The 56530-nt window shown below is 61.0% G+C and carries 56 protein-coding genes (1 of these 56 running past the window's edge); 20 read left to right on the top strand and 36 right to left on the bottom strand.

Going from position 1 to position 56530, the window contains the following annotated elements; translation table 11 throughout:
• The 4 genes from NZ585_12100 to rpsL form a co-directional block, all read right to left on the bottom strand.
• A partial coding sequence (locus tag NZ585_12100) for a hypothetical protein (GenBank protein ID MCS7080772.1) occupies window positions 1–76 on the bottom strand: 76 nt, incomplete at its 3' end.
• Between the two features lie 43 nt (window positions 77–119).
• A complete protein-coding gene (gene fusA / locus NZ585_12095) occupies window positions 120–2234 on the bottom strand; it encodes an elongation factor G (protein ID MCS7080771.1) in 2115 nt (704 codons plus the stop codon).
• Window positions 2235–2258: 24 nt separating this feature from the next.
• The gene (gene rpsG, locus NZ585_12090; protein MCS7080770.1) at window positions 2259–2732 is read right to left on the bottom strand and encodes a 30S ribosomal protein S7; all 474 of its coding nucleotides are present in this window, start codon (window positions 2730–2732) and stop codon (window positions 2259–2261) included.
• Between the two features lie 53 nt (window positions 2733–2785).
• On the bottom strand, window positions 2786–3202 hold the full coding sequence (rpsL, locus tag NZ585_12085) for a 30S ribosomal protein S12 (protein MCS7080769.1): 417 nt from the start codon (window positions 3200–3202) through the stop codon (window positions 2786–2788).
• A 564-nt stretch (window positions 3203–3766) separates the two neighbouring features.
• On the opposite strand from rpsL, the gene NZ585_12080 reads away from it, so the two are divergent.
• Window positions 3767–4909, top strand: a complete 1143-nt coding sequence (locus tag NZ585_12080) for an ABC transporter ATP-binding protein (GenBank protein ID MCS7080768.1) — start codon at window positions 3767–3769, stop codon at window positions 4907–4909.
• Between the two features lie 124 nt (window positions 4910–5033).
• On the opposite strand, the gene NZ585_12075 is transcribed toward NZ585_12080, so the two are convergent.
• Window positions 5034–5933 (bottom strand): ADP-ribosylglycohydrolase family protein, encoded by a 900-nt coding sequence (locus tag NZ585_12075; GenBank protein MCS7080767.1) that lies wholly within the window; start codon window positions 5931–5933, stop codon window positions 5034–5036.
• Between the two features lie 150 nt (window positions 5934–6083).
• Here NZ585_12075 and NZ585_12070 point away from each other — a divergent pair, with 150 nt between their 5' ends.
• The 3 genes from NZ585_12070 (at window position 6084) to NZ585_12060 (ending at window position 9556) form a co-directional block, all read left to right on the top strand.
• A complete protein-coding gene (locus NZ585_12070) occupies window positions 6084–6908 on the top strand; it encodes a cytochrome c biogenesis protein (GenBank protein MCS7080766.1) in 825 nt (274 codons plus the stop codon).
• Window positions 6909–7017: 109 nt separating this feature from the next.
• Window positions 7018–8349, top strand: coding sequence for a glutamyl-tRNA reductase (gene hemA / locus NZ585_12065; GenBank protein ID MCS7080765.1), 1332 nt, complete (start codon window positions 7018–7020; stop codon window positions 8347–8349).
• A 7-nt stretch (window positions 8350–8356) separates the two neighbouring features.
• The gene (locus NZ585_12060) at window positions 8357–9556 is read left to right on the top strand and encodes an FAD-binding oxidoreductase (protein ID MCS7080764.1); all 1200 of its coding nucleotides are present in this window, start codon (window positions 8357–8359) and stop codon (window positions 9554–9556) included.
• A 113-nt stretch (window positions 9557–9669) separates the two neighbouring features.
• Here the strand turns inward: NZ585_12060 and bchM are convergent, their stop codons facing one another.
• Window positions 9670–10383, bottom strand: coding sequence for a magnesium protoporphyrin IX methyltransferase (gene bchM / locus NZ585_12055; GenBank protein ID MCS7080763.1), 714 nt, complete (start codon window positions 10381–10383; stop codon window positions 9670–9672).
• Window positions 10384–10420: 37 nt separating this feature from the next.
• On the opposite strand from bchM, the gene NZ585_12050 reads away from it, so the two are divergent.
• Complete coding sequence (locus tag NZ585_12050) at window positions 10421–12016, top strand: cryptochrome/photolyase family protein (protein ID MCS7080762.1); 1596 nt, start codon at window positions 10421–10423, stop codon at window positions 12014–12016.
• 90 nt (window positions 12017–12106) lie between these two features.
• Here the strand turns inward: NZ585_12050 and NZ585_12045 are convergent, their stop codons facing one another.
• From NZ585_12045 to prmC, 3 genes are all read right to left on the bottom strand, one after another.
• The gene (locus NZ585_12045) at window positions 12107–12562 is read right to left on the bottom strand and encodes a hypothetical protein (protein MCS7080761.1); all 456 of its coding nucleotides are present in this window, start codon (window positions 12560–12562) and stop codon (window positions 12107–12109) included.
• Window positions 12563–12649: 87 nt separating this feature from the next.
• A complete protein-coding gene (locus NZ585_12040; protein ID MCS7080760.1) occupies window positions 12650–13015 on the bottom strand; it encodes a hypothetical protein in 366 nt (121 codons plus the stop codon).
• 35 nt (window positions 13016–13050) lie between these two features.
• Window positions 13051–13956, bottom strand: a complete 906-nt coding sequence (prmC, locus tag NZ585_12035; protein MCS7080759.1) for a peptide chain release factor N(5)-glutamine methyltransferase — start codon at window positions 13954–13956, stop codon at window positions 13051–13053.
• Between the two features lie 74 nt (window positions 13957–14030).
• On the opposite strand from prmC, the gene kynU reads away from it, so the two are divergent.
• The 6 genes from kynU (at window position 14031) to NZ585_12005 (ending at window position 19553) form a co-directional block, all read left to right on the top strand.
• A complete protein-coding gene (kynU, locus tag NZ585_12030; protein MCS7080758.1) occupies window positions 14031–15308 on the top strand; it encodes a kynureninase in 1278 nt (425 codons plus the stop codon).
• A complete protein-coding gene (locus tag NZ585_12025) occupies window positions 15305–15973 on the top strand; it encodes a hypothetical protein (GenBank protein MCS7080757.1) in 669 nt (222 codons plus the stop codon). Before kynU ends, NZ585_12025 begins: the two co-directional genes overlap by 4 nt.
• A gap of 365 nt (window positions 15974–16338) precedes the next feature.
• Window positions 16339–16815, top strand: a complete 477-nt coding sequence (locus tag NZ585_12020; protein ID MCS7080756.1) for a S24/S26 family peptidase — start codon at window positions 16339–16341, stop codon at window positions 16813–16815.
• A gap of 68 nt (window positions 16816–16883) precedes the next feature.
• A complete protein-coding gene (gene rocF, locus NZ585_12015) occupies window positions 16884–17822 on the top strand; it encodes an arginase (GenBank protein MCS7080755.1) in 939 nt (312 codons plus the stop codon).
• An 86-nt stretch (window positions 17823–17908) separates the two neighbouring features.
• Window positions 17909–18829: a branched-chain amino acid transaminase gene (locus tag NZ585_12010; protein ID MCS7080754.1), complete on the top strand. Its 921-nt coding sequence runs from the start codon at window positions 17909–17911 to the stop codon at window positions 18827–18829.
• Window positions 18795–19553 (top strand): uracil-DNA glycosylase, encoded by a 759-nt coding sequence (locus NZ585_12005; GenBank protein MCS7080753.1) that lies wholly within the window; start codon window positions 18795–18797, stop codon window positions 19551–19553. The genes NZ585_12010 and NZ585_12005 overlap by 35 nt, the downstream gene beginning before the upstream one ends.
• Here NZ585_12005 and dnaX read toward each other — a convergent pair.
• Window positions 19531–21282 carry a DNA polymerase III subunit gamma/tau gene (gene dnaX / locus NZ585_12000; GenBank protein ID MCS7080752.1) on the bottom strand — a complete coding sequence of 584 codons (1752 nt, stop codon included), beginning with the start codon at window positions 21280–21282 and terminating at the stop codon, window positions 19531–19533. The genes NZ585_12005 and dnaX overlap by 23 nt on opposite strands.
• 109 nt (window positions 21283–21391) lie before the next feature.
• Between dnaX and xth the strand changes: the two genes are divergently transcribed.
• Window positions 21392–22234 (top strand): exodeoxyribonuclease III, encoded by an 843-nt coding sequence (gene xth, locus NZ585_11995; protein ID MCS7080751.1) that lies wholly within the window; start codon window positions 21392–21394, stop codon window positions 22232–22234.
• A 46-nt stretch (window positions 22235–22280) separates the two neighbouring features.
• Here the strand turns inward: xth and NZ585_11990 are convergent, their stop codons facing one another.
• Window positions 22281–23024, bottom strand: a complete 744-nt coding sequence (locus NZ585_11990) for a PspA/IM30 family protein (protein MCS7080750.1) — start codon at window positions 23022–23024, stop codon at window positions 22281–22283.
• Between the two features lie 1183 nt (window positions 23025–24207).
• Here NZ585_11990 and def point away from each other — a divergent pair.
• Both def and NZ585_11980 read left to right on the top strand, forming a co-directional pair.
• Window positions 24208–24711 carry a peptide deformylase gene (gene def / locus NZ585_11985; GenBank protein MCS7080749.1) on the top strand — a complete coding sequence of 168 codons (504 nt, stop codon included), beginning with the start codon at window positions 24208–24210 and terminating at the stop codon, window positions 24709–24711.
• A 7-nt stretch (window positions 24712–24718) separates the two neighbouring features.
• Entirely contained in the window at window positions 24719–25519 is an 801-nt protein-coding gene (locus NZ585_11980; protein ID MCS7080748.1) for a menaquinone biosynthesis protein, read from the top strand.
• 85 nt (window positions 25520–25604) lie between these two features.
• Here NZ585_11980 and NZ585_11975 read toward each other — a convergent pair whose 3' ends face one another.
• From NZ585_11975 to NZ585_11965, 3 genes are all read right to left on the bottom strand, one after another.
• The gene (locus NZ585_11975; protein ID MCS7080747.1) at window positions 25605–26426 is read right to left on the bottom strand and encodes a 1,4-dihydroxy-6-naphthoate synthase; all 822 of its coding nucleotides are present in this window, start codon (window positions 26424–26426) and stop codon (window positions 25605–25607) included.
• A gap of 7 nt (window positions 26427–26433) precedes the next feature.
• Window positions 26434–27879, bottom strand: a complete 1446-nt coding sequence (locus NZ585_11970; GenBank protein ID MCS7080746.1) for a hypothetical protein — start codon at window positions 27877–27879, stop codon at window positions 26434–26436.
• Between the two features lie 133 nt (window positions 27880–28012).
• Window positions 28013–28981, bottom strand: coding sequence for a site-specific DNA-methyltransferase (locus tag NZ585_11965; protein MCS7080745.1), 969 nt, complete (start codon window positions 28979–28981; stop codon window positions 28013–28015).
• A 190-nt stretch (window positions 28982–29171) separates the two neighbouring features.
• On the opposite strand from NZ585_11965, the gene NZ585_11960 reads away from it, so the two are divergent.
• Complete coding sequence (locus tag NZ585_11960; protein ID MCS7080744.1) at window positions 29172–29858, top strand: hypothetical protein; 687 nt, start codon at window positions 29172–29174, stop codon at window positions 29856–29858.
• 96 nt (window positions 29859–29954) lie between these two features.
• On the opposite strand, the gene NZ585_11955 is transcribed toward NZ585_11960, so the two are convergent.
• Window positions 29955–30308, bottom strand: a complete 354-nt coding sequence (locus NZ585_11955) for a DUF971 domain-containing protein (protein MCS7080743.1) — start codon at window positions 30306–30308, stop codon at window positions 29955–29957.
• 167 nt (window positions 30309–30475) lie between these two features.
• Here NZ585_11955 and NZ585_11950 point away from each other — a divergent pair, with 167 nt between their 5' ends.
• The 3 genes from NZ585_11950 to NZ585_11940 all read left to right on the top strand — a co-directional run bounded on the left by NZ585_11950 (window position 30476) and on the right by NZ585_11940 (window position 32768).
• Window positions 30476–30955: a thioesterase family protein gene (locus tag NZ585_11950; GenBank protein MCS7080742.1), complete on the top strand. Its 480-nt coding sequence runs from the start codon at window positions 30476–30478 to the stop codon at window positions 30953–30955.
• Between the two features lie 71 nt (window positions 30956–31026).
• Window positions 31027–32013 (top strand): ketoacyl-ACP synthase III, encoded by a 987-nt coding sequence (locus NZ585_11945; protein ID MCS7080741.1) that lies wholly within the window; start codon window positions 31027–31029, stop codon window positions 32011–32013.
• Window positions 32007–32768, top strand: a complete 762-nt coding sequence (locus NZ585_11940) for a hypothetical protein (protein MCS7080740.1) — start codon at window positions 32007–32009, stop codon at window positions 32766–32768. The genes NZ585_11945 and NZ585_11940 overlap by 7 nt, the downstream gene beginning before the upstream one ends.
• A gap of 247 nt (window positions 32769–33015) precedes the next feature.
• Here NZ585_11940 and NZ585_11935 read toward each other — a convergent pair whose 3' ends face one another.
• The 4 genes from NZ585_11935 to NZ585_11920 all read right to left on the bottom strand — a co-directional run bounded on the left by NZ585_11935 (window position 33016) and on the right by NZ585_11920 (window position 38127).
• Window positions 33016–34287 (bottom strand): glycosyltransferase, encoded by a 1272-nt coding sequence (locus tag NZ585_11935; protein MCS7080739.1) that lies wholly within the window; start codon window positions 34285–34287, stop codon window positions 33016–33018.
• Between the two features lie 8 nt (window positions 34288–34295).
• Window positions 34296–35447 carry a hypothetical protein gene (locus NZ585_11930; GenBank protein MCS7080738.1) on the bottom strand — a complete coding sequence of 384 codons (1152 nt, stop codon included), beginning with the start codon at window positions 35445–35447 and terminating at the stop codon, window positions 34296–34298.
• 200 nt (window positions 35448–35647) lie between these two features.
• Entirely contained in the window at window positions 35648–37465 is a 1818-nt protein-coding gene (locus NZ585_11925) for a protein kinase (GenBank protein ID MCS7080737.1), read from the bottom strand.
• Window positions 37462–38127 carry a M15 family metallopeptidase gene (locus tag NZ585_11920; GenBank protein MCS7080736.1) on the bottom strand — a complete coding sequence of 222 codons (666 nt, stop codon included), beginning with the start codon at window positions 38125–38127 and terminating at the stop codon, window positions 37462–37464. Before NZ585_11920 ends, NZ585_11925 begins: the two co-directional genes overlap by 4 nt.
• A 202-nt stretch (window positions 38128–38329) precedes the next feature.
• Between NZ585_11920 and msrB the strand changes: the two genes are divergently transcribed.
• Window positions 38330–38740, top strand: a complete 411-nt coding sequence (gene msrB / locus NZ585_11915; GenBank protein MCS7080735.1) for a peptide-methionine (R)-S-oxide reductase MsrB — start codon at window positions 38330–38332, stop codon at window positions 38738–38740.
• Window positions 38737–39489 carry a bacillithiol biosynthesis deacetylase BshB1 gene (gene bshB1, locus NZ585_11910; GenBank protein ID MCS7080734.1) on the top strand — a complete coding sequence of 251 codons (753 nt, stop codon included), beginning with the start codon at window positions 38737–38739 and terminating at the stop codon, window positions 39487–39489. The genes msrB and bshB1 overlap by 4 nt, the downstream gene beginning before the upstream one ends.
• A gap of 47 nt (window positions 39490–39536) precedes the next feature.
• On the opposite strand, the gene NZ585_11905 is transcribed toward bshB1, so the two are convergent.
• From NZ585_11905 to NZ585_11825, 17 genes are all read right to left on the bottom strand, one after another.
• Window positions 39537–40649: a hypothetical protein gene (locus NZ585_11905; GenBank protein ID MCS7080733.1), complete on the bottom strand. Its 1113-nt coding sequence runs from the start codon at window positions 40647–40649 to the stop codon at window positions 39537–39539.
• 6 nt (window positions 40650–40655) lie between these two features.
• Window positions 40656–41273 (bottom strand): RNA polymerase sigma factor, encoded by a 618-nt coding sequence (locus NZ585_11900; GenBank protein MCS7080732.1) that lies wholly within the window; start codon window positions 41271–41273, stop codon window positions 40656–40658.
• On the bottom strand, window positions 41270–42358 hold the full coding sequence (locus NZ585_11895; GenBank protein ID MCS7080731.1) for a DUF1501 domain-containing protein: 1089 nt from the start codon (window positions 42356–42358) through the stop codon (window positions 41270–41272). Before NZ585_11895 ends, NZ585_11900 begins: the two co-directional genes overlap by 4 nt.
• 18 nt (window positions 42359–42376) lie before the next feature.
• The gene (locus tag NZ585_11890) at window positions 42377–43786 is read right to left on the bottom strand and encodes a DUF1800 domain-containing protein (protein MCS7080730.1); all 1410 of its coding nucleotides are present in this window, start codon (window positions 43784–43786) and stop codon (window positions 42377–42379) included.
• 13 nt (window positions 43787–43799) lie between these two features.
• Window positions 43800–44336 (bottom strand): hypothetical protein, encoded by a 537-nt coding sequence (locus NZ585_11885; protein ID MCS7080729.1) that lies wholly within the window; start codon window positions 44334–44336, stop codon window positions 43800–43802.
• A 546-nt stretch (window positions 44337–44882) separates the two neighbouring features.
• Window positions 44883–46400 carry a M91 family zinc metallopeptidase gene (locus NZ585_11880; GenBank protein MCS7080728.1) on the bottom strand — a complete coding sequence of 506 codons (1518 nt, stop codon included), beginning with the start codon at window positions 46398–46400 and terminating at the stop codon, window positions 44883–44885.
• Between the two features lie 384 nt (window positions 46401–46784).
• The gene (locus NZ585_11875; protein MCS7080727.1) at window positions 46785–47489 is read right to left on the bottom strand and encodes an OmpA family protein; all 705 of its coding nucleotides are present in this window, start codon (window positions 47487–47489) and stop codon (window positions 46785–46787) included.
• A 171-nt stretch (window positions 47490–47660) separates the two neighbouring features.
• Complete coding sequence (locus tag NZ585_11870; GenBank protein MCS7080726.1) at window positions 47661–48704, bottom strand: serine/threonine protein kinase; 1044 nt, start codon at window positions 48702–48704, stop codon at window positions 47661–47663.
• Between the two features lie 53 nt (window positions 48705–48757).
• A complete protein-coding gene (locus NZ585_11865) occupies window positions 48758–49108 on the bottom strand; it encodes a histidine triad nucleotide-binding protein (protein ID MCS7080725.1) in 351 nt (116 codons plus the stop codon).
• 95 nt (window positions 49109–49203) lie between these two features.
• Window positions 49204–50244: a lipopolysaccharide heptosyltransferase I gene (gene waaC, locus NZ585_11860; protein MCS7080724.1), complete on the bottom strand. Its 1041-nt coding sequence runs from the start codon at window positions 50242–50244 to the stop codon at window positions 49204–49206.
• A gap of 37 nt (window positions 50245–50281) precedes the next feature.
• On the bottom strand, window positions 50282–50710 hold the full coding sequence (locus NZ585_11855; GenBank protein ID MCS7080723.1) for a diacylglycerol kinase family protein: 429 nt from the start codon (window positions 50708–50710) through the stop codon (window positions 50282–50284).
• Window positions 50691–51467 (bottom strand): glycosyltransferase family 2 protein, encoded by a 777-nt coding sequence (locus NZ585_11850; protein MCS7080722.1) that lies wholly within the window; start codon window positions 51465–51467, stop codon window positions 50691–50693. The genes NZ585_11855 and NZ585_11850 overlap by 20 nt, the downstream gene beginning before the upstream one ends.
• A gap of 6 nt (window positions 51468–51473) precedes the next feature.
• A complete protein-coding gene (locus tag NZ585_11845) occupies window positions 51474–52049 on the bottom strand; it encodes an NUDIX hydrolase (protein MCS7080721.1) in 576 nt (191 codons plus the stop codon).
• Window positions 52046–52264 (bottom strand): hypothetical protein, encoded by a 219-nt coding sequence (locus tag NZ585_11840; GenBank protein ID MCS7080720.1) that lies wholly within the window; start codon window positions 52262–52264, stop codon window positions 52046–52048. Before NZ585_11840 ends, NZ585_11845 begins: the two co-directional genes overlap by 4 nt.
• Before the next feature lie 217 nt (window positions 52265–52481).
• A complete protein-coding gene (locus tag NZ585_11835; GenBank protein MCS7080719.1) occupies window positions 52482–53465 on the bottom strand; it encodes a VWA domain-containing protein in 984 nt (327 codons plus the stop codon).
• The gene (gene trmFO, locus NZ585_11830) at window positions 53462–54820 is read right to left on the bottom strand and encodes a methylenetetrahydrofolate--tRNA-(uracil(54)-C(5))-methyltransferase (FADH(2)-oxidizing) TrmFO (GenBank protein MCS7080718.1); all 1359 of its coding nucleotides are present in this window, start codon (window positions 54818–54820) and stop codon (window positions 53462–53464) included. The genes NZ585_11835 and trmFO overlap by 4 nt, the downstream gene beginning before the upstream one ends.
• Window positions 54821–54967: 147 nt before the next feature.
• Window positions 54968–56530, bottom strand: partial view of a S9 family peptidase gene (locus NZ585_11825; protein MCS7080717.1) — the 3' portion only. It continues 459 nt past the right edge of the window; only the last 1563 of its 2022 coding nucleotides appear in the window; the start codon falls outside the window, past its right edge; its stop codon occupies window positions 54968–54970.

Raw genomic sequence — 56530 nt, 5'->3', positions numbered from 1 at the left:
TCTTCCCGTGATCCACATGCCCTATCGTCCCAATGTTGACATGCGGCTTGCTCCGGTCAAACTTCTCCTTCGACATGACTTACTCCCAAGCAAGTAAAGATATGAGAATTTAAGGTTGTTTAGTTGGTCGCCGCTCCCTTTGCCTTGGCGATGATTTCCTCGGCGACAGACCTAGGCGCTTCCTCATAAGCCTTGAAGTGCATGGTGTAAATCGCACGCCCCTGAGACATTGAGCGAAGCACGGTCGAGTAGCCAAACATTTCCGACAAGGGTACGGCCGCTGAAATAACCCGTGAGCCGGCTCGATCCGAAAAACCTTCAATCCGCCCCCGGCGCGCACTTAGGTCACCGGTAATTGCGCCAAAGTACTCTTCTGGCGTTTCAATCTCCACAGCCATAATCGGCTCTAAAAGTACCGGTTTCGCCTTTTTTGCCGCTTCCTGAAACGCCATCGAGCCAGCGATTTTAAAGGCCATTTCATTCGAATCCACTTCGTGGTAGCTGCCAAAAACAAGCTCTACCTTTACATCAACAACTTCATAGCCGGCTAAAATCCCACGCTCCATAGCCTCCCTAACGCCCGCCTCTACGGCCGGAATATACTCACGTGGGATGACGCCACCAACGATTTTATTCTCGAAGATAAAGCCTCCTCCAGGTTCAAGTGGATAGATTTTGATCTCAGCATGACCGTACATGCCGCGACCACCAGTCTGACGAACATACTTCCCGACACCATCCGCCGGCGTACGAATTGTCTCACGGTACGCTACCTGTGGACGCCCAACATTTGCGTCTACATTAAACTCACGTTTGAGACGATCAACAATAATCTCCAGGTGCAATTCGCCCATACCGGCGATAAGCGTTTGATTCGTTTCAGGGTCGGTTTTGACACGAAACGATGGGTCTTCTTGAGCCAAGCGACCTAGAGCAATACCAAGTTTGTCCTGATCCTGCCGTGTCTTAGGCTCAATGGCGACCTCAATGACCGGTACTGGAAATTCTATTGACTCCAATATAATAGGAGCTTTTTCATCACAAATAGTATCACCAGTAATAACGTTCTTCAGTCCTGCAACAGCTACAATTTCACCAGCATAGGCCTCTTCAAGGTCTTCACGCTTGTTGGCATGCATTTGCATGATCCGACCAATGCGCTCTTTAGATTCTTTGGTCGAGTTCAATACGTAAGAGCCGGTCGTCAAAACCCCAGAATAGATTCGACAAAAGGCAAGCTGGCCAATGTGTTTGTCGGAAAGAATCTTGAAGATCAAGCCAGAAAACGGCTCGTCATCAGAGGCATAGCGCACCACTTCTTCGCCAGTGCGCGGCAAAACACCTTTCACGGGCGGAATATCCACCGGAGACGGCAGATAATACACAACCGCATCCAAAAGCTGCTGGACACCCTTGTTTCTAAAAGCCGAACCGCACAGAACGGGTACAACGTTCATAGCGATGGTTTCCCGCCGCAGTACAGCTCGCAGCTCTGCCTCAGATATATCCGCACCCTCCAAGTACTTCTCAGCGATTTGGTCATCAACGTCAGCAATCAGTTCGATCATTCGGTCGCGCGCGGCTTTGGCTTCATCCAGAAGAGAGCCGGTCGGGGCGGAAAAGAACATTTTCTGGCCGTTACTTTCCTCATCCCACCGAACTGCCTGCATCGTGATTAGGTCAACCACCCCCTCAAAGGTGTCCTCCGCGCCGATGGGATGACAGACCGGGATCGGACGCGCATTGAGACGAGTGCGAATCGAGTCCACACTCTTGTAAAAATCCGCGCCGGCACGATCCATCTTATTGATGAAAGCGATACGTGGGACGCCGTATTTGTTTGCCTGTCGCCAGACGGTTTCAGACTGCGGCTGGACGCCAGCAACGGCGTCAAAGATCGCCACCGCGCCGTCGAGAACACGCAGGGAACGCTCGACCTCGATGGTGAAATCTACGTGTCCGGGAGTGTCAATGATGTTGATGCGAAACTGCTCGCCTTCCGCCGCGCCGCCAAGCCGCCAAAAGCACGTTGTCGCAGCGGACGTGATGGTGATCCCACGCTCCTGTTCCTGGGGCATGTAGTCCATCGTCGCCGCACCCTCGTGCACCTCGCCCAGTTTATGATTACGGCCGGTGTAGTACAGAATGCGTTCAGTTGTCGTCGTTTTACCGGCGTCAATGTGCGCCATAATGCCGATGTTACGAAACCTGCTCAGCGGCGCTTTCCGTGCCATAACCTTTTTACCACCCCTACAAACTTACCAGCGATAGTGTGCGAAAGCGCGGTTGGCATCCGCCATACGGTGAACCTCATCACGCTTCTTGACGGCTCCGCCACGCATGTTGGAAGCGTCGAGAAGCTCATTCGCAAGCCGCTCAATCATGGACTTTTCGCTGCGCTGGCGCGCATAGGTAATCAGCCAGCGAATCGCCAAGGCATTGCCGCGCCGCCGATGATCGACTTCAATTGGTACTTGGTATGTTGCGCCGCCAACACGCCGTGAACGCACTTCAACTCGTGGGCGCACATTGTCCAAGGCTTTCTTGAAGACCTTGAGCGGATCGTCATCCGTCTTGGCGCGGATACTCTCCATGGCACGGTAGAAAATTTTCTCCGCGACAGATCGCTTGCCGTCCCACATCAAACAGTTGATGAACTTCGTCACGATCTCACTGTTGTAAATCGGGTCGGGAAGCACCTCCCGCTTTTCAACGACTCGTCTGCGCGGCATACCCTAAAACTCCCTCAAACCAGGAAGCGCCTGTAGGCGTTCCCGTCGAACAGCTACTTCTTCTTGGCGGGGCCTTTCGCCGGTACGCCTTTGCCGGTCTCTTTGGGGCGCTTTGCGCCGTACTTCGAGCGTCCCTGACGACGGTTGGCGACGCCGACTGAATCCAGCGCCCCGCGGACGACGTGGTAACGGACGCCCGGCAGGTCTTTGACACGGCCGCCACGAATCAACACAATGGAGTGTTCCTGAAGGTTGTGGCCAATGCCAGGGATGTACGTCGTGACTTCAATGCCGTTAACCAACCGCACACGAGCGACCTTACGCAAGGCGGAGTTCGGCTTCTTCGGTGTTTGGGTATAAACGCGCGTGCAAACACCACGCTTCTGTGGACATCCCTGAAGCGCCGGGCTACTGGTCTTATACTTGACCTTTTCCCTTCCTTTTCGCACAAGCTGGTTGATCGTCGGCACGCCAACCTCCTAAGTCTTTCCAACGCAAAAAACAAACGGTCGCAACTTGGCGACCTGCCACTCCAAAACACGCGGCAACCGCTTTACAAGCGACCCTACGGTTTTTCGAGTGACGAAACGCCTATACTACGAGGCATCAGGAAAGGCTGTCAAGCCCTAATCTTTTTTCACCATCTGGTTCGGGATAGGAACGCCAAGCATGTTCGAGCGAGCTTCAAGGGACGAAAGACGTTCAGCCGCTCCGCCAGCAACGCCCCAAGCCTGGCAAGCCTGGTCGCCCAAACTGCCAAGCTAAGGCACGTTCGACCACCTACCCATACCCCATCATTTTTTTGAGTTGGCGAGGAACTCCGCAACAGTGAAACAACAAACCTGAGAAAGAAGTGGACTTCAATGGAAGCGGGGCGCACTGAGTCAAGTGGCGTGACGGCTGAACCTTTGCAGGAAGGTTGTTTCATGCAAAGGTTTTGAAACGGTGCGCTCTGCTTCCGTTTTTTAGTGGTGTTTGTTTCGACGTTTGACGATCGCAACCCCTAGGTCAGCGGTGGCGAGCTTGTACGCCGTGTGAGTCATCACAGCTTTCTGGTTTTACTGATGTCGTCCGCTGTCGAAGCTCTCTCACTCACCAAACGATTTGGTTCGCAGACCGTTCTTGCGGGCGTTTCTCTATCTGTTCAGGCGGGTGAGTTTTTCACCTTGCTAGGACCTTCGGGTTGCGGCAAAACCACCCTCCTGCGCCTCATCGCCGGTTTTGACCAACCGGACGCCGGGCGGATTTGCCTTGCCGGACAAGATGTTACGCATCTGCCGGCTTATCGTCGTCCGGTGCACACGGTTTTCCAGAGCTACGCCTTGTTTCCACACCTGAACGCCTACGATAACATCGCCTTTGGGCTGGCTCGCAGGGGCCATCCGCCAGCCGTCATCCGGCGACGTGTAGAAGCGCTGCTCGCTCTGGTTGGGTTGGAGGGCGTCCAACGTCGCTACCCACATCAATTATCGGGTGGACAGCAACAACGTGTGGCGCTGGCGCGCGCCCTAGCCTGTGAACCGCCCGTCCTATTGCTGGACGAGCCGCTGGCGGCGCTTGACCCGCAGCTTCGCCGACAAATGCAACGCGAGCTAAAAGCGCTCCAGCATCAACTTGGCACGACCTTTATCTTCGTCACGCACGATCAGACTGAAGCGTTGACGCTGTCCGACCGCATCGCCGTTCTCCGCAATGGACGGATTGCGCAAGTCGGCTCGCCCCAAACGCTCTACCACGCGCCTGAAACCGCCTTCGTCGCCTCGTTTATCGGTGACTGCAACCTACTCATAGGCAAGGTCTACGAACGCCATGGGCAGACGGTCACCGTTCTCATCGGAGAACAGCCAACTCAAGCAGGCGTCCGCGACGATGAGCCGGTCGCCGGGCGACGAGTCACAATTGCGATTCGGCCGGAGTGCGTCCACCTCGAACAGGCGGACGGCGACAACCAGCCGGCCGGGTTGACGGGACATATCATTGAGCGAACCTATGCTGGATCGGAGATGCACTGGACGGTTCGCCTGCCTGACGGACAGGTTTTGGTCGCCGCACTCCGCCACAACCCATCGCATACGTGGGAAGTCGGCGCGACGGTTCGGGTCATCTGGCGGCCGGATCAAGCACTGGTTGTTCGATCCGACGAAGCAACGCACGAACCTCAACCGGGAAGCTCGTGAACCGGCCCACTGAGCGTCGCGGCGTCCCGCTGTGAAACGCCGCCTCAACCGCTTTTGGAGCGCGGCCGGTTCGGTCCGTCGTATCGCTTCGGAAAGCGCGCCGGTACCGCTTACTTCACGCTCGTTACTTCACACCCGCCAACTCGAACAAGCGCGCCCCTAAGACCTCAAGGCGCGCATGGCCCTCCAGCCGATACACCCAGCGTTGGGGAAGGGCCAAGCGTGTAAACTTCGCCCCCAGCAATGCACCCGCGACCGCCGCGTTGGTGTCAGTAGCGCCGCCAAGCGCAACGACCTCAACCAACCCCTCTTCAGCCGTCTTGGCCGTCCTCAGCGCCCACAAACCAACCTCCAACGCGCCTAGCGCACTGCCCGATACATCCAAACGGTCGGCCGCCGGAGCAGCCTGAACCACGTCTCGAACTTCCGGTAAGGCGTCAGACGGCAGGCATGCTTCCGGAGAAAAGTGTCGGCGCTGAACAAGCTGCGCGACGAGTTCACCCAAAACCAACGCGGCCTGTACGGCGACTGGATCCCAATGGGTCAAGCGTGCCACCGTGATGAGATCGGAGCGACGGCGGTCGGCGTCCGCGACACGGTAGAGGGCGACGGGCAAGCAGCGCGTGAGATGCCCGCCGTCCGCCGGTTGGAATTGCGACTCGAACGAAGCGCCCTCAGCAGCTTCCGCCGCGTCTTCACCGGCGTCCAAGCGACAAAGCACATGCCGAACCAGCGGCGTCATGTCCTTCGGATGACTCCGAAACCAACCCTTCAACCGGCGGATCATATCCGGGACATCGAGCGCCCGTTGCGTACAAATGCTCTCCAGCGTGAGCAGCAGGAGTTGTCCCTCGTCGGCCAGTTCACCCGGTTCCGCACGAACGGACGACGCAGGTTGGAATTCGCGCAGGGACTCAAAACGGCTGTACTCGGCAATGGCTGCGGCGGTCATCCCCTTGAACGGGAATCCCAGCGCATCGCCAATGGCGGCGCCAAGCAAACAACCTTGGAAGTTTTCTTTCATGACACACTCACTTCAAGTTCAAACGCTCCGGTCGTTTCCGACGCTGTATGCCTTGTGTCCGCTTCAAGCCGGCCTGGATTGAGCGCCCTGTCCATCGGGCGTAACATGAGGCGGCCTGACGTTGCACGCCCTTCTCGATGCGCTTCGCCTATGACCACGCTGCTGCTCGTCGCCGTTGCATGTTATGCTTTTGGCGCAACTTACGCTATTGCCGCTGTGTGGCGGGCGCTTCCTCCACACTGGTTTCGGTTGGCGCTGTGGCTGATGGTCGTCGGCTTTGGCGTACATACGGCGTCCATGGTCGTTCGCGGCTGGGAGGCGGCTCGGTGTCCGCTCCTGACCTACCAGGAGGTCTGTTCTTTTCTGGGTTGGGCTATCGCCGCCTACTTCCTCGGCGCTTACGTTTGGTATCGGTCGCAAGCTCTGGCCGCCTTCGCCATGCCGATGGTATTTTTGTTTGCGCTCGCCGCTTGGCTCCTGCCGACGCCCAACGACACGGTCGCGGTGCTCAAGTTCTACGGACCAACAGCGTCGCTGCTGACCCTGCACGCCGTCCTGTTTGTCTTCGCCTATGCGGCCTTTGCGGTTCTGTTCGTCGCCGCCCTGCTCTATATCGTTCAGGAACGTCAACTCAAGCGGAAGCGGTTTGGGGCGCTCTGGTCGCGCCTGCCGTCGCTTGACACCTGCGACGATGTCAGCGCCAAGGCGTTGATGATCGGCTTTGTCCTGCTCACGCTGGGCATCTTGACGGGCATCGTCGGCTCACGCCGACTCAACGGCGTCTATTGGCACGGCGACCCACTCGAATTTCTTTCCTTGGCGACTTGGCTGATATACTTTTGTGTGGTTCATTACCGTCTGACCGCTGGTTGGCGCGGGCGACGGGCGGCTTGGTTGGGCATTGTCGGCTTCGCTATTGTCATCGTGAGCTTGGTTGGCATTGGTTGGTTTAACGGTTTCCACGCCATCAGTTAGGATTTGATCCCGGTTGGTTTGGTTTCGCGGCCGTTTGGAGCAAAGCAACGTTTGCGGTCGCGCGGTGTGTTCACTGCCCCCCACCACTTTCAGTTGGGGTCACGCGCTCATGAATCTACTTCTCGTCGGACTCAACCATACGACGGCGCCAGTGGGCGTACGCGAGCGACTGGCCTTTTCCGAAGCCAACTTAGCGGCGGCACTCCAGCAACTACTGGCCGACGGATGCGTAAGTGAAGCCGTCATTCTTTCAACCTGCAACCGGGTTGAAGTGACAGCAGTTCCATGCCTCCCGATTGCTGAAGCGGTTGAAGCCATCACGCTGTTCCTGGGTGACTTCCACAACCTCCCAAGTTGGCAAGTCCGGCCATACCTGTATGTTCACCAAGCAGGTGCCGCTGTCCGGCATGTGCTGCGTGTCGCCTCCAGCCTAGATTCGATGGTGGTCGGTGAAGCGCAAATCCTTGGTCAAGTCAAGCGCGCTTACGCCCTCGCTACGGCCGCCGGTGCCGTCGGGCGACACTTGCACCGTTTGTTTGAACGCGCTTTCGCCGTCGCTAAGCGGGTTCGCACAGAGACCGGCATCGGCGCACACGCCGTGTCGCTTGGCTCGGTTTCCGTTGACTTGGCGCGCAAGGTGTTTGATCAACTCAATGATAAGACCTTGCTACTGATCGGGGCGGGCGAGATGGCTGAACTCGCCGCCAAATGCTTCTTTGAGGTTGGGATTGCGTCGCTGCTTGTCGCCAACCGGACACTCGCGCATGCTCAAAACCTAGCCAATTACTTTCACGGCAGCGGACGCGCATTGGGTTTGGACGAACTACCAGCGCGACTTCACGAAGCGGACATCATCGTCGCCTCGACCGGCGCAACAACCTACCATATCAACCGTTCGATGGCGCAGGCGGCCCTTGAACGTCGGCGTTACCGCCCTCTCTTGTTTTTTGATCTGTCAGTGCCGCGAACAATTGCGCCTGACATCGGCACGCTTGACAACGCTTTTGTGTTCGACTTGGATGACCTGCAACGGGTCATCGCCGCAAACCAACGCGAACGGCGGCGTGAAGCTGAACGCGCCGAAGCGATTGTCGAAGCGGAAACGGTCGCCTTTCTCACGTCCGTTGACCGACTGGACATCGGTCCGACTATCGCTGCACTCAAGGAACGTCTCACTGAGATCTGCGAAGCGGAATTTGAGCGCCAGCGGAAGCGCCTTGGCCCGCTAACGCCGGAGCAAGAAACCGCTATTCGGCGTTTTCTACTGGAAGGCATCGTCAACAAAACCCTGCATCCGCTCATTCTTGGTTTGCGCGAAGCGGCGCAGCGCGGCTCGGAGCAGGTGGACTTGCGCCGCGCCTTTGCTCTGGACGCTGTACCCGCCGAACCACTCAACGCTGACGCCCGCCAAACGCCAACCAACGCCTACCGCCAGCGCTGACCTGCCTATGCCCTCGACCTCCTTCTGGCAGGCGACCGCTGGCGCATGGCGGCCGCCTGTTTTAGAACCCACAACGTTTGACTGCCTTATTGTCGGCGGCGGCGTCGCCGGGATCTCGGCGGCTTACGCTCTGGCGCAGTTGAAACCACTTTGGAAGTTGGCTGTGGTGGACCGGCGGCAGGTCGGCGGCGGTGCCACTGGACGCAACGCTGGCTTTCTCCTTGCCGGTACAGCCGACCACTATGCAGTTTCCGTCGCTCGATACGGTCGGACGACGGCCCGCGATGTGTTTGCCCTGACGGTCGCCAGCCACCGGCGCATCCGTGATTTTCTGGCGCAGCATCCGACAGTGGATTGTGACTACACACCGTGCGGTAGTCTCCTGCTGGCGGGGACATCCGACGAAGCGGAAACGCTGGCGCACTCGGTGACGTTGTTGCGCGAAGACGGTTTTGACGTGACGTTCATACCTTCCGATCCGCTCAGACGGGGCTTTCACGCGGCGATCCACAATCCACATGACGCTGGCGTGCATCCGGTCAAATTGGTTCGCGCCCTAGCCGCCGTCTCCCGGGCCGCCGTCTTCGAGTACTGGCCGGTTCTAGGCCTCGAAGCCAACCAGGGTGAGTTACTTGTGCACGGCGTACGAGGTGTCCTGCGCGCCGTGCGTGTTTTGCTGGCGCTCAACGGCGAAGCGCCGAGCTTTGCAGGCTTCTTTGCCGACAAGGTGTTTCCAAAGCGCGGGCAAATTTTTGTGACTGCTCCCTACGGTCGCCGTTTGTTGGACAAGGTCGTTTACGCTAACGAGGGCTACGAGTACTTCCGCCAGTTGCCTGATGGCCGCTTTCTCTTCGGCGGTGGACGCCGCGCTTTCGCCGCCACCGAAGTTGGAACGGATGAAACGCCGACCGCCGCCGTGCAAAGCTTTCTTGAGTCCTTTAGAGACCGGCACTTTCCAGAACTCGCCAACGTACCGGTTGAGTATCGCTGGGCCGGCGTGATGGGTTTCACTCGTGACGGCTTGCCGCTCATGGGAAGCCTACCGGGCTATGAACAAGCGTGGTTTACCATTGCCTGCCACGGCCACGGTATGGGTTTCAGCCTTGAAGCCGGACGCTTAGCCGCCCGGATGGTCATTGACGGCGACCCGCCCCCGCTGTTTGACGTACGGCGTCTGCACACCGGTAGTCCGCCATCCATCCGTTGAGTCCGCCAGATGAGTCAGTCCAACCAGCGGCGTGGAAGATGACACGGCGGACGGCGGCGTTCCAGCCGTTTTCCGCCTGAAAGCGCTCCGACATCACTTCACGTTCGCCTCCTTCACACGGGCAAACCGCTCGTGCGACCCTCGGCCGGGGAGGAATCTTCGTCAACGCGGCGTAACGCCACCAATGTCGTCTGGTAGAAGCTTGAACTGATGTGCGTCGTTTGCGTCAGATGTAGTGAGGTTTCTTCAGCGATACGCTTGTAAAGCCGCTTGGCTTTGATCCGCGCAATAGCCGGCGAGGTGTTGCCCTTGGGGAATAGCCTCCCGACGGCATGCATGACTTCAAAGAAGACGGTGCTGGGCGTGAAGGTGAAATAAAGCGCGGTTCGTGCATGTCGGCCAAGGTGGCGGAGCAGGCTGATCAAGTCGTCTTCAGCGTAGTAGATCAGGCTGTCCAAACACACAACAACATCGAATGTCTCCGCAACGGCGTAGAAGTCCGCCTGCCGAAACACGGCCTCTGGGACGCGCTCCCGCGCCGCCTCAATTTCGCGGGCGGAAATGTCTATACCGGTCACGACTGCGCCGGCGTCCACCAAGCGACGCGCAAAGGCTCCTGTCCCGCAACCGGCGTCAAGCACGCTGCGTCCGCGCCAGTCGCCGCCCCACGCGAGGATGGTCGCCATCGTGCGTTCGCGTCCGGCGACAATGCTCGCCTGAATGCGGTTCTGCGCTTCGCCGCGCGCAAAGCGCTGCCATTTTTCAAAGCCAACCGTGTCGAAATACTGACGAATTCGGTCTTGCGCCGTTGCGTAAGAAGGGGACATGCGGCTTGCGCTCCACCATTAAACGGGCTGAAATAACATGCCTCCCTTCCAACGTCCAATCCCCGGCGCAGAAAGTCAAGTTCTCACCCAGACGGGCGAAGCCGACTACGTGACGGGTATGGAAACCATTTGGATACTGGGCGACCAGTTGACGCGCCGCCATCCAGCCTTTGACCGCCTGACGCCGCGCGACGCCGTGGTGCTGATGATTGAGTCAGCGGCGCATGCGCGCCGGACGCGCTACCACAAACAAAAGCTGGTCTTCGTGTTTTCCGCCATGCGGCACTACGCGGAAGAACTGCGGGCGCTGGGGTGGCGCGTGGATTACCAGCGTGAGCAGCCCGACTTTGAAACTGGACTTGCGGCGCATGTCCGACAATACCAGCCGACGCGCATATGGCTGATGGAGCCGACGGAGTATGGTGTAGCGGAGCGGCTTCAGCGCGCCGCCGCCGCACACCCCATCACGCTGCACATATTGCCGACGGTACTGTTTCTCAGCGACCGACGCGAATTCGCCGACTGGGCGCGCGGCAAAAAAACGCTTGTCCTAGAGCACTTTTACCGCTGGATGCGGCGGCGAACCGGCCTCCTAATCGAACCCAATGGAGAGCCGACTGGTGGGACGTGGAACTACGACCGTGAAAACCGTGAGGTTCCGCCGCGCGGCCATCGCTTTCCGCCGCTGCCGCGGTATGCGCCGGACGCCATAACACGTGAGGTAATAGACTGGGTCCGACGCGACTTCTCTGACGGCTACGGCGACATTGAGCCGTTTTGCTGGGCCGTTACGCGCGCCGACGCCGAAGCTTTCTATCGTGACTTTCTTGACCACCGGCTGGATTGGTTCGGGCCGTACGAAGATGCGATGGTCGCCGGGCAACCGGCGCTCTATCACTCGCTGGCGTCGCCTTATGTCAACGTCGGTCTGCTTGATCCGCTCGACGCGGCGCGGCAGGCCGAGCAACGGTATCGGGAAGGCAGAGCGCGGCTCAACTCGGTGGAAGGCGTCGTTCGGCAGTTCATTGGTTGGCGGGAGTTCATCTATCAAGTCTACTGGCTGAAGATGCCGGAACTCGCCGAGGCGAACTTCTTCGGCGCAGAACGCGCGCTGCCGCACTACTACTGGGACGCCGAAACGCGCATGCGGTGTCTGCGCGAAGTCGTCACCCAACTGATTCGAACCGGGCACACACACCATATCCAGCGACTGATGGTGCTGGGGAACTTCGCATTGCTGGCGGGCGTCCGTCCGCAAGAGGTCAATGAGTGGTTTTGGCTTGCTTATGTGGACGCCTACGAGTGGGTCACCCTACCGAACGTTCTGGGCATGTCGCTTTACGCCGACGGCGGCTTTCTGGCGACAAAGCCATATGCGGCGAGCGCCGCCTACATCAACCGGATGAGCGATTACTGTACGGGTTGCGCCTACGACCCAAAGCGGCGTCACGGCGAAGGGGCATGTCCGTTCAACAGCCTGTACTGGGATTTCCTCGACCGTCAGCGGGAAAAGCTGTTCTCAAACCAACGCATGCGGATGATCTACGCTGCCTGGGACAAAATACCGGCCGAAGAACGCGCTGCGACACTGAATTGGGCGGCGAACGTCCTCAAGCGACTTGAAGATTTGTAGACTGGTCTAGAAGGCGGAAAGGAAGCAACGGAAGCGTTCTGGAAGCTTTTCGTAGGCCGGAGAAACACGGGAAAAGCGACCACCATCACGTTAGCCCACCAGCTTGGCTTTGACTTCGCTTTCGACTTCATCCATCCGATGTTCGACATCCCGGACACGGGCGCGCATATCCATGTTGTCTTGCGTCATGACCTCCAGCTTACGGTTCATGAGCTTTAGCTCGGCATTGATCTGCCGGAAGCCTTCCGTCACCTGTGTTTCAAGGGTACTCAGTCGGGTTACAATCCCGGATATTTGCCCTTCAAGGGTCTCAACCCGCGTCACCAGCCCTGCGACCTGCCCCTCAAGGGCTTCAACCCGCGTCACCAACCCTGCGACCTGTCCCTCAAGAGCTTCAACCCGCGTCACCAGCCCCGCGACCTGCCCCTCAAGAGCTTCAACCCGCGTCGTTAGACGCGCCTCCATATCATCTATTCGGGCGGTTATCCGGGATTCCATCAAGTTCATGCGTTCAAGCAACGTTTCAATGGTCGGCTTGGTCTCCATAGGGTGTCCTCCTAAGCTGAGTTTTCCGTGACGCAAGGGCCGGCAAGGGTACCCCAACGCCGATAAGGCAAAACATCCGTGAAACGGCTACATGGTTTCTCCTTTCTTGCCATTTGAAGCCGACAACGCGGCTTCCGCCAACTCTTCGAGTTCGTCAAGCCGCGCTTCATGGTCGAGGCTTGTTTTGGCCAAAATCATCAACCTGCGATTCATCATTTTCAGCTCAGCCCGAACCGCCTCAAAACCGGCGGCGACTTGTTCCTCAAGGCGACCCAAACGCGCCTCAAGATTGTCAACCCGAAGGGTAAGCTGGTTGACTTGCTCCGTCAGCGTGTTGACTCGTTCCGTCAGCGCATTGACCTGTTCCGCAAGCGCGCCGACCCGACCAAGTACGTTCGATTCGAGGGTGTTCAGGCGTTCGAGAATGGTTTCAAGCGTTGGTTTCGTTTCCATAAGCTTCCCCTGCGGTTGGCATATCAACGGCACTTTCAAGGAGAACAAGCACGCCGGCTTGGATTGTCCGCCACGTCGGCAGCGTGTGTAAAGACCAGCGTACGCGGGATGCCTTGCAGATCATGAAGCGTCTGTTGAAGCCGCCAACCATGCCCCGCCCCCAAGGCGCAGACCTTGTCCGCCTGACCGAAACCGACCTCGCATGCAAAAAAGCCGCCGTCGGCAAGATGACGCGGCAAGTCGGCGAAGAGCCGCACGTAGGCTTCCGTCCCGTCAGGCCCGGCGATTAGAGCGACGTGTGGTTCGTAATCGCGCACCTCGCGTTGCAAACCACTTAACTCCGCCTCAGCAATGTAGGGTGGGTTGGCAACCACGGCGTCAAACAACGGGGCGTCGGCGGGCAGCGCCGACAGCCAATCGCTTTCAAGAAACACAATCCGTTCCGCAACCCCATGACGGCGCGCGTTCGCCTCGGCAACCGCTAACGCCGACGGTGAAATGTCCACGGCGATCACCTGTGCTGTCGGCAGCATCGCCGCCAACGTCACCGCCAAACAACCGGAACCCGTCCCCAAGTCAAGCAGGTGCAAAGTAGTTTTCGCTTGAGCGCGGCAGTGGTTGATGACTGCCTCCACCAGCAGCTCCGTTTCCGGGCGCGGAATGAGCACGGCGGGCGTTACGTAAAAGTCGCGTCCGTAAAAGTCTTGGGTCTCGGTGATGTACTGGAGCGGCTCACCGTTGGCGCGGCGCACAAACGCTTGTTGCACCCGCGCGGCGTCGCCGGCGGCGACCGTCCGTTCGGGATGCGCCAGCAACGTTGCGGCGTCAATCTTCAACACTGCCCGTACGAGATGCAGCGCCGTCCGGTATGGCTCTGCGACCGCGTTCGACGCCAGGATCCGAGCGCCTTCCTTGACGAGTTCACCTAATGTCGTTGACATAGCGCCTACATTGTAGCTGCAGCGGTCGTCCGTTGCGTGAGTTGTCGCTGCGCATAGATCGGTGGACAGTGCCCATGCTCCTTGAGTTTCGCCCTGACGAAGCCTTCGCCCACGCTCTTGACCAAACCGACGAACTCGCTGGCTTCCGTGACTGTTTTCACTTGCCGGTCAACCCGACGACAGGAACCCCCCAACTCTATTTCTGCGGTCACTCGCTTGGTTTGCAGCCGAAGACCGTTCGACAAAGTGTTCTGGATGAACTCGACCGCTGGGCCGCGCTGGGCGTCGCTGGACATTTCACGCCGCCGCGACCGTGGGCGGACTACGACGCTGACCTGCGTCCGCTCGTCGCTGAACTTGTCGGCGCACAGCCTGATGAAGTCGCCGTCGCCAACGGGCTGACCGTCAACCTGCACCTTCTCATGGCGTCGTTTTATCGTCCGACGCGCGAACGCTTCAAAATCCTTATCGAGGCGCGCGCTTTTCCCTCCGACCGCTACGCCGCCGCCAGTCAAGCGGCGTTTCACGGCTTTGATCCACGGGAAGCCGTGGTTGAAATCCGTCCCCGCCCGAACGAAGACCTGCTGCGGACGGACGACATCCTCGAATACCTTGAACGCGAAGGCGAGACGACCGCCTTGGTTTTGCTTGGCGCAGTCAACTACGCCACCGGACAGTTCTTTGACATTGCGCCCATCGTGAGCTTGGCCCACGCCAAAGGGTGCGTTGTCTGCATAGACGCAGCGCACGCCATAGGCAACGTACCGCTAGCGCTGCATGACTGGGACGTGGACTGCGCCGTGTGGTGTCACTACAAGTATGTCAACGCTGGCCCTGGCGCAGTCGGCGGCTTTTTCGTCCACGCCCGTCATGCTCGACGGTTTGACCTCCCACGCTTTGTCGGTTGGTGGGGGCACCGCGCCGATACGCGCTTCCTCATGCCCGACGCCTATGAACTTGCGCCCGGCGCCGCCGGCTGGCAACTCAGCAACCTACCTATCCTCTCTATGGCCGCACTGCGCGCTTCACTGGAGATCTTTCACCAAGCGCAGATGGCGCGCCTGCGAGCAAAATCCATGCGTCTGACCGCTTATCTGCTGGCGCTTCTCGGCGACAAGGGCCCGGCGCTGATTTCTCCACGCGATCCGGCGGCGCGCGGCGGACAACTTTCGTGGCGCGTCGCCAAGCCGCGCCAACTGGCAGACCATCTTCTGTCCCAAGACGTCATCGTTGACGTTCGAGAACCAGATATCATCCGCTTGGCTGTGGCCCCGCTCTACAACAGTTTTCATGATGTCTGGCGACTGGCTGCGATCTGGCGCAACCTGACCGAAGCCTCCGGAGTCAAATGAAGCCGCCGCGTGTGATTCGCGTTTACATCATCCGCTGCCGGAGGCGGGGCTGGGTGTTTTACGCACCGCCGGAAATGCTGACGGCGTATGATGAAACTCCAGCGACCGGTTTCTGGGCCAAGTTGCTCTACCGTGTGCACCGCATTCACGATGAAGCCCTGCTGTTGATTCATGAACCGCCCAACCGCTTTTGGCGCGGTGTGCAGTGCATCTGGCACCGGTTGGAACAATGGACGCACCCTGGCGAAAGCTTACTGCGCGCCATTGGGCACGCCGACACCATTGAACTCATTCACGACGGAGAACTAACTGACGACGCTGTTCAACGCCGCTGGATCGAGTGGCTTGAAACCCGCATCACCACTCACGAACGCGGCGTCTGGCTCAATATCGCCCTTTTGCCAGTCACGCTGCTGCTGGGCCTCTTGCCCGGGCCGAATGTGTTTATTGCCTGGAACGTCCTGCGCCTGTACATCCACTGGTATGCCCGGCGCGGCGGACGCCGCGGCCTAACACTCGTCAAAACCGTTGTGCGCGGTGATGCTCGCCTCCACCCGCCGCCGCAAGGCTCAGGAGAAGACTGTCAGGCGCGCGTGCTAGAACTGAGCCGCACGCTCCACCTGCCGGGGCTTCCGACCTTCTACCAACGCTGGCCAGCGACCTAACAGGCTTTATGCCCTTGATTGCATGCGCGGGCCTTCCCCTACCCGGCACGCCAAACGACGCTAGCCAACGTGTGTTCGCAGTCCAAGGCGGCATATTCAGCCTTCTGCGTCCAGCATCCCAGCGCCGTTATGTCCTCGACTTCGGCATTTCGTCCAACTCTATCCTCCGCCAAATCTTGGTCTGACGCTGCCGCTTGCCGCCGGCCCATTTGTGAAGTCTCATAGCGGCTGTCCGGCGCTCTAACCGACGCTGTGGTCAAGCCTATGGATACGATTGAAATACCCTCCTTGCTCAAACTAAGATGAAAAAGTGGTTACTCAACCCAACGTCATACCCGGCTTGATTTCCCGGTGGGGCGTAACGCATGCGGACAACCGGCAAAACCAAAGCCTCTCCCATCCGAGAGCACACTCTTGAATCACCTGACATTTTACGAACGGCGCGCGCAGAGCTCCTGCGTGAAGGCGTCTATCGGTTTCGGGCGAATGGCAGTACCATGCGCCCCACCATTTCCGATGGCGACTGGCTGACCATTGAGCCAGTTTCCACTGCCCAATTGGGCGTTGGCGACATTGTCCTTCTCTGCACGAGCAGTCAAACGGCGATCGTTCACCGTATCCTGCGCTTTGAGCAGCGCCATGCGACCCTTTACGTCGTCACCCGTGGCGACGCCGCCGAAGAACTTGACGTATCCGTCCCTGTCTCAAATGTTGTCGGGCGTGTCTTACGGATTGAAAGCAACGGCGTCCGGCGTGACTTGACTACCTTTTGGCGTCGTTTGTGGACGCGCCTTGCCGGCTGGCTGCATCGCTGGCGCTTCCGTAAGGTCAAAGCCTTCTAGCCGCCCTTTGCCCTTCTTGTCGGCCACGTGGTGCGTGTTCCGACCGAAAGTCCGCCAGAGGTTCTCCTATGGCAGAAAGCCGTTTTTCTCCACCTCGCAAAGTCACAATTGTGGGCGTCCCGATGGACCTTGGCGCTGATCGGCGCGGCGTGGACATGGGGCCGTCCGTCGTACGGATCGCTGGCCTGAGCGCCAAGCTAACGGAGTTGGGTTATCTTGTTGAAGACATTGGCAATGTTCCGGTCGCGCTGGCTGAAACGCGCCGCGCCGACGCCGCCGACGCCCGGCATAAGTATCTGGCTGAAGTGGCGAAATCAAATGAAATCTTGGCCGACCACGTGGAAGCGATTCTGGCAAGCGGCGCGATCCCAATTGTTTTGGGCGGCGATCACTCCATCGCCATCGGTAGTGTCGCTGGTGTTGCTGCACATTACCGGCGACAGGGGCAGCGCATAGGCATCATTTGGATTGACGCCCACGCCGACATCAACACCCCGGAGTCCTCGCCATCCGGCAACATCCACGGCATGCCGCTGGCGGTGCTGCTGGGTTATGGCCCGAAGGAATTGACGCACATCGGCGGCTTCGCGCCTAAGATTCGCCCAGAAGACTGCGCCATTATTGGGGTGCGTCAAATTGATGAAGGTGAGCGCCGGCTAGCGCGTCAACTGGGCTTGCGCATTTACACGATGCGCGATCTGGACGAGCGCGGTATGAGCGCCGTGATGGATGAAGCCATTGCGTGGGTGACGCGCTATACCGTTGGTTTCCACGCGACGTTCGACATGGACTTCGTTGACCCGTATTATGCGCCCGGCGTCGGCACGCCTGTTCCGGGCGGGGGCACGTATCGTGAAAGTCACCTCGCAATGGAGAAGATTCACGATTCCGGCAAAATGCTCTCGGTCGAAATGGTCGAAATCAACGCCGTTCTTGACGCACACAACCGAACCGGTGAGCTTGGCGCGGAACTCCTACTCTCCGCACTGGGCAAAAAAATTCTGTAAGGCTTTTTCGGGGCGCTTGGCGAGCTGGTTCCAGACACGGCCGACGCACGGCCGGCTCGGTCTTGCTTCCCACGGAGGAACCAACCATGGCACTCGAAACGTCCGAAAAAATCTGGCACAACGGCAAATGGCTCCCGTGGGAGGACGCGCGCATTCATGTTATGTCGCACGTCATCCATTATGGCTCTTCAGTTTTTGAGGGCATTCGCTGCTATCAAACCCCACGCGGTCCACGACTATTCCGTCTGCGGGAGCATGTGCGCCGTCTGTTCGACTCCTGCCACATCTATCGGATGAACATTCCCTTCAGCATGGAACAAATCTTCACGGCCTGTATTGAAACCGTACGGGTCAATAAGCTCCAGCACTGCTATGTCCGTCCGATTGTCTTTCGCGGCTATGGAGCCTTTGGGGTCAACCCGTTCCCGGCCCCAGTCGAAACCTACATCATTTGTTTTCCTTGGGGGCGCTACCTTGGAGAAGACGCGCTTGAGGCGGGCGTTGACTTATGCACATCCTCATGGGCGCGGATGTCGCCGAACACCCTGCCCACTACGGCCAAGGCCGGGGCTAACTACATGAACTCGCAGCTCATCAAGATGGAAGCGATTGTCAACGGCTATGCGGAAGGCATTGCCCTTGACGCCGCTGGCTACGTGAGCGAGGGCAGCGGCGAAAACATCTTCATGGTGCGCGATGGGACGGTCATCACGCCGCCGATTGGACGGGCGGTACTGCCTGGTATCACCCGCGACGCCGTCATGCGCCTGTGTGAGGATTTAGGCATTCCGGTCATCGAACGGAGTATTCTGCGCGAAGAACTCTACATCGCTGACGAAATATTTCTCACCGGAACAGCCTGCGAAATCACGCCGGTGCGTACCCTCGACAAAATCAAGATTGGGGAGGGCAAGCGCGGGCCGATCACGAAGCAGCTTCAGGATGCATACTTTGGCATCATCAACGGCGAACGTGAAGACCGCCACGAATGGCTCACAGCCGTCTAACTTACCTGACATCCCTGATTCAAACCAACTGGCGCAACTCCGGCAGGCAATCACCACCTGCCGGCTTTGTCCGCGCTTGACGGCATGGCGCGAGGATGTCGCGCGGCACAAAGTCCGTCGCTTCCAGTCTGAAGCCTACTGGGGCAAGCCCGTACCCGGTTTCGGCGATCCACAGGCGCAGGTGCTGGTGGTTGGTCTTGCGCCGGCGGCGCATGGCGGGAATCGCACAGGACGGCTGTTCACCGGCGACCGGAGCGGTGACTGGCTGTTTCGGGCGCTGCACCGCGCTGGTTTCGCCAACCAACCCACTTCGACGCATCAAAACGACGGTCTCACGCTGACTAACTGCTACATCACGGCGGCGGTGCGGTGCGCACCGCCGGGTAACCGTCCGACGCCGGAGGAGGCCACAGCCTGCCTACCGTTTCTTGTGCGCGAAATGCGTCTGCTGCCGCAGGTGCGCGTCATCGTTGCGCTGGGCGGCTTCGCCTTTGAGTACACGCTCAAGGCGCTACGTCAACAAGGCGTCGCCATTCCAAAGCCGAAGCCCAAGTTTTCCCATGGCGCGCGTTATGCGCTGACCGACGGCGTCACGCTTTTCGGCGCTTATCATCCCAGCCAACAGAACACGCTGACGGGCAAACTCACCGAGGCGATGCTGGACGCAGTTTTCGCCGCCGTCAGGCGAACGCTGGATGAACTTATTTCTCATCCGGCGCTTTGACATCAATCAGTTCGGCGCCAAACGTCTTCTGGAGGACCTGAACGGTGGGATGCCGCTCGGCTTCAGCGCGGAGCGCCGCATCGCGCGCCTGTGGCTCGGATAGCGGTGTTTTGGACCGGTCACGTTCAAGGCGCGTAACGATGCTGAGTGTTTTCTTGGTCAGGGCTTGAAGCCGCTCCCGCAGGAGCAGTTTCTCGGAGGGCTGTGCAACATACGCCTCGGCGGCCTTGGACTGCGGCCCAAACACCAACTCGAACGCATTGCCCTGCCAATGGACGGCCGTCACGGCGTCAAGGTGAACGGCAAGCAGGGGGCGTTCCTTTTCGATGAGCGCTTTCAAGCGCTTGAACAGGGCGTCGGCGTCAGTGAGGTTCGATGCATCGCCCACAGGCGCGTCATCGTCCAGAGGCGCATCTTCGACGGGCGGCTCCGGCGGCGGCACAAGGCGTAGCGGTTGCCGTTCAACCGGCGCCGGTGTGGAACGCCGGGTTGTCTCGACGGCGCGCGGCGGCGGTTTGGGCGGCGGCGTCGCCTTGACGGCCGTCGCCAATCTCCCGCTGGGCGTCGGCGGCTCGTTGTCGCCGGCCGCCAATGCCTCAAGTCGCGCCAGAATCTCTTCTAGTGGTTTGAGTCGTCCAAGCTGGGTGAGTTTGACCAGACCGACTTCCACGAGCGGTCGTGCATCCTCGGCCGCCCGCGCCTGCGCTTCAAGGTCGACCAACAGGGAGAAAAAGCGAATCAGATCAGCGACGGTAAAGCGCTGACATTGGCGTTCGACCAAGTTGAGTTCGCTTTCCGCCAGCGGCAGCAGTTCGCGGTCAACGCCGACGACGTGCGCCACCAGCAGATGCCGCACATAGGTCATCAACTCGCGCAGGAATTGCCGCAGGTCGTAGCCGCCGCGTACAAGCCGCGCGATATGACGAATCATCGCGGCCGCGTCGGCGGCGTCCAGCGCGTCCATCACTTCAGCCGCCAACGCTGCGCCGATCAGCCCCAGCGATTCGCGCACATCGCTCTCGTCAATGACGGCGTCCGGGCCGGCGAAAGCCAGCACCTGATCAAACGCCGATTGCGCGTCGCGCATGCTGCCGCGCCCGGCGTGCGCAATCTGGATGAGCGCTGCGCGTGAAATCTTAATCCGTTCCGCTTCGGCGATCCGTTGTAGGTGGTCGGCAATGACTTCAACACCGATGGTGCGAAACTCATACGGCTGGCAGCGCGAGAGAATGGTTTCGGGCAGCTTGTAGAGCTCCGTCGTCGCCAGAATGAACACGACGTGCGGCGGCGGCTCTTCGAGTGTTTTGAGCAGCGCGTTGAAGGCGCTGGTTGAGAGCATGTGGACTTCATCAATGATGAAAATCTTGTAACGATCCCGCGCCGGACGGTTGCTGACTGTAGCGATGATGACCTCGCGGATGTTGTCCACACCAGTGTGGGAGGCGGCGTCAATTTCCAAAACATCGAGCGATTCGCCTGTCATGATCTCCTGACAGGAAGGACAAACGCCGCAGGGGGTTGGCGTCGGACCTTCACGGCAGTTTAGGGCGCGTGCAAAGAGACGGGCGCAGGTTGTTTTACCGACGCCGCGCGGGCCGGCGAAAAGGTAGGCGTGATGAAGCCGCTTCATTCGCAGGGCGTTCCGCAGCGCGCGGGTGATTACGTCCTGCCCAACAACATCCTCAAACTGCTGCGGCCGCCATTTGCGGGCGATAACCTGATGACTCATTCCTGAACAAGCCTAGCGACGCGAGTTCGCGTCGGCAAGCGCCCAACCCCATGAACAGTCTTGAAAAACCGGTTTGCGTCGTTGTCCAGCGTTGCATAGTCTGGCGAGTATGAGCGCCACGCTAACCGTCGCCACTTGGAACGTTAATTCCATTCGCGTCCGCTTGCCGCACGTCCTTGACTGGCTTGAACGGTACGAACCTGACGTACTGTGCCTGCAAGAAACCAAAGTGCCGGACGACGAGTTTCCGTTTGAAGCGTTTGAGCGACTCGGCTATGTCGCCACGGTTTTTGGACAGAAGAGCTACAACGGCGTGGCCTTGCTGTCTTTTGACGATCCAAGCAACGTTCGGCGCGGGCTGCCCGATGATCCACCCAACGCCCAACGGCGTTTCTTGATGGCGACGCTGCACGGCATAGACATCATCTCGGTTTACGTCCCCAACGGCGAGGCGGTCAGTTCACCCAAGTTCGCCTACAAGCTTGAATTTCTAGAACGTCTCACGCGGTTTCTCACCGGCGCGCTGACGCCGGAGCGTCCGCTGCTGGTATGCGGCGATTACAACATTGCTCCGGCGGACATTGATCTCTACGATCCGGAAGGCAACCGCGAAACGGTGATGTTTCACTCGCAGGAGCATGCGTTTCTTGAACGCTGGCGGCGGTGGGGCTTGCGGGATGTCGTCCGCGAACGGCATCCAGCCGAAACAGGCCTGTACAGCTGGTGGGACTACCGCAGCAGCGGTTTTGCGCGGAATCGCGGTTGGCGGATTGATCACATCTGGGCGACGCCGCCTTTGGCGGAAGTCTGCATTGAAGCAAGGATAGACGTGGCGGAACGCAGCAAAGCGCGTCCGTCCGACCATGCACCGGTGATAGCGACGTTTCGCCGGCCGCCGGTCGCTTCGGATTCCCGACAAACAGCACCGAAAAAAAGCGACCCTCCGCTGTGAACCACGGCGGGAGTCGCCGGCACGTCTTGTCGGGGTCAGGACAAAGCTACTCAAGGGCCTTTCTTTGGGCCGGCCCTAGCGTCCGTTCACTGCCCGGCGACTCGGCCAGCGCCGCCGGCTCATCGGGGATGATGCCCAGCTGACGCTTGTACGCCATAAGGGTCTCCTGAGCTTGGATGTTATAGGCTTCGCGCTCAATCTGGGCCATTTGCGAATCCACGCCGGAGTTAGCCAGTTCCATCTTGGCTTCAGCGGCGGCGACACGACGATTGATTTTTTCACGCATCTCATCAAACGACCCGGCCGTGTCGGCAATTTGGAAGGAAGCCATCGTCGCCGCCAACTGCTCCTGCATGCGTGCGCGCTTGCTTTCGCTGATGAGTTGCGTCGCCTCGTCTTGCTTCCGCTTCATCTTGAGCAGGTACTCATCACGAAAGCGAATCGCCTGTTGCGAGGCTTTCCTCGCCACAACCAGTTGTTCTTTGGCGCGCGCCAGTGAGTTCTGTTTTTCCTGCATCGAGGCGATGTAGGTCGTCGCAATATCGTCGCGTCCCATCTTGATGGCGGCTTTGATCTTGCCATCCAGCTCGGTGATTTCGCGTTCCAGCGTCGCCACCTCACGTTCAAGCAGTTTTTCGTTCGACATCACTTGCGCGACGTTCTCATTCAGCTTTGGAACTTGGTCGCGCATGTCGCGGATGATTTGCTGCAGAATGAGTTCTGGGTCCTCGGCTGCATCAATCATACCGCCGAAAATGGAACGGAACAGGCGTTTCAACCTTTCCCACATGTGCTGGATGCCTCCGCGATGGAATATCGTAAGCTAACGCGCCGAAGACTGCGCCGACAAGCGCCTTGCGTTCTTAAGCAGGCTAGAGCAAATCGCGTTATGCAAAAAGCCGGCAAACAGTCTAACAGCCTTGGGTGGAAGTGCCAAGGACGACCCAACCAGCGACGAGCGTGGCCGGCATGACGGAGGCTTCGCCGGCCTAGTGACTTCAACCCTCGGCGGTGCAGCCGCGGTGGCGCGCGTTTCATAGCTTCGGCTTCCTTGGCGCGGTCCATCGCTCGATGCAGCTCGGCAAGACTTTCGAGCAAAGTGATCAAAGCGGGCTGAAAACCGGCATTCAACGCCGGCCCTTCCTTTTCCCGAATCGCCAGTTCGCGCTTGTAAAGTGGCTCCGCCTGTGCGTACCGCGCGCTCAAACTGTAGACGGAAGCCAGCAAGTGCAGGGTGGACACAAGCTCCAGGCATTCAGCAGTTTGCGCTTCGGAGGCTTTTCTTGTTCTTGAATCCCTAGCGCCCATCGGGACAAAGGTTCGGCTTGGGCGTATGCCCCTTGCGACATAGAGGGCGGCAAGCGACTCAAGCCGACCGGCGCCGGCAAGCTTTCAAAGCCATAGCGACGCTCGGCGTTTTCAATGGCTTGTTTTGTGAACGCGCTCGGCTTCCTCGAACCGCCTCTGAGCACAATACAGCCAAGCCAGTTTATCCAGACTGCTGATAAGCCTGCACGTCCTGTTCCCAAGACATCGCGGCGGCATAGGACTGTGCGAGGCGATCCAGCGTTGAAATCGCTTGGGGATGATGAGGCGGCAAAGCCTTGAAAATGTTGTGGGTTAGCCTGCCATTCAGGAGTGCGGCGGTGTTCCGCCGCTTTGTGACGGCGCAGCGTCCCGCACCAGGCGGCTTCGAGCTTGCCCCATTGTGAGAAACAGCCACGCCTTGCAGTGTAGCGTGCTCTGAAGCCTTTCGGTGTGGTCGCCGTCAGCATACACCAACAATCACAAGGCTGACGTTTGTGGCGCTATAGTCCTCAGAACATGACGGAAACGCTTCTTGGCGAAGCAACGGCGAATTCGCCGGAACGCATTGCGCGTCGTGCTATCCTGCTGCATACCAAACGTCGGCGAACACTTCACCGAGAATGATCAAGGCGCACAACAAGCCGGAATGCGAGGATTGACAAGACATGAAAAGAGAAATCGTCAAGTACGGGGCGAAGATTCTGACGGAGAAAGCCGCCCCGGTGACGACGTTTGATGACGAGCTGGCCCAACTGGTCGCCGATATGTTCGAGACGATGTACGACGCGCCGGGCGTTGGGCTGGCGGCGCCGCAGGTCGGCGTCTCCAAACGCTTGTTCGTTATGGATTGCAGTAAAGAACGCGACCGTCAGTTTGTCTTTATCAACCCCGAAATTGTCCTGACCGAAGGCCGGCAGAGCGGCGATGAAGGCTGCCTGAGCTTCCCCGGCATTTACTTTGAAGTGGAACGCGCGGCGCGGGTTGTCGTTCGCGCTCAAAACTTACGGGGCGAGTGGTTTGAAGGTGATTTTCTTGATCTTGAAGCGCGCTGCGTCCTGCACGAATACGACCACTTGGAAGGCAGCCTTTTCATTGATAAAGCCAGCCCGCTGCGGCGTGAGATGATTCGGCGCAAGATTCAGAAACTCAAGCGCGAAGGCAAGTGGTGACTCACCCGTGGCTCACGCTTTACCCAGCATCGCCGGATCGGATTACCTCAACTCGGCGGTGCTGATGCATGATTTTCTAGTCGGCGAACAACGTACGCGCTGCCGGCTGATTACTGACGCCGCCCCGTCGCGGTGCGCCGAGTTATTGCGGCAGGGTGAAGTTGCGGCGGCGCTTATCCCCGTTATTGAGTATCAACGCATCCCAAACCTCTACGCCGTGCCGGGCGTTGCTATTGGAGCGAAGCAGGCCGTTCGCAGCGTTGTGCTGGCACTGAAAAAGCCGCTGTCGGAAGTCCGGACGGTCGCGTTAGATACGTCGTCGCGTACGTCGGCGGCGTTAGCGCGCATTCTGTTTGCAGAGTTCTACGGTCGGGCGGCTGTATTCCACCCAGCTCCGCCGGACGCGCCACGCATGCTCGCCGAATACGACGCCGCCGTGATCATCGGCGATCCGGCGCTGACCTTTGATCGGCAGGGGCTTGAAGTGCTCGACCTTGCCACCGAATGGCGGCGCTGGACGGATTTACCGTTCGTTTTCGCAATCTGGGCGGTGCGCGCCGAAGCGCGCGAACAGGTACGCATATTAGACTTTGCCGCCGCGCGCGACGCTGGTTTGCGCGCCCGGTCGGCGCTGGCGGTGCAGTATGCCCCGATGCTTGGCTTGCCGGTGGAGGATTTGGTCGCGTACCTGACGGAAAACATTCACTACGGGCTGGACGCCGAAGACGTCGCCGGACTAACACACTACTGGCGGTTGGCCGCCAAGCACGGCCTAATCCCAGAGGTGCGCCCGATACGGTGGTGGTGAGAGCGGTCAGCGGTATTGAGACGGCGCTTGACGCCCGGCGAACAGCTGTGCGGCGGTGTACGATGATGACCGAGCAGTGACCGCGCTACAGCAGTGCCACTCCGCGTCGAAGCTGCTGCGCCTGCCGACGCAGCGCTTCAACGGCGGCGCGGCCTTCGTCGCCCAAATTGCGCGTGAACTCATTGACGTACAGCGCGATGTGCCGGGACTGAACGTCGGCCGACATTTCCTGCGCATGCGCGGCGATGTACGGACGAACGGCCTCTGGGTGCGCATCGGCGTAAGCCAAACTCTCCCGAATCACCTGCCTTACGGCCTGGCGCGTCTCCGCGTCCAGCGTTCGACGGACGGCGATCCCGCCCAGCGGGAGCGGCAGCCCTGTCGTTGCTTCCCACCACTCTCCCAAATCCACAATGCGCGTCAGCCCAAAAGTCGGGTAAACAAAGCGGCTTTCGTGGATGATCACGCCCGCGTCGTAGTCGCCGACTGCTACGGCCGGCAGGATGCGCTCAAACGGCGACTCCGCCGCGATGGGCGCGTCGTCGGTAAACAGTCGAATCAGCAGGTGCGCCGTCGTGAGCTTTCCCGGCGTGACTAGGCGCTTACGCCGCAGCTCTTCGGCCGCAAACGGCTCGCGGGCGACCACCAGCGGGCCGCAGTTGCGGCCCAGCGCCGCGCCAACGTCAAGCAAGTCATACCGCTCGGCAATCGGCGGCGTCAGCAGCGCGGCGAAGGACAGCTTCGTGACATCCAGCCTGCCAGCCAGCGCCCACTCGTTGAGCGTCTGCACGTCGGCGAGTCGGATGTCGAACGTCATGCCCGGCGCGCGAACCAGCCCAAGGGCTAGCGCACCGAAAATGTAGGTATCGTTGGGGCAAGGCGAATAGCCCAGCGTCAGCGTCGTCATGGCGTTGTCATGGCGTCCCGGCGTCATTCGCGCGAATGCGCTGAAAAATCTGGAGTTCGCCGCCGTTGGGCGCGGGCAGGACGGCGACGCGGCGGTAGGTCGCGTCAAACCAGCCGCCTTCGCGCAGCGCCGGGAGAATATCCCACGTTGGGCTGGCGACGTACCACTCCGGCGACAGCGTTTTCACCGGCCAGACCAAGTCGCGCTGGGCAAAATGGGGGAGCACTTCCGGCGTTGTCAGGCCGCACAAATCTACAATCCGCTGGTTGCTGTAAAAACCCAGATAACCGACTTCGTGGAAGGCCACCCGGTCGGTCGGCTGCGCGTGCGTCCGACACCACGCCGCTAGGGCGCGATAGGACGCCGCGCGCCAGTCGCCTTGGTACGCCGCCACCGCCCACGCCGATGTCGTGAGACTCCACAGCAAGCCGAGCGTTGCCACGGCCGTCCCCGCCAAGCGGCGCTTTTCCGAGCCGCCCGCCGTCAGCCATTCAAAAACCGTGACGAGTCCCAGCGCGAAAAAGAGCTGAAGGGCGAGAAAAATCGGAACCTGATACCACCAGTAGCCGGCGACGCCGAGCGCCGCGTAGCCGCCCACGTACGCGCCAAGCCAGAGCAACCACAGCTGCCACCGCCAACGCGACCTAACAGCAGTAACCACACCGACGCCGACCAGCGCCCACCACGGACTGAGTAGCGGATGACCGAGCGCCGGGCCGCCCCAGGCACGCCACCAACTGTTCGTCAGTTCATGGGTGAAGGTCGGCCAGCCGAGCGCCGCCTGCGCCCGCTTGGCGGCTAGGGTCGCCGGAAGCGCCTGCCCAAACGTCCGGTAGGCGTAGAGCGCCCACAGGGTGAAGAGCACGCCAAAGCCGAACGCCGACCATCCCAAACGCTGCGCCGCCGTCGCCGCCCCATGCTGGCTTTGGTCGGACGCGCGTCGTGCCGCCCAGCGCCACTGACCAAACAAGGACGCTCCAATCACGCCCAACACCAGCACCCCCTCACCGCGCGTCAGGAACAGCAGGCCGACAGCCAAGCCGGCGGCGACATCCCGCCCGGCAAGATGCAGCGACAGCGCCAACGCCAGTAGCGCGTGGAACAAGAATGTCTCGGAACCAAGCACGCCCAGCGGCCCTGTCCAGCCGCCGAACAAGACCGCCAGCGCGACCAGTAACCCTGAGGCATCGCCAAGCCCCCAGACACGGCGGAAGATGAAAAATATCCATCCGGCGGCGATCCAGGCGGCCGCCGTCAACCAGACAGCGAGCGCATCCACCGGTGCGTTGGGCAGCAGAGCAGCTAGCGCACCAACCAGCAGCGCCAGCAGCGGCGTCGTCGTACCGAACGTGGCCGGCGGGTGGTTGAACACAAAGCCGCGTCCGGCGGCCAGATTCTTAGCGTAGGTCAGCGTAATGTAGGCGTCGTCGTTGAGATCAAAACCTTGCCCCAAGGCGCACCAAGGGGGGAACAAGCTGGCCAATATCAACACCGCCCAGCACAAGCGAGGTGGACACGCGCCAACGGCGGCGGGAACGGTGGGATGGGTCGGCAAGAATTCAAGGTTTCCCACGTAGAAACGATGGTCAGGCGGTCTTTCGGCAGCCGGTCGCCAGCACTGCCGTCGTCGCCGGCGCTGGCAGCGGCGTTACCGTCGCCAACCGTCGGTCAAAGACAATAGGCGAGGTTTCAATCGCCGCCGCCGTCGCCGGAATCGCATAATACGCCTGCAACCGCGGCCAGTCGCAATCCCGAATCGTCACCAGCATACCGCGCACTTGACTGACCCACACATCGCCGATGCGTGACGCGGCCGGCGTCCGCGCCAAACGCTCACGGGCAATAGCGACGTAACCGGCGTCGAGTTCGATGCCAAGGTAGCGCCGACCAAGCTTCTTCGCTGCAACGAGCGTCGTGCCCGTCCCAGCGAACGGGTCCACCACCACATCGCCTTCGTCAGTCGCCATCAGGATGAGCCGTTCCAGTACGGTTTCGGGAAGCTGGCAAGGGTGCGCGTCACGGCGCGAGGCATGCTTGATGCGGTGCAAGTCACTCCACACATCCGAAACCAGCGGCCCAAAGGGATGCAAACTATGCTTTTTCCCGCCGTAGTCCTTGTGCAAAACGCCGCACTTGCGACAGCGCCGGTGCGGATGCCGGATTTCATAGAACTTCTGCCGCCGCCTATCCTTAGCATAGAACAAAATCCCGTAGTGACGCGGCATAAGCGTCTTGCCCAGCGGCATGCCTAGCGCATCCCACGCGATCCAGTGTCGAAAGTCCGCCTGTGTGTTGAGAAAGGCAGCGTAGTGCGTCAGCCACTTGGGAATGTTGTGGACGAACAGGCTCCCTGTGGGTTTCGTAATCCGCACTAACTCGCGAAGCCATTCGCGACACCACGCAAGGTACTCCTCCTGTCCGCGTCGGTCATCATAGCTGTGGTACTTCTTAGCCAAGTTGAAAGGCGGGTCGGCGAACGTCAGGTCGGCCGTTTCGGACGGCAGCTGGCGCAAAACAGCCAAACAATCCCCGTGCACGACGGTATCGAGGGTCACAAGCCTGCCACCTCCAGCGGAAGCTGCCCTTGGACACCCCCTGGCTCGAAAACCCTTGCTGTAAACGCGGAAAAGTTTGAAGCCGCCGGTCAGTCGCCTAATGAACTTTCGGCGGCGGTGAAGGTCAACGTGCGGTATATTCAACCATAGAGCATAAAAACGCAAATCAGACCGTTGCTAAACCTCCCCCATGCCGTCGCCGATTGTCATCATCGCCGGTCACTTCCTCGAATGGCGGGCGTATTTGCCGCTAGCCAAGCGCCTTCAGTCCGAACCGTTCAACCGGCGCGTGTGGATTGCGCCTATTGAGCCATACCACTGGTGGCAATCGTCGGGTGCGAACTTCCGCCCCGTCCTTGACGTGATGGCGCAGTGTATCGAGCGCGTCGCCGATGAAACAGGCGAGCCAGTGACGGTTATCGGCCACAGCGCCGGTGGACGCCTCACGCGGAAGTTTCTGGGTGAGGATGATTACTGCGGTCGCTGCTATGCGGGCCATCGTTTCGTCAACACGCTAGTGTGCCTTGGAACGCCACACCACAGTTGGGCCGCAGCCAGTTCGGTTTCAACGCGCTGGGCAAACGAACACTACCCTGGAGCGTTCTTCGCGCCGAAGATTCGCTATGTCAGCGTGATCAGCCGTTACATCAAAGGCAACCGGCATGGCACGCTCGCTGAGCGGGCGGCCTACGCAATGTACGAAAGCCTGCTCGCTGCACCGGGCGACGTGTGGGGCGACGGAATTGTACCCGAACCGTGCATGCTACTGGACGGCTCGGAGGTGATTCGCCTCGAAGGCGTGTATCACCTGCCCTTACCGCTCATGACGTGGTACGATGCGCCGCAGGTCCTACCGCAGTGGGCCGCTAGTATTTGAAAAAATGACCTCCGAAATGGCGGCGCGCAGCTCCCCCGATGAGCTCACGCCTGACTTCGCCGTTTCGTGACTCAAACGGCGACCTGTCCGGGTATGTTAGGCAGGCGGCGTTTTCATCTCGGCCAAGGAGGCCCACGTGTAGATGCTCTGATGATTGTCCGCCCAAGTAACGCCCAGCGCGTAGCGTCCGACGTGGCGCAGCCCACTGATCTGGAACTTACGTACGTCACCAAGCAACGGTAGTCTGCGCGACTTGGGTTTGGGCGGCGGCGGCGCTTCAAGTAGGCCAGGATGCGGATTCTCACCGCGCGCTTCGGCGCAGGTGGCGCACGGACAGTTTTGCCGAAGCTCCATCAGGGGAATCGTCGTCGCGCCGCCGTCAGGCCAGACGACCGAGAGCGTTCCTTCACTCCGATTGACGTTGACGGCGCGGGGTAACACTTCCGACATTGGTTGATCAAGCTAAGCGTCAGCGCGCTTTCTTGCAAATCAAAGGTGGCGTTCTGACCGGCGTTACGATACGGTGTGGGCGTCACATCCTGCTACCGATTTTTGCATTCACTCGCCGGAAGGCGTTGGCCACAACCGGCGTTCTCCGGCGGTGTTTAGTTGTCGTCATGTTGAGTTCCAAAGCACCCACCCCAGAAGGACTGGAAGGTTACGCTGTGATTGTGACGTGTCCGGTCGCCTGGGGCGACATGGACGCCGCCCGTCACGTCAACAACACGGTCTATTTTCGCTACTTTGAACACGCACGGATTGCGTACTTCGAACGCATCGCGTTTGGGTTGGAGTTGACCGAATCGGTCGGCCCGATTCTGGCTCAAACCCAATGTCGCTTCCGGTTTCCACTGACTTATCCCGACACGGTTTCGATTGGCACGAGCGTCGTTGGTCTCGGCGAGGATCGTTTCGTCATGCGCTTTACAGTCGTCAGCCACCGCCATGGCAAAGTTGCGGCGCAGGGTGACGGTCTTATCGTGTCCTACGACTACCGAAACCAGCGTAAAGCGCCGCTGCCCGCCGAGGTACGGGCCGCCATCATCGCCTTGGAAGGCTTTGACGCCGCCGCGCCGCCGGGGTTACCGCCGACGTGAGCCTGCTTGCCGTTGAGATTCTTGATGGACGCCACCCAGACTAAAGCCACCCCCTGAAACCGGAGTCACCCATGCCTACGCAAGCCGCCGGAATTTTAGGCACTGGACGCGCGCTGCCGGAACGCACGCTCACCAACGCCGATCTCGAAAAAATGGTCGAAACGAGCGACGAGTGGATTGTTTCACGCACCGGCATCCGCGAGCGCCGCATCGCCGCTCCCGACGAAACCACGTCCCATTTTGCAACGCTCGCTGCGCAGCAGGCGCTCAAAGCCGCCGGGTTGACGCCGAATGATCTTGATCTCATCATTTGCGCCACCGTATGCCCGGATATGATGCTGCCCTCTACAGCGTGTTTGATCCAGTCCAAACTGGGGGCGAAGCGGGCGGCGGCGTATGACCTCGTGGCGGCCTGTTCAGGCTTTATCTACGGTCTGGCGACGGCGCGCTCATTTATTGAAGCCGGCCACTGCCGGTATGTCTTGGTTATCGGCGCGGAACTACTCTCGCGCTTTGTGGACTACACCGACCGCGCCACTTGCGTCATTTTTGGAGACGGCGCAGGCGCGGCCGTGGTCGGTCCTGTCGAAGCTGGACGCGGCATTCTTGCGCACCGCATCCTGAGCGACGGTGACTATGCTGAGCTGCTTTACACGCCCGGCGGTGGGACGCGCTACCCGGCGAGTGAAACAACCGTCCGGCAACGGTTGCACTACATCAAGATGCGCGGCAATGAACTATTCAAAGTGGCGGTGCGCAGCATGGCGGACACCGTCGGCCAGATTCTCGATGAGTTACGTTTATCGCCGTCGGATGTGGATTTGTTCGTGCCGCACCAAGCGAATCAACGCATCACGGATGCGGTCGCCGAACGGCTCGGCATTGAGCGCGAACGCATCTACGTCAACATTGAGCGCATGGGCAACACGTCGTCGGCTTCCATCCCGATTGCGCTTGACGAGTGTGTGGAGGCGGGACGGATCAAGCCCGGTCACTTGCTCGTCTTTGCGGCGTTTGGAGCCGGAGTGACGTGGGGCGCAATGGCGTTGCGATGGTGAACCCTAACGCCAAGTTGGGGCCGGCGCTTGCCAATCGCCCGCGCCGTACTGGATGGCTTGTGGCCGGTGTGTTGGCGGGGCTGCTGACGGCGGCCTGCCGCGAAGCGCCGCGCCATCCCCATGAAAGCGCTGCACGCCCAGCCCTACTCGAACGTCTTGCACGCGGCGAAGTGCAGCTGGAACGGCTCGGCATGACGCTCCGCCCAGAGCAGCCGTTTTTTGGGAGGATTATTGAAATCGCCGTCCGCAACACGAGTTCTAAACCCTTACTGGTTGTTCTTGAACCGGGACAACTCCTGCGCAGTCAAGACCCGGCCGTAACCGATCTGGTGGTGACGAGCCGCGAGGAAATCGCGCTTGACGTTGGTCAGTCTGCCCAGCGCGAAGTAGAGGTTTTCTCGTTGTCGCGGCGCAAGCTTTCGATGACGCGCGAGACGGTTTATACGCTTGGCAACTTGACCGGCGGTGACGTGTACACGTTCGTGACCTGCTTTGCAACCAACCGCCCCGCTGAACCTCCCCCGCCACCGCCCGGTTCTAAGCTTCCGCCGCAGAAGCTTGATTTGACGCCGGTTCAGTTGGCGCTCTGGTGCATCGCCGACGGCCTTGACCGCAAGGCGCTGCTGGAAGGCATTGCGCTCAATCCAATGCTCAAAGGCGGTGAATATGGTCGCAGCCGCGATTACTTTGACGGGCAGGCGAAATACGTCCAGGGGCTGCTCGACAGATGCGGGCTTGGAAAATACAAGTTCTAGAGCGGTTTCCGAAAAAGTAGCGCCACAACCCCAGCGTGGCAGTTGGCGAGCATCGGCGGCTCACCAAGCCCCTAGCTCGCGTAGCGGGCGACATGCCGCGATTTCCGTCAGACAGGGCGGAAAGAAAGCTTAGCCTTTCCCACCGTCAGGCTTGGCTAGGCCTGATGCAAACCGCCCTTCCGCCGCCGCGACTGGCAGGTCACTCACGCCGTTCGCTCGAAAAGTGCGTTGCAACCTAAGTTTATGTTCAACCAATCGCCTTGGCGGTTGCGTAGGCGGCTTGGTACGCCGTGTACACTTCATCCAGTACGGCGTCCCACGAGGTCTGCAACGCCCGCGCCCGCGCCGCTGTGCGCATTGCGGCGCGACGCTCTGGGGAACGCACCAAATCAGCGACCGCTGCGACAAAGGCGGCGTCGTTATGGGCGACCAAGCCCGACCGCCCGTGATCAACAAGAAACTTTGGCCCGCCGGCGCTGGTGACAACACAGGGGACACCCGACGCGGCGGCCTCGAGGACAACGTTGCCGTAGGTGTCAGTTCGGGAAGGAAAGACGAACACATCAAAGTCGGCGTACTCCCGCGCCAGCGCCTCGCCCTGTTGTACGCCGGCAAAGCTCGCCGTCTGCATGGCGGCGGCGAGCCAGTCGCGTTCACTACCGGTTCCAACGATACGAAACTCAATCTGCGTCAGGCCTTGCGCCAAAAGTTGGCGCTCAAGCTCCACTAGAAAGCGGACATTCTTTTCGGCGCTGAGCCGCCCAACAAATCCCAGCCGGACAACAGGCGCGTCCAAGGGACGAGTCCGGTAGTTTGGATGAAACGCCTCGGCGTCTATGCCACGCTGCATCAGATAGGTCGGCTTGCCGGTTTTTTGCGCCACGAGTTCGACCAGTTCCGGGTTTGGCGCAAGGCAAACATCCGCGTACTCATAAAACTTCATCGTTGCCCAGAGTGATTGTGTTTCCGCCCACAAACTCGTTTGCTCGCGCACTAATGAAGGCACAAAAGCGTAGTCAAGCAACCGTGAGCAGCGTTGCCCGGCGTACTCATGTAAGTTGGTATGCCACGACATCACGAGCGGTAGGTGCAGCGACTTGGCTACATACACGCCCAGTTGCCCAATGTCACTGGGGCCGGTCACGTGGACGACCTGTGGCTGAAACGCTTGCACCTGCTCACGGACCTTGCGGGCGTAGCGCCACAGCCACAGATCAAAACTCAGGTCAGCATCCAGTGGGAACGACCAACCGCCGCGCTGGAGTTCAATCGCATTCACAGAGCCGTCCGTTTGTGGGCCGGCGGTGTTGCCACAGCGAACAATCAGCAACGGCAGCCCACGCCGGCGAGCCACGCCAACGAGCGCCCGAAACGTGCGGGCCACGCCGTTGGCTTCGTGGTAGGAGTCCGGAAACAGGGCAACGCGGAGGGCGTCGGTCATCATGAAGCGCGTCGGTACGGAATGCGGCGTTTGGTCGGCCGCCGCCAAAGCACCGCCTTCCCAACGCCCGGATGCCAAGTGGGCGGTCAGGGTTCGCTCAGTTCCAGTTGGGGTTTGGGCAGCACCATTTCCAGCGCCGGACGCCAACGCCGCCGGCCAAGTTGTCTGAATACCCACGTTGCTGCGCGCGCCCATAGCGGACTGTGACTGGCCCAGCATTCGTGGAGCGAACATGGCCGTCCCTGTTCGTCAAGGAAGAACAGGCGCTCCGTCCAGTGGCGCTGTCCTTCGGGATAATCCGGGTAATGGTCGAGAATCTGTGCCGCCGCTTCAAAAATGCGCAAAGCCATGTTTTCCTGATAGTCGGGGAGGACAACAACGTGACTGCGACGTTGAACGCGCAATTCCTCAACCATTTCCTCGAAGGTCGTCGCGTCAGTCAGGTTCACAACCGTGTTGGGGGAAAGTCCATGGCGGTCGCCCCCGGAGACCAACGGCAATCCAAGGTCGCGTGCCAACCGTGCCGTCGCCAAGTTTTCACGCCATGACCGGAAGCCGTTGATTTCGAGCGCATGCAACCAACGCCTGTAACGGTCAAGAAAGGCCTTCAGTGCCGCCATGTGTCGGGTTTGCCCGATGTTTTCAATATCCCAAAGAGGGTGGTTCAACACGACCAGCACGCCCGGCAGGGCGTTGAGCATTGAGAACAGCTCTTCTAGCACCTCCGGTTTGGCGCGCGCTTCCGGGTCGTTGGTGAAAGCGAACAGCTCATCGGCGATGGCGCGTGCGTGCTCCGGCGGCAGGTTGTGAACGCCGACATGGAAGTACGCGGCACCAAACGGCGTCGTCCACTCTGTGGAAATCGGGGTGTCTTCGCCGGTTGCCCGCAAGCCGCAGCAGGCCTCGATTTCATCGTGGTCGGTGATGGAAACAATGCCCCGGACACCCAGTGTGTTTTCTAGATGCCGCACCTCGGCGTCATGCAAGACGCGCGGCGTTACCGGCGGCGTCCACCAGGCTTTGGTGAAGTCCAAGGGACGACCATGCCGAGCTTCATAACGCTGACACATCCGGGCAAAACGCCCTGCAACGAAGGGAATTTTCGCCGCGTAGTGGGGGATGAAATCAAGCGCTTCGCGGGAGAATTTGGTGTGGCAGTGGAGCGAAACGCCGGTGCGCAATCCGTGATTGAAAGCGCTTCCCGGCTTGACGATGCTGAGGGTCGTTGTATGTGACATGCGTCCCCTTTCCGGCGGAATCCATTTGACGGCCCCACCGCCGTGGCGGTGGCCGCGCCACGGCGAACAACGTTGCATCGCACAAACAAACCTTGATGTTTCAAGGCGTAAGGCGTGGTTCCTTATACCGGGACTTTCGTATAGGGGAGCTATGTGACGACGATGTATCGGTAAACTGAAATCGGCGGTACAGCCGCCGTTTAGGCGTCCTGATCCAATTCCGGTAGGTGAGTCAGCATTGGATTGGTTCGCCGTTGAAGGCCAAGGTTGATGGCTTGAATCAGAAGCGACCAACGCGCCGACTGGCTTTGGGCGGCGGCTAGGAGCCGCTGCACCGGCTCCGGCGAAGCCCGCCGCGCAAGCTCAATGACGTGCGGCGTGAGCGCAAAACGCCCAACCGGAAACGGGGCATGAAGGGGGGAGGGGGTCATTGCCAGCAGACTGCGACGGTTCAGGCCCAACTTGACCATCCCGGCGGTGTGCCGCCAAGCGTTGCGTGAATCGAACCGAATGATGTCGGCAATGACGGCGGCGACCGACAACGGCCCGGGCGGACCCAACCGCAGTTGGGCCATTTCTATGATGTTGGCTTCCAAACTGTAGGGCGCAAAGCCGACCGTCGGCGCTTTGAGAGCATAGGCTAACTCCGCCGCGCCGCCTGTTGCTGCAACCGGCGTCAGGGTGATCGCTCCCTGACGCTCGCAATCGAGAAAGGCCGCCGCCCAGATGGCCTGCGCCAGCACCGCTGCGCTGACGCGCGTCGGTGTGTGCAGCAGCCTCGTCCACGGCTGGGAAGCTGCTGCTGGCGGCGCAAAGAAATCACCAAACAGCAGCACGATCTCACTTGCCGTCAGCGCTCCGCTCGGTGACGACGCAGACGAATGAAAAGGTGCTGTACCGCCTAGCCTCTGGGGCGGGACGGACGGTGCGGTCGCCGCCAGCGGCGCGCTGACCGGTGGAGGAGCAGACAGTGGCAGGCCTGGGGGCGTGGCGACAGGGGGATTTGGCTTGCCGCACTTCATGCAAAACTTCGCCCCTTCAACAAGCGAGGCACCGCAGGCCACACAAAAACGGCCGGCCGGGGCCGAACGCGCCGCTGAAGCGCCAACCAATGGCGCAGGGGGTGGCGCGACTACGTGGGGTTGGATGATTGTCGCGCCCAGTTCGTCCGTCCCAGCCCGTATCCCTCTGAAGGCTGCCCGCAGTTGTCGCCGCATGTCCTTCGCCGAGGCCAAGCGCTCATCACGCGACACAGCCATGGCTTGCCGTACAACCTCGGCCACGGCGCGCGGCACTTGCGGGTTGACATCGCTGGCTAAGGGCAGTGGGTCGGGTTTACCGGCCAGCAGCGCGTCCGCCCGCGTCAGCGCGTCCACCGGCGGTTGGCCGGTCAACAAACTGTAGATGGTCGCCGCCGCCGAATAGAGATCGCTGCGCGGGTCGGTCGCCAAGCCGCGCATTTGTTCTAGCGACGCGAAAATTGGCGTATAGCCCACCAGGCTACGTTGCTGCTGCGCGGCGTCGCCTGATAGGTCGCCCTTAGCCAGACCGAAGTCAAGCAAAACGATATCGTCTTCAGGCGTTAGTTTGACGTTCTGCGGCTTGATGTCGCGGTGAATAATGGGCGGCGTACGCCCGTGGAGGTACTCTAACGCATCCAGCAGTTGGTCGGCCCACTTGGCGACCTGTCCGGGAGGAAAAGGTCCGCCTTGCGCTGTCAGCATTTCGGCCAAGTCCTTGCCGGGAATAAACTGCATGACAAGGAAGTGACCGTCGCCTTCGGTGAAGTGGTCAAACACGACCGGCAACGCGGCATGCCGTAAGCCGTTCAGCAAAATCGCTTCACGCTCAAACGCCGCTTTCAGCGCCTCGCCGGTCACGATCATCTGTTTGAGAGCGACCGTATTGCCGAACTTTTTGTCCGTCGCCTGATAGACAGCGCCCATTCCGCCCTTACCGAGCAGTTTCACCACCGTGTAACGCTGCTGGAGGACCGTTCCTGGGCTGAGCGGGGTCATGGTTGCGGACGCGAAGGCGCTGGGGTGACGGATGACGCTGGAATCTCTGCAAAGGGAATGTCCTGCACGCGGTACAGCCGCCAGTCTTTGTAATCAAAATGCCACCATTCGTAGCGATGCACCTTGAAGTCAAAGCGTTCCATCGCTGACCGCAGCAGGTCGCGCAAACGCCGCTGTTCCTCCGTCCCACCGGTGTAGTCTGGGTGAGCGCGTTCGCTCATTTCGTCGTACTCACTCGGCATCGTCACGATTTCGCCGGTTCTAAGGTCATACAGTGACACATCCACGGCGCACCCGCGATTGTGCAGAGAGCCTTTGGCCGGGTCAGCCACGTAGTTGCGCTTGTCCGGCGGCGTCAAGTCCCAGAACAACTTCGTCACCCGCCACGGTCGGTAGCCGTCAAAGACGACAATGCCGTAGCCCTGCGTTTTCAACCACTGATGCGCTTTGACGAGCGCCTCGGCGGCCGGACGCTGCAAGAACGCCCGCGCTTCGTCATAGACAGGCCGACCGACAAAGTTGTTTGCTGTGGCGTACCGAATATCAAGCTTGATGGTGGGATCGAGGCGAATGATTTCAACGAGTTCGCTCGGACGGAACACGCCGGTCTCGACCGGCATCCCGCTGGACGACTCTTGAGCGGGCACCAAGACGCCGCTCATCAGGGCCGCCACCGTCAAGATAAGCCAAAGGAATCTGAACGGCCGCGATTTCCACACGTTGGCTTCCGCCCCATCGGGAGAATGTTCAGCCGCGCCGACTTGAGCCGGCGACCGGGAAAGATGAAAGATGAGACCAACCCCTGACAAGCGGGCAGTCTGTTGACGCCGCCCAATGCTGTGTCGCCTTTGGAGGTTGCTCCGAATGAAATCGTTTCCCATTCAGAAAGACGAAGCCGAATGGCAAGCCCTACTCACGCCCGAACAATACTACGTTACCCGCCTGAAGGGTACGGAACGTGCCTTTACCGGCAAGCTGTACTGGGAGAAGCGTACCGGCACATACCACTGCGTCGCTTGCGGCGCGCCGCTGTTTAGCTCTGAAACGAAGTATGATTCGGGTTCGGGCTGGCCGAGCTTTTGGGCGCCGATTTCACCTGACGCCATTGTGACCGAACTTGACCTTAGCTACGGCATGCGCCGCATTGAGGTCATGTGCGCCCAGTGTGGTTCACATCTCGGCCACGTCTTTGACGACGGCCCGCGTGAAACAACGGGGCTGCGGTACTGCATCAACTCGATTTCGATGGATTTTAGGCCGGCTGAAGACGCATGACCTATCCGCAGGTGGCCGCGACGGTTTCAGCGGTAGATGTTCTGGCGATTGGCGCGCATCCCGATGATGTGGAACTGGCCATGGCTGGGACGCTGCTAAAACTAGCGGCGCAGGGCTACCGCATTGGCCTCGTGGACGCCAGCCGGGCCGAACTGGCGACGCGCGGGACGCCGGAGCAGCGGGCGGCGGAAGCGACGGAAGCCGCACGACGGCTGGATGCGACGTTTCGTATCAACTTGGGCTGGCCTGATGGGCGGTTTACCCTCAACGACGAGGCACGGCGCGCCTTGGTGCGGGTCATCCGGCGGGCGCGGCCGACGCTGGTGTTTACGCATCACCCGGACGAAGAACACCCCGACCACCGGCGGCTGGCGCAGTTGACGGCGGAGGCCGTCCACCACGCGCGATTGGCTCGGTATGACGCCGAAAGCGAACTGGAGCGGTGGCGTACACGGGCGCTGATTCACTTCCTGCCGCCGCTCAATCCGAACATAGCGCCGACGTTTCTCGTGGACATCAGCGCCCAGTTTGCGGCGAAGTACGAGATCATCAGCGCCTACGCCTCGCAGCTCCATCGGCCGGGCGACCGCGAACCGCAGACCTACCTTTCCGCGCCGGACTTCCTCCGCCAACGCCGCGCAGCCGACATTTATCGCGGCAGCCTGATTGGGACGGCCGCCGCCGAAGGCTTTGTCACCGTTGCGCCATTGCCGGTCGCCGACCCGGTGCGACTTTTCACGGAAACATAGCCCCAACACAAGCGGTTGTTGACCATCACTGGAGGACGGAAGCGGCTTTACGGCTCAACCATCGGCGCTGTCAAATCCGGTTCGGTCGCCATATCCGTCGCTGTCGTGGGCCGCCGCCGGAACAGCCACAGTAGCGCCAGCCCGAAGCTTTGCAACAGCAGCCCCAGCCAAAAAAGCTGTCCTGCAATCGGGACAAAAAACGCCGTCACCGCTAGGCCCGCGCCGGACAGGAAAGCCGACAGCGGGCCGGCGGCGCGGCCGGCTTGCGCATACAGCCGGGCGCCAAGAGCCTGTAGGCGCGCCGCCAAGCCGAACAACGTCAGCCCCAGAACGCACCCGACCAGCGATACCGCGATGAGCTTTAGCGGTCCGAGATTGACGAGAACGGCGACGGCCGCCAACGCCAGAATTGCGTTGCAAACGCCGACAAACAACTGCAACCACCCGGAACGCTCCTCGGCCATGCGGTCGAGCGCAGGCATTGCCGCCGCCCACACCGCCCGCGCCCAAAGCGCCAAGGCGCTCACGCCGCTCAGGATGAGACCGCCCAGCGCCAACAACGCCAGCAGCCGAATGGTGTTTGAAGTCTCAAGCAAGCTTTCCCAGAGTTCATTGGGCGGCGGCGGGACGGGAGACTGCGCCGCCGCTGCGACCGGCAGCGCCAACATGCAGCCGACCAGCAGACCCAACCGCTTTCCCGGTGCCCGCCGACGCATTAGCGCGTACAGCGCCGCCGGGAGCGCCAGCGCAACGAGGAAACTCGCGCCGGTTTTCAGCGCCGACGCTCCGAAGCCGACGGCGGCCGGCAAACCTGTCGCCGGCGACGACACCCCGACCGAGATCGCCATCGCGTAGGCCTCGCCGGCCTGCGCCGCCAGCGCGGACAACCCGCGCGCCAGTCCCGCGCCCAGCGGCGTTACCGTGGCGACGACGACCGCCGCCGCCGCGACGCCCTGCGCCCAGTACACCGGCCGCCGCCACCAACCGGCGTCCGGCCGGTTTTGCGTCACCGGCGCGACCGCCGCGCGCGCCCGAACGCGCTGCATGACCTTGGCGGCCAAATCCGGCGGCGGCTCCAGCGTTCCAAGCTCGCGCAGCGCCGCCCGCACGGCGCGGTCGGCGGCGTCTTCCAGCGGCGGCGGACGATAGGCATCCGTCATGGCATGTCACTCCAGAGTCAAGTCCCCAAGCCGGATGCGCAGCGCGTCGCGTCCGCGCGCCAGCCAAGTCTTGACGGTATTCTTCGGCGCGCCCAGCAGCGCCGCAATCTCTTCCACGGAGAGGTCGTCAAGGTAGCGCAAAACAACGACCAAACGTTGATTGACCGGCAGGGTCTGCAACGCCGCCAGCAGGCGCATTCCGACTTCGCGTCGTTCCAGCGTCGCCGGTGCCGACGGCGACGGATCGGGCGTCGGCAAGGGCGATTGGCGCTCGTCGTCGCTGTCCAGCGTCGTCGTTCGCTGTGTGCGCCGGGCGTTTTTTTCAAGCCAGTTCAACGTATAGTTGCTTGCGATCCGCATCAGCCAGTTTTCCAACGGCTGCGCGGCGTCGTAGCGGGCAAGATGCTCGTAAAGCTTCACAAAAACGTCCTGCGCGATGTCCTCGGCGTCGCTGCGGTTGCCCGTCATCCGGTAGGCCAAGTTGAACACCCGCCGCTGATGACGCTCGACCAGCAGACGAAACAGCTCGACATGGCCGGCCAGCACCGCCCGCGCCACTTCCGCGTCGGTCGGCGGCGCGGCCGGCGTTGGCGGCGACGAAAACGGCGCGGCAAGCGGCTTCATGGCGACGGCGTAAACCCCGGAAACAGGGCGGTCAGACGGCGCGCGTCGGCGGCGACGCCGAGCGTTTCCGCAATGACACGGCGCGCGTCAACCGTCGGCGGCAGGTTGCCGTCGGCGTCCAGCCGCTCCGGACGCAGGTCGCCCCATTCGCCGGAGACCTTGCCGCCGCGAATCCCCTTCCCGACTGTCATCATGACGCTCGCCCGACCGTGATCCGTGCCGCCGCTGCCGTTTTCCGCGACGCGCCGACCGAACTCCGTCATGACCAGCACCCGCGTCGTCGCCAAACCGTCGCCCAGTCGGACGCAGAAGTTGGACAGTCCGGCGGCCAGTTCGCGGCAAAGCTCCGCGTGCAGGCCGTCCACGCCGCCCTGAAAAAAGTGCGTATCCCAACCGTCAAGCTCAACGCTGACGACTTCCGGCGCGACACCGGCGGCGTATAGGCGTTCCACGTCGTAAAGCTGCTCCCCGAAGGGCGTGGCGGGATAGCCAGCCGCAGCGGCGTCGCTGCGCCGGTCGTCCGCCAACGCTGCCAAGGCGTCGGGCAATCCGCGTCCAAGGTCGCCAATCGGCAGCGGTGTGCGGCCGTAGAACACATTGAGCGCCGCGCGGAAAGCGTCGCTTGTGGTCGCCGGCGTCAAATCGGACAGGCGACGCGCGACATAGACGCCCGCACCGCCCTGCAACACGCGCGGCAGCGTCTCGCCGAAGGCGACGGCGCGAAAAACCTTGGCCGAGGCGTTTCTCCGCGAATCTTCCCCGTCCGACAGATCAAGCCACCGCGCAGCCCAGCCGGTCGGCGGACGCCCATCGCCGACGCCGCCCGTTTCCAGATCGTCGCGGGCCGTGAAGTGTGAGAGCGTCGCGTTGGGAAGACCGACGCCGACCCAGAAGGCAAGGTCTCCCTGCGCGTACCACTTGAGAAGCGGCTCCAGCGCCGGATGCAGTCCGACCTCGCCCAGCGGAATCACGCGGTCGCGCGGGACGGCGATGGTCGGGCGCGCGCGGAAATAGGCGTCTTGGCGAAACGGGACGAGCATGTTCAGACCGTCCGCGCCGCCCCGCAGGTGAATGATGACCAGCATATCGCCTCCTTGCCTTGGTCAACCGTACTGCGCATCCGGCGCGCACAGCAGCAGCGCCGCGCGTTCGGCTTCCGACGGCAGCGCGTCCAGCGCGCGGCGCTCTTCCAACGACAGTTCCCGTCCCCAGACCATCCGCGCCGTTTCGTCGGGGGCTACGTCGCCGCAAATGACGCGCGTGCCGCGTATGCCGCCCTGCGTCAACGCCAGCGCGAAGTTCCACCGCGCCGGTAGCCCCGACCGCCACCGGCGCTCGTCGTCGGGGAAGCCGTCCGGCGTCGGGCAATCGAAGGGTAGCTGCCCCAGCGCGGAAAGACGCTTCTGGAGCGCCGGCCCGCCGTCGGTGTCGGCCGCCAAAAGCCGCAGCGACGCGATGGCGAAACTGTACGGGCGCTTGAACTTGGGCGGAGCAAGGCGCAGTTCATCCGAGCGCGCCAACGTTTGAAGCGTCGCCCGAATGTCGCCGCCGCTGCGGAGAAACTGCGCGGCGACGGCGGAAACCAGCGCCGCCGACGGCGCATCCGCCACGAAACGCCGACACAAACGGCGCGCGACGTTTTCGGCCGTCGCCGGATGCGCGGTGACGCGCGCCAGCAGGGCTTCCAAATCGGCTTCGGCGCGGCCGCCGTCCAGCGTGACGCCCAGCACGGTTTTGGGCCGGTCGTCGTGGAGGTCCTCGGCGATGAAGACCTGTCCGCGTCGAAAGCCTTCGCGGACGCGCAGGCCGGTCAGCGCGCGGGACGCCTCGCGTACATCCTGCTGCGTGTAGCCGCCGTCCACGCCCAGCGTATGGAGTTCCAGCAGCTCGCGCGCGTAGTTTTCGTTCGGATTGCCGCGCGTATTGGCGCGGCCGTCAAGATAGACCAGCATCGCCGGACTCGTCGCCGTGGCGCGCAGCAAATCCGCGAATTTCCCCAGCGCGTACGGCCGGACGGCCGTTCGGTCGTGAATTAGCAGCAACCGCCCGCCGTCGCCTTTTTCGGCGTAGATGCTGAAGAAGTCGTTCCAAAACTCGACCATCGTCTCGTAGAGCGCCCGCCGACTGTAGACCGCCCGGAGAATGGCGGCGCGGCGGAGTTCGGCGATGAGTTCGGCGTTGGTGAAATCAAAGACGCCCGGCGCGTCAAGCTGGAGGGCTTCGATGCGCCGGACGAGCCAAGCGGCCTTCCAATCGGGGATCGTATCGGGCGCGAGTTGCTCTTCGAGGAAGGTGTCCGCGCCCATGGCGGCGACGCGGGCGACTTCGGCGGGCGTGGCGCCATAGGCGAAGCGGTTGAGCAATCGCGCGGCGTGTCGCAGTTCCGCTTCGGAAGCGGCGGCGGGCGGCGGCGGGGACGGCTCAAGCCATCGGAGATGCGACGCGCGGCAACCGGTCAGGCCGGCGACGGTTGAAACGGTGGAAAGCGCGAGAAAGCGACGGCGCGTAAGCATTGGTGGCGCGCTCCTACTCGTAGGCGACCGGCTGAAGCGGTGGCGCGTAGGCGGTCGTCGGTTGTTGGAGCGCGCGCCGCCTTCCGACGCGCCACACGGCGCAGACGCCGGACCCGACCATGGCGCCGACGAGCAACGGCAGGACGACCAGCCAGCCGACGAGCGGCGCGAGCGCCGCGCCAATGATCAGCAACGCGGCGCGCGCTTGGCGTCGCCAATCGTTTTGTCCCGGATGAAGTTTATCGGCTACGCGCTGCGCCAGCCCGGCGCCGCCCAGCGCCGCCAAGCTCATCAGGGACAGAACGATGACAAGGGCGAGCAACGCGCCCAGCTTTGGCAGGGCGTTGGCGAAAACGGCGGCGCAGCACAGTCCCGCCGTCACGATGACGCCGCCCAGCAGGATGACGCGCTTTGGCGCGGCAGAGAGCGCCGCCGCCGCGTCGGAGACCAGACTTGGCAAGAGCAGCGCAAGCAGCGTCGTCAGGGCGACGAGCGAGCCGCCCAGCAGCAGCGCGCTGCAAACCACGGCAAGAACATCGGCAATGGTCATAGGCTGAAAACCTTTCCGTCGAGAAGTGGCGTCGGTACGTCATACCGCCTTCCCCTTCAAAAGGATTCAGCCGCGCGCATTGTGTTTCCCTGCTTCGCGGGTTTGAAGGTTGTCACCCCTGCCGCTCCATTGGTGGATGTTCAACTTTCCTAGAGCAATGCCGCGTCACGAAGCAGCGACACGTTACAACAAGTCAACTGTTTAGTAGTGGCGGTGTTCCACCGCTTTGTGGCGTGCTGTGTTCCGCACGCGCCACGCCGGAAGGCGTGGCGCTGCCTTTATCAGCAGGTGCTCAGGCCTCCCAGCACGTAACGCTGCGCTATGACACTCCACAAGCTGCTGTTTTTCTCAGAAAATTTCGCGTGTACAGCTTTCGGCGCAGAACGCCGCGCCATCACAAAGCGGCGGAACGCCGCCGCACTCCAAACCGTTGACCCGACTCGACCGGGGCATTGCTACACCTTCTCGGAACTTGCTCTAGAAACAAAAACTCCCGCCGGAATGCCCGGCGGGAGTTCGTTCGTTGCACTTGGCGGTCCCGTTGAATCAGAACCCGGACAGCCGCGCCAGCATGTAGCTGCGCCGCAACTGAAGGTTCATTTCTTCGCGGATGCCGTTCTCTGTTAGCACATAGGGGTGGTTAGCGTCATCGCGCTGTTCAGGCGTACGGGGGTCGTTGTCGTGGTCGAGCGGTACGCCGACTGCCACCCGTTCGAGGTTCGGCACGCGCCCACGGTCAGCCGTATCTACGCCTTGGTACGTGCCGGGCCGGAGCGTGCCGTGCGTGTAGTCATAGGCATGCGCCATTTCGTGGTAGAGCACCACCACCGGCGGCGTGTAGGCGGCGCTGCCGTCGGCGAACTCAAACGTCGGCGCAAAGGTTGGGTTGTAGCCAATCGTGGCGTTGGTCGGTGTGCCACGCCGGCCCGTCGCCGGATCGAGAAATGGATTCGAACCGCGCGAACGCGCTGCATAGCCGTTGTCTTCGGTGATTTCCTCAATCGTTACGGTCACGCCGTCGCGCTGCCGCGCCGCATCAAAGCTCGCCAGCATCTGGCGACCTGCTGGAGACGAACGGAGCATTTCGAGGTCGTCCATCACGCGCTGCCGGAACTCATCCGAGCCGCGCACAATGACGCCCGTGCCGCCCGGATTGCCTGTCAACTCAACCGTGATCACCTGATTGCTTGCGCCGCGCGGCGCTGCCTGTACGGTGTCGTCGTTCTGCACGTAGAGCTTGTTGCTGCCCGTACCGCCGCTGATGCTGTCCTTGCCCTGCCCAGCGTAGATGGCATCGTCGCCCGCGCCACCGAAGAGTTGGTCATCGCCCAACCCGCCGGAGAGTACGTCATTGCCGGCCCCGCCGTAGATCGCGTCCTTACCCTCACCGCCTTCAAGATAATCATTGCCAGCGTTGCCGAAGATCGTATCGTCGCCCCGCCCGCCGTACACAGTGTCGTTGCCGTCGCCGCCTTGAATGGTGTCGTTGCCGTCGCCACCGTAGATGTAGTCGTTACCCGCACCGCCGTTGATCCGGTCATTGCCTGCGCCGCCGTCAATTCGGTCGTGGCCGCTACCGCCGGTGATGACATCGTCGCCGTCGCCGCCGAAGAGCCGCAGGTTGACGGTCACGCCCGGATCAACCCGGATGACATCGTTCCCTGCTCCAGCCCGGATGACGAGGTTATTGCGATCCCGACCAGTAAAGGTGCGTGATTCGCCGTTGACCGAAACAGTCACGTCACCGGTGCGGGCGTCTTGCGTCACCTGAATCTGGTCGTCGCCATCGCCAGTATCAATGACGATTTGGCCGCCGACGCGCGTCACGGTTGCCTCGCGCGAGAAGCCGGCCGTCTGCGTCGGCGATGAGTTGGCGGCTTGGGTCAGCCGTGCTTTGACGGTTTGACCAAACACTTGCAGGTCACCCAATCGGCTGGCGCCGACTTGTCCGGCGGATGATGGTTGTTGAGCAACCGCCGAACGCATCTCAAGCTTGATGACATCCGGCGCAGGTGTGGAAGAAGCGTGGCTAACGGATTGAGCTGGTCTGGCAGCAACTCGCATGACGTAGGAAAAGCCTCCAAGTGATGAAATTCATCTCAAAAATTCGCTCCAGCCAAGGTTATCGGTAACGTTTTTGAAACGTTGCTGGTCGGCGTAAAAATTTTTTCACTTAGGCCTCCCTAAACCACGTAGTTTTTATTATCAGAATCAAAGTGCCGTCGGACGAGGGTGTACGGCTAGCAAGGGGAGGGCGTAGTGCCGCATCTCAGCTTGCCCCGCCCAAAGACACCAACCGGATTCCATCCAGATCAGCCGGAAGTTACAGACGGCCGCGGCCGGAGGACTTCCGCATCGGTGTAGCGCTCCCTCAGAGTAAACCGCGTCAACAGTACGGTTTGGAGTGCGGCGGCTTCTTCGGGGTCAGCAACGGCTGCTCGACTATGGTCACTTTCCCTCAGCTTCCGTCACTACGCGATTCGCCAACAAACGCACATCCACCCGACGATTGCGCTGTAACTCCTCCGGCGTCCGCGCATTGTCGTTAATCTTACCCGCGCCAATGTACTCAATCCGCCACGGCTCGATTTTGTGAACGTTGTAGAGATAAAGCTTGACGGCCTTTGCGCGATTCTCAGTCAGCGTCAGGTTGCGGGCTTCACTGCCGCGCCGGTCGGCGAACCCTAGTAACTCAATCCGAATGCCCTTCCGCGACTTGGCAAGCGCCGCCAGCGCATCCAGTTCCGCCTTGGCTTCCGGGCTGAGGTCGTAGCGGTTGGTTTGGAAATAAACCGAAACGACCTTGACTTCAATGAAATCGTCCACAGCGCGCGCCGTCTCGGTCAGACGGGTATTGGTGCGTTCGACTTCCAGCTTGGCTTCCTCCGCCTTGCGCTCAGCGGCTTGCGCCCGCGTATTGGCTTCTTCGGCGCGCGCGCTGACCGTGTCAATCCGCGCCGATAGCCGTGTGTCCAACTCCCGAATCGCTGATGTATTCCGCGCTACGGACTGTTCAAGCTCTTCCGTGCGCCCTTCGAGCGGGGCCACTCGTTCATCAATGGTGGTGCGTACGTACTTCTTTGTCGCGCAGGCTGGACCAAAGACCACCGCTGTGGCGGCCAACAAGCATAGAGAGAACACCCGATGTGTCATGCGTCGCTCCTTTAGAAACATGGGCGGATGCCGCTACCGGACACCAACCTTCCTAGATTTATCCGAAGCTAATACACCCCAGCGAAAATTCAGCCGGAGACTAGCATGCCCTTTCCAAAGGCTGAAACCCAAATTTTAGGGAGGTCCTCAAGGCGGCGGCTTTCACGGCAACTAACTGAGCAACCCGCGCTGAAGCTCGTCAGCGAATTCCAGCGCTGTGGCCGGGCGTTCCTGTGGGTGTTTGGCCAGCGCCTTGAGAACGGCCTGTGAAAGCCCCCGCGGTAAGTCGCGGCGGAGTTCAATTGGCGGCTGCGGCGGCGTTTTGACGTGTTTGCTGGCAAGCTGCATGACGTTTTCCGCATTGAACGGCACGCGCCCTGTTAGCATTTCGTAGCAAATAATCCCTAGCGCATACACATCCGTCCGCGCGTCAAGCGGCCGATCCATCCACTGCTCTGGAGCCATGTAGTACGGCGTTCCAGCGACGCGCCCTCGTTCCGTCAATGTTTTGATGAGTTTACCGGTGAGCCGCAGGCGCGCCAACCCAAAGTCAATTACCTTGACCATTTCCTGCCGGCGGTCATACTGTTCAATCATGATGTTTTCGGGCTTGAGGTCGCGGTGAATCACATTGCGCTCGTGGGCGACATGCAGCGCTGAACAAACCTGCACCATCAGACGAACGGCGCGGCGGATGTCAAGTACCTGCTCCTGCCGCAGGACATCCCGCAGCGTTTTCCCCGACAACAGCTCCATCACCAGAAAAATCGAGGCGGGTCGGTTGTCTTGGCCCGGGCGTTCAAAGTAGTCATAGATGGCGATGACGTTGGGATGGCGAATTCGCCCCAACGCCAGCGCCTCCCGGCGAAAGCGCTCCGCAGCCGTGTAGTCCTCTGCGAACTCCGGTTTAAGCACCTTGACCGCCACACAGTCGCCGATGTTGATGCGTTCGGCGCGGTAAATCGCCCCGGTTGCGCCCTGCCCAATCTTGGACTGAATTTGATACTTCCCTTCCAACACCTGGCCGATGAGCGGATCAGCGTTGGCGGCTGGGGACGGCGGCGCGTCCTGAACCGGCTGGGATTCTTCGCGCGTCACATGCTTGGCAATCACAGTCGCCGACGCCGTACGCGCCGCTGGCAGTTCCGCACCGTCCATCGGGCAATAGCGCATGGCATCCGTCCACATCCGACCGCACTGAGGACAGGTTTTCATGGCACGCGCCAACGGAAATAAAACATCAAAGCCGCTTGTCCCTTACCGAGATGCTACCCGGGCGGCCACCCCAGCCGACGCCCACCCAACAAATGGACATGAAGTTGAAACACAGACTGCCCAGCGTCAGGGCCGGTGTTGATCACGATGCGGTAGCCTGTTTCAGCGATGCCGACCTTGTTGGCGATCTTCGCCGCGATCCGTAAAAGATGGCCCAGAACGGCTTCGTCGCTTTGCGAAGCGTCGTTGAGTGACTCCATCGGCGTCCGTGGAATGATGAGAATATGGGTCGGCGCTTGCGGGTGAATATCACGAAAAGCGACACACAGTTCGTCGTCATACACGATATCCGCCGGAGCCTCGCCGCGCGCAATCTTGAGAAAAATATTGTCCGTATCAGCCATGTCACCCTACAACATCGGCGAGTTTGCACAGGCAAGAAACCACAGTGCTTTTCGTGAACTGTAACACAAGCCTCCTTCTAGCCTTGAAAAAATCTTCACCCAACGCCGGCGGCGCGCAAACGGGCTTCCACGGCTTCAGCTACGACGGCAACGGAAATATCCATGCAGATGTGCCGCCGACACGTCCGCCGATGGCAATCCATACGGCAGGACAGGTCAAGACCAACGACTCTGTCGTGGGGTGAAAATGGCCCGTTCCGTTCAGCCGCTGTCGGCCCATAAAGCCCCACAATCGGCGTTCCCGCCGCCGCCGCCAAATGTAGCGGTCCGGTGTCGCCGCCGACAAACACCGCCGCCCGTTGCGCCAACGCCAAATACTCACGCAATGTCGTTGGAAACGACGCAATCGGTGCACGCTGCGCCGTCGCGCAGACCTCCTGCGCCAGCGGCTCTTCGCCGGGGCCATACGATACGACACTCGCTAGGCCGTGCCGCATCCAGAGAACCTCGGCCAACCGTCCAAAATTTGCCGGCGGCCAGCGTTTCGTTACCCAACCGCCGCCCGGATTGAGCAAAGCGAACGCTCCCGTTACCCCGTGGGCCGCCAGCTGCGCCGCCACTCGCTCGCGTTCAACTTCCAGTGACGGCAGGAGAAACTCGTAAGTTTCCGGCACCGGCGCGCCCAGCGCAGCCGCCAGCCGCAAATTTCGCCGAATCACGTGCTCACCCCGTTCGACAGGGACCTGCTCAGTGTACGCCCATCGCCCCAGCCGCTCCCGGAGCGCCTCGGTGGCAAAACCGATGCGCCGCTGCGCCCGCGAGCACCACGTCACAACGGCCGATTTCATCAGACCCTGAAAATCCAGCGCTGCATCCACCGGCCGCCGCCGCAACGCCGTCAAGCACGTCGCCAGTTGGACGTATGTTTCACGGGCGCGCCACCGGCGTCGCCACCGGCGCGTATCCAGCACCACCACCTCATCCAGACCCGGCGCGTCCAGCACCAACGGCGCAGCGACCCGCTCCACAACCCACGTCAGCCGCGCCGCCGGAAACGCCCGCCTTAGCGCCGCAACCGCCGGCATTGCGTGAACAACATCTCCAATGCTGCTCAACTTGACGATGAGAATGTGCATGCCGCGCAAGCTAGCCGAACGGGTCGGACGCAAAACGTTATCGGATGAATGGCAAGCCACGCCACAGCGCGTACAGCTTGACCCACAGCGGCGGACCCAACACAACCAAGCCGACCAAAACTGAAAAGGTCGCCGCCAGCAAGGTTGCGCCGGCCGCCGCGTCCTTGGCGATCTTCGCCAGCGGACGCCACTCCGGCGACGCCAAATCCACCACCGCCTCAATCGCGCTGTTGATCATTTCCAACGCTAGCACCAGCGCCGACATCACCAACACCGGCGCAAGGCCGGCTTCTAGCCACCACGCCAGCGCCAAGGCGCCCAGCCCAATCCCACATTCAATCCGAAAATTCGGCTGATGCCGCCACGTGTGGACAATGCCGGCCCAAGCATAGGCGAACGACGCCACCAGCCGTCCGGCGTCCAGCGGGGCGCGCGTTCGTGACGGCTTAGCGGATAGTGGTTTCATCCGTCCGCACGGCCGGTTGCTCCAGCGGTTCCGTCACCGGCGGCAACGGCGCGCGCGGCACCGTCAACCCATACTTGGCGATGCACCACAGCGCCTTCACGCCGTCCTTCCAGCCAATTTTCTTACCTTCTTCGTACGTCCTCCCGTAGTAGCTGATGCCCACTTCGTAAACCCGCAACCGCCGCCGCGCCACCTTGATAGTGACTTCCGGCTCAAACCCAAACCGGTCTTGCTCAAGCGGAATGGACTGAATGACTTCACGCCGAAACGCTTTGTAGCAGGTTTCCATGTCCGTCAGGTTCAAGTCTGACACCATGTTCGAGAGAAGCGTCAGCAGCCAGTTGCCCATCGAGTGCCAGAAGTACAACACTCGGTGGGGCTGTCCGCCCATGAAGCGCGACCCATAGACGACATCCGCCTTGCCTTCCATCAACGGCGGCAGAATCTGCTTGTAGTCCTCCGGGTCATACTCCAAGTCGGCGTCCTGGATGATGACGTAATCACCGGTGGCATGCTTGAAGCCCTCACGGAGCGCTGCGCCTTTACCGCGATTGACCGGCTGAAAGAAAGCGCGCAGGTTGGGGTGTGCTTCGGCGAGTTCCCGGAGAATTTCCGTCGTCCCATCCGTCGAGCAGTCATCCACGCAGATGATTTCTTTCTCTAGCGGCAACGCCACCGCCTGGACACGAGCGACGATTTCGCGCAGCGTCCGGCGTTCGTTATAGATTGGCATCACAATCGACAACTTACCCGCCATAGACGCTCATGAGGGCTTGAAGCTCTCCAACAAACTCAGCCGATGAAACGCCACGATCACCAGCGCGTGGGTAATCCGCCCCTCCCTGATAAGGGTGGGGATGTCCTGCAGCGGAACAAGTCGAATTGCAAGCTCCTCATGCTGATCAAAGTGGGTCGGCTTGAGCTTTTGCGCACCGCGTCCGACAAAACTAAAGCACCGATTGTTCTGAATCGCCGGGTTAGGATGACAATACCCAAGCGGCTCAATCGAGGCGGCCACGTAGCCCGTTTCCTCCGCCATTTCGCGCGCGGCGGCGGCGGCCGGTGAACCGTCATAATGTTCGTCTAACATCCCACCAGGGATTTCAAGCGTCACCTGATCAATGCCGTGGCGGTACTGCTCAACTAAGACGACTTCCCCGGTCGGCGTAATCGGGATGATGTTGACCCAAGTCGGCGCATGCAGGACATAGAAGTTTTGCGCCGTCACGTCACTCACCTCGGCGTCCGGCGGACAAGCCCGCTCTCGATACAAAGTGAAGACCTTGGCGTGAACCATCGGTTCGGGCGGCAGCTTACGCCAAGGACGAACGCCACTCATCGTTCAGTCTGATTAGCCGTCGCCGCCCGCGTCCGCGCGCCGTCCTGACGAGCGCGAAACGCTAGCGAGACTTCGACAATCATCGTTACGTCGTGACCGGCGGCGCGGAGGTTGCTTAACTCCGACTGAATGCGCGGCGACGTCCAAACAACCTCTCGTAGAATGTGGCTCAAACGGTCGGTTGCCTCCTGCAGATACAGATGGTCACGTTTCATCACCCGGCCTCCATCGCGCCAAACATCATCCACCCGGAACCACTCCCCGGCTCGCATGGCAACGCTCCGACACGTTCTCGCACGGCTCAACCGTGGCGGTCGCACGTTGTCAACTGTCCGCCCCGTTGCGCCTTTCCGGGAGGGAAAAAGCGCCCCCATCGTAGGCAAAGTCGGGACGCGAAGTCAATTTTCGTACAGAAGAGGCTCTAGGAGCGAACTACTGCGTTGGCGCATAGTAGCCGCGCCGCGCCCGGACGGTGACGCCGGGCCGTTTCACCCGCACCTCAATCCGGCGAAATTTACCGTCGCGCGCCTCGTTCGAAGAGTAGTAGCTCAACATGTACTGCGCCCGCAGCTCGCTTTCCAGTTGGGCAAAACCAACCGCCAACTCCGGTAGGCTCGTCACCATGAAGACGCGCCCGCCAGTCTGACGACACAGCAGCTCAAAGTCATTGTCCGGCGGCGGCAGGAAATCGTCATACTCTGTCCGGATCACTGGACAGATCCCAAACACCACGGCGTCCGTCCGGTTGACTTCCTCAACGGCGCGCTCGCGTGTGACGCGGCTGACAGTGTTTTGTCCGTCGGAGACCACAACGATGATGCGCCGCCCCGGTTCGCGCTCCAGTCGCCGGGCGGCGATGAAGATGGCGTCATAAAGCGCCGTTGCACCGCGCGCGTCCAGTCCGCGCAACGCCGACTCCAGCGCCGCCACACTCCCCGTCAAATCCTGCCGGAGGTACACGTCGTGATTGAAGGCGTACAGGGCGGCGCGATCCTCCGGCCGCAGTACTCGCCGAAAAAAATCGAGCGCCGCATCCTGTTCAAACTTCAAACGATTCCGTACGCTGGCGCTAATGTCCAACAGCATCGCCAATCGCAGCGGTTGATCGTCTTGGCGGCTGACGCGACTGATGGTCTGAAGTTGTCCGTCTTCATAGATTTCAAAGTCATCGTCGCCAAGATCGCCCACCGGCGCCCCTGTCACATCTTGGACGGCGGTCAGCACCGTTACGTAGTCCGCGCGGACGACGACATCAGCCGTCGAGTCGCTGTTCCGCCCGCGTACGGCATCGTCCGGCAGCGGTACCACCTGCGCCGTCGCCGCCGCGCCGCACGCTCCCAGCAACCACAGCACGGCTGTCAGCCGGAACAGCAACCGCTGAAACCGTCGCAAGACCTTCATGTTTGTTCGACTCATGCCGCCTCGCCGGTCGCCGCCGCGCTGCCTTCCATCGCTCGCAGCCAATGCTCAAAGGCCGCCAATGCCAACTCAATTTGGCGCGCGCGCCGTTCCGGTTTCCGTTTGAGCTTCCGCGCTTCCGGTTCAGGAAGCGGCGGTAGTAAGGCAAACGTGATGTTGACCGGCTGGTAATCGTTGTTTTCGCAGTGGGCGACGTAGTTGATAAGACTGCCAATGGCCGATGCGCGTGGAATCGGGATCAGGGGACGCCCCTTGACCAGCGCCGCCGCCCAGCGCCCGACCGCCAACCCTGTCGCCAGCGACTCAACATAACCTTCAACACCGGAAATCTGTCCCGCGAAAAACAGGCGCGGCTCATGTTTGACTTGTAATGTCGGCGTCAGCAGCTTTGGGCCGTTGACGTAGGTGTTGCGGTGTACCTGCCCGAACTTCAGAAATTCCGCCTGCTCCAGCCCTGGAATCATCCGCAACAGTTTTTTTTGCGCGCTCCATTTGAGGGAATTCTGAAAACCAACCAGACTGTAGCTGTCGGCCATGAGATTCTCCTGCCGCAGTTGAACCACGGCGTATGGTTCTTCCCCGGTTCGCGGATCGCGTAAACCGACCGGTTTCATAGGGCCAAAGCGCAGGGTGTCGCGTCCGCGTCGAACGGCGACATCAATCGGCAGGCAGGCCTCGAAGTACTTGGCTTTGTCGGCTTCAAAGTCCTTCGGCGTGACGCATTCGGCCGCCAACAGCGCATCCACAAACGCTTCATACTGGGCTTTGGTCAATGGACAGTTCAGATAATCGTCGCCGCCCTTACCATACCGCGCCGCTCGAAACACCACGTCGTAGTTGATGGTGTCGGCGTCCACCACCGGCGCGATAGCGTCGTAAAAGTACAACTGCTCCGCACCGGCCAGCTTTTGAATCTCCGCCGCTAGCGCGTCGGATGTGAGCGGCCCAGTGGCAATGACAACGACGCCTTCGCGGGGGATGGTTGTGACTTCTTCACGGACAACAGTAATGCGCGGGTGCGCCGTAATGCGCTCCGTTACCTCGGCGGCGAATCGCTCACGGTCTATCGCCAGCGCCGCTCCAGCCGGGACGCGCGTCTTTTCGGCGACAGCGATGAGCAGGGATCGTGCGCGGCGGAGTTCCTCTTTGAGCAAGTGCGGCGCAGTATTGACTTCGTCCGACTTGAACGAGTTGCTACAGACGATTTCCGCCAACCGGTCGGTTGTGTGGGCGGGTGTCTGGCGGACAGGGCGCATTTCGTACAGCCGGACGGGAACACCCTGCTCGGCGCACTGCCACGCCGCTTCACAGCCTGCCAGTCCACCGCCAATGATGGTCACTACGTCGGTCAAGGGCAAACCTCCGTGGTCGGGCAGGTTTCGACTTTGCGTTTCACTGAGCAAAAACGCCGCCGACGGGGGCGGCGCTTACCTTAGTCTTGGAAGCTAAGCCAATCTATCCTGACAGACAAGGTATGAAAACGGCACAGGACCCTACGCTCACGACCGGCGGTGCTTTTCAAACCAAGCCATTAGGTAAAGCTGCTGGGCCAGCTGGTGGGACGGACGCCGGAAGCTGTGAAACTCTTCCGGGACGCGCACGAGCAGGGTTGGCTTCCCCAGCATTTTGAGCGCCCGGTAGTACTCTTCCGTCTGTCCGATAGGCGTACGGAGGTCGGCTTCGCCGGTCAGCAACATCGTCGGCGTCGTGACGTTGGCGACATAACTGAGCGGTGACCGAACGGCGAATTCCTGCGGGTCCTCCCACGGATACTTCTGAAACTGGTCATACCACGTCACAGGGCCATCTGTCGTCCCGACGAAGGAATGCCAGTTGACGACCGGCCGCATCGAGACAGCCGCCGCAAACCGGTCCGTATGACCGACAATCCACGCCGTCAGGACACCGCCGCCTGAACCGCCGCATACGAAGAGGTTTTTCTCGTCAATGAAGCCGGTTTTGAGCGCCGCGTCCACACCGGCCATGAGGTCGTCGTAGTCCTTGCCCGGATAGGCGTACTGAATGCCGTTGACGAACGCCTGCCCATAGCCGGTCGAGCCGCGCGGGTTGGTGTAGAGCACGGCGTAGCCCTCGGCGGCGAAGTTTTGAAACGCCCAGTTGAAACCAACCGAATACATTGACCACGGCCCGCCGTGAATCCACAGCACCATGGGGTACTTCTTCGTCGGGTCGAAGTCGGCCGGTTTGATGAGCCACCCCTGAAGATTGAGGCCATCCGGCGCTGTGAAGTTGAGTTCTTGCGCCGCGCCGAGCGTCAGGCCTTCGAGTACGTCGGCATTGACGTCCACCAGCATGCGCATCTCGGTAGGACGGGCGACGTTGAAGGTGACGAGCGTCCCCGGCTCGGTAAAGGTTGAGCGGACAGCCGCCGCCTGTCCGTTGGCGGCGAGCGACACGCCGCTCAGCACATGGACGCCTTCGGTGACGCACCGCGCCTTGCCGCCGACCGGCGCAAAGTAAAGCTGCGCCGTACCTCGTTCCTCGACTGTGAAATAGACGCCGCCGCCGTCGCGCGCCCAGACAACGTTCGTCGGCGAACTCGGTAAATCGCCCGCCCAGAGCCGCGCGTCACTGCCGTCGGCGTTCATCACATAGAGGCTTGAGAGATGAAACGTGAGTTTTTGGTAGTCGTAGCCGACGTAGGCGATGCGTTTGCCGTCCGGCGACGCCTTCGGCTGCGCGTCGCGTCCACGGCGGTCGGTCAGCGGGCGAATCGTTTGGGTCGCCAACTCAATGACGTAAATCTCGCTGTCCCCCCGCGCGAACTCCCAGTCGTCGCGCCGAATGGACGACACATACAGGCGCTTGCCGTCGGACGACCATTCCGGGTCATCATAGCTGTATTTGCCGTCGGTGATTTGGCGGGGGGTCCCACCGAGGCGGGCGTCCAGCGTAAACACTTGGCGTTTGGCTTTGGGAATCTGGCCTTGACCGTCCACGGCCCACGTCAGGCGGTCAATGACGACGGCCGGCTTAGCCCATTGCGCGCCTTTGGGCGCTTCCGGCAACTTGATGGGCAGGGGCGAATCAGTGTCAGGAAC

It is taken from the genome of Chloracidobacterium sp. (assembly GCA_025057975.1).
GTDB lineage: Bacteria > Acidobacteriota > Blastocatellia > Chloracidobacteriales > Chloracidobacteriaceae > Chloracidobacterium.
The sequence above is the reverse complement of the archived record's forward strand: the minus strand, read 5'-3'. Positions and strand labels throughout refer to the sequence as shown.

Coding starts and splice junctions, on each gene's coding strand:
- fusA (MCS7080771.1), bottom strand. CDS start 2,234: ATGGCACGGAAAGCGCCGCTGAGCAGGTTTCGTAACATCGGCATTATG.
- rpsG (MCS7080770.1), bottom strand. CDS start 2,732: ATGCCGCGCAGACGAGTCGTTGAAAAGCGGGAGGTGCTTCCCGACCCG.
- NZ585_12075 (MCS7080767.1), bottom strand. CDS start 5,933: ATGAAAGAAAACTTCCAAGGTTGTTTGCTTGGCGCCGCCATTGGCGAT.
- NZ585_12070 (MCS7080766.1), top strand. CDS start 6,084: ATGACCACGCTGCTGCTCGTCGCCGTTGCATGTTATGCTTTTGGCGCA.
- hemA (MCS7080765.1), top strand. CDS start 7,018: ATGAATCTACTTCTCGTCGGACTCAACCATACGACGGCGCCAGTGGGC.
- NZ585_12060 (MCS7080764.1), top strand. CDS start 8,357: ATGCCCTCGACCTCCTTCTGGCAGGCGACCGCTGGCGCATGGCGGCCG.
- bchM (MCS7080763.1), bottom strand. CDS start 10,383: ATGTCCCCTTCTTACGCAACGGCGCAAGACCGAATTCGTCAGTATTTC.
- NZ585_12050 (MCS7080762.1), top strand. CDS start 10,421: ATGCCTCCCTTCCAACGTCCAATCCCCGGCGCAGAAAGTCAAGTTCTC.
- NZ585_12045 (MCS7080761.1), bottom strand. CDS start 12,562: ATGGAGACCAAGCCGACCATTGAAACGTTGCTTGAACGCATGAACTTG.
- NZ585_12040 (MCS7080760.1), bottom strand. CDS start 13,015: ATGGAAACGAAACCAACGCTTGAAACCATTCTCGAACGCCTGAACACC.
- prmC (MCS7080759.1), bottom strand. CDS start 13,956: ATGTCAACGACATTAGGTGAACTCGTCAAGGAAGGCGCTCGGATCCTG.
- kynU (MCS7080758.1), top strand. CDS start 14,031: ATGCTCCTTGAGTTTCGCCCTGACGAAGCCTTCGCCCACGCTCTTGAC.
- NZ585_12025 (MCS7080757.1), top strand. CDS start 15,305: ATGAAGCCGCCGCGTGTGATTCGCGTTTACATCATCCGCTGCCGGAGG.
- NZ585_12020 (MCS7080756.1), top strand. CDS start 16,339: ATGCGGACAACCGGCAAAACCAAAGCCTCTCCCATCCGAGAGCACACT.
- rocF (MCS7080755.1), top strand. CDS start 16,884: ATGGCAGAAAGCCGTTTTTCTCCACCTCGCAAAGTCACAATTGTGGGC.
- NZ585_12010 (MCS7080754.1), top strand. CDS start 17,909: ATGGCACTCGAAACGTCCGAAAAAATCTGGCACAACGGCAAATGGCTC.
- dnaX (MCS7080752.1), bottom strand. CDS start 21,282: ATGAGTCATCAGGTTATCGCCCGCAAATGGCGGCCGCAGCAGTTTGAG.
- xth (MCS7080751.1), top strand. CDS start 21,392: ATGAGCGCCACGCTAACCGTCGCCACTTGGAACGTTAATTCCATTCGC.
- NZ585_11990 (MCS7080750.1), bottom strand. CDS start 23,024: ATGTGGGAAAGGTTGAAACGCCTGTTCCGTTCCATTTTCGGCGGTATG.
- def (MCS7080749.1), top strand. CDS start 24,208: ATGAAAAGAGAAATCGTCAAGTACGGGGCGAAGATTCTGACGGAGAAA.
- NZ585_11975 (MCS7080747.1), bottom strand. CDS start 26,426: ATGACGACGCTGACGCTGGGCTATTCGCCTTGCCCCAACGATACCTAC.
- NZ585_11960 (MCS7080744.1), top strand. CDS start 29,172: ATGCCGTCGCCGATTGTCATCATCGCCGGTCACTTCCTCGAATGGCGG.
- NZ585_11955 (MCS7080743.1), bottom strand. CDS start 30,308: ATGTCGGAAGTGTTACCCCGCGCCGTCAACGTCAATCGGAGTGAAGGA.
- NZ585_11950 (MCS7080742.1), top strand. CDS start 30,476: ATGTTGAGTTCCAAAGCACCCACCCCAGAAGGACTGGAAGGTTACGCT.
- NZ585_11945 (MCS7080741.1), top strand. CDS start 31,027: ATGCCTACGCAAGCCGCCGGAATTTTAGGCACTGGACGCGCGCTGCCG.
- NZ585_11940 (MCS7080740.1), top strand. CDS start 32,007: ATGGTGAACCCTAACGCCAAGTTGGGGCCGGCGCTTGCCAATCGCCCG.
- NZ585_11930 (MCS7080738.1), bottom strand. CDS start 35,447: ATGTCACATACAACGACCCTCAGCATCGTCAAGCCGGGAAGCGCTTTC.
- NZ585_11925 (MCS7080737.1), bottom strand. CDS start 37,465: ATGACCCCGCTCAGCCCAGGAACGGTCCTCCAGCAGCGTTACACGGTG.
- NZ585_11920 (MCS7080736.1), bottom strand. CDS start 38,127: ATGAGCGGCGTCTTGGTGCCCGCTCAAGAGTCGTCCAGCGGGATGCCG.
- msrB (MCS7080735.1), top strand. CDS start 38,330: ATGAAATCGTTTCCCATTCAGAAAGACGAAGCCGAATGGCAAGCCCTA.
- bshB1 (MCS7080734.1), top strand. CDS start 38,737: ATGACCTATCCGCAGGTGGCCGCGACGGTTTCAGCGGTAGATGTTCTG.
- NZ585_11905 (MCS7080733.1), bottom strand. CDS start 40,649: ATGACGGATGCCTATCGTCCGCCGCCGCTGGAAGACGCCGCCGACCGC.
- NZ585_11900 (MCS7080732.1), bottom strand. CDS start 41,273: ATGAAGCCGCTTGCCGCGCCGTTTTCGTCGCCGCCAACGCCGGCCGCG.
- NZ585_11895 (MCS7080731.1), bottom strand. CDS start 42,358: ATGCTGGTCATCATTCACCTGCGGGGCGGCGCGGACGGTCTGAACATG.
- NZ585_11890 (MCS7080730.1), bottom strand. CDS start 43,786: ATGCTTACGCGCCGTCGCTTTCTCGCGCTTTCCACCGTTTCAACCGTC.
- NZ585_11885 (MCS7080729.1), bottom strand. CDS start 44,336: ATGACCATTGCCGATGTTCTTGCCGTGGTTTGCAGCGCGCTGCTGCTG.
- NZ585_11880 (MCS7080728.1), bottom strand. CDS start 46,400: ATGCGAGTTGCTGCCAGACCAGCTCAATCCGTTAGCCACGCTTCTTCC.
- NZ585_11875 (MCS7080727.1), bottom strand. CDS start 47,489: ATGACACATCGGGTGTTCTCTCTATGCTTGTTGGCCGCCACAGCGGTG.
- NZ585_11870 (MCS7080726.1), bottom strand. CDS start 48,704: ATGAAAACCTGTCCTCAGTGCGGTCGGATGTGGACGGATGCCATGCGC.
- NZ585_11865 (MCS7080725.1), bottom strand. CDS start 49,108: ATGGCTGATACGGACAATATTTTTCTCAAGATTGCGCGCGGCGAGGCT.
- waaC (MCS7080724.1), bottom strand. CDS start 50,244: ATGCACATTCTCATCGTCAAGTTGAGCAGCATTGGAGATGTTGTTCAC.
- NZ585_11855 (MCS7080723.1), bottom strand. CDS start 50,710: ATGAAACCACTATCCGCTAAGCCGTCACGAACGCGCGCCCCGCTGGAC.
- NZ585_11850 (MCS7080722.1), bottom strand. CDS start 51,467: ATGGCGGGTAAGTTGTCGATTGTGATGCCAATCTATAACGAACGCCGG.
- NZ585_11845 (MCS7080721.1), bottom strand. CDS start 52,049: ATGAGTGGCGTTCGTCCTTGGCGTAAGCTGCCGCCCGAACCGATGGTT.
- NZ585_11840 (MCS7080720.1), bottom strand. CDS start 52,264: ATGAAACGTGACCATCTGTATCTGCAGGAGGCAACCGACCGTTTGAGC.
- NZ585_11835 (MCS7080719.1), bottom strand. CDS start 53,465: ATGAGTCGAACAAACATGAAGGTCTTGCGACGGTTTCAGCGGTTGCTG.